This window comes from uncultured Bradyrhizobium sp., from assembly GCF_947648125.1.
Classification (GTDB): Bacteria; Pseudomonadota; Alphaproteobacteria; order Rhizobiales; family Xanthobacteraceae; genus Bradyrhizobium.
In genome coordinates this window covers 1-55,128 of the sequence record NZ_CANSMR010000039.1, presented here as the reverse complement: position 1 = coordinate 55,128, position 55,128 = coordinate 1, and the positions used below count along the sequence as shown (strand labels likewise).

The window sequence follows — 55,128 nt, the reverse complement described above, 5'->3', positions numbered from 1 at the left end:
AGATCATCGGGCTCGCCAATGCCGGCCTCGACACCACCAACTCGATCAAGCAGGCCGCCGAGTTCGGCATCGTCAGGGGTGGCCAGAAGCTCGCCGGCCTGCTGATGACGCTGTCGGAGGTGCACGGTCTCGGACTGGAGGCTGCCCAGGGTCTCGTGCTCACCGAGGGCTTCTACTGGGATCACGACGACGCCTCGCGTGCCTTCAGCGAGCGCTTCATCAAGCGCACCGGCCACATGCCCAGCATGATCCATGCCGGCACCTATTCGGCGACGCTGAGCTATTTGAAGGCGGTGAAGGCCGCCGGCACCAAGGATAGCGAGGCGGTCGCCGCGAAGCTGAAGGAGCTGCCGGTCGACGACGCCTTTGCCAAGGGCAAGGTGCTCGCCAACGGCCGCATGGTCCACGACCTCTATCTGTTCGAGGTCAAGAAGCCTTCGGAATCGAAGAAGCCCTGGGACTATTACAAGCAGATCGCCGTGGTGCCCGGCGACAAGGCGTTCTTCACCGCCAAGGACAGCGGCTGCCCGCTGACGAAGTGACGCGCATTTCCACGGTGGTGTCGTCCTGGCGAAAGCCAGGACCCATTACCCCGACTGGATGTGTTGCACCACGCTGTGGCCATCGGATTGCCCATAACCACGCCCTGTGGTTATGGGTCCTGGCTTTTGCCAGGACGACGGGAGTGGTTGCGGCGCGATCGCGCCTTCAATGCGCCAGCCGCCAAACCGCGCCGCCGATCGCGCCGACCCATAGGATGATCGAGGCCACCGCCTGGATCGCAAAACCTCGGCTGCGCTTCGCCACCGCCTCGCGATAGCCGATGAAGTAGACGATGCGACCGATGACCCAGAGCGCACCGACCGCGGCGGCCGCGGCATCGCCGATATAGATCGCAAACAGCCACAGCGACGGCAGGAAGATCGGCATCCATTCCAGCGTGTTCATCTGGATGCGGAAGATGCGCTCGAAATCCGGATGGCCCGAGATCGCCGGCAGCTTGACGCCATAGGTGGCGCGGGCGCGCGCGACCTGTGTCGAGGTGAAGAAATAGAACGCGACTGCAAGGCAGGTGACGATGGCCGTGTAGTGGTACATGTCTGGCGTGTCCTCTTGTTTCATTGGCCCCGATGTCATGACGGGGCGGCAGCGACCGGTGTGACTGGCTGGACGATTTTGGCCGCGCCGATCTTCTGTCGGCGTTTCAGTACCCGGTCATCTCAAGATAGCCGATTCCCGCGTGGCTGCCCGAAAAGCGGATCGGACCTTCCCAATAAGGGAAGCTGGTCCCCATCCAGGCCTTCGGATTGACCGGCGTGGTCTCGATGGCAAGGCCGCGCGCCGGAAGGGTGACGCGCCATGACGTCGGCAGCTTGCGGCCGTCGATCTCCGATGTCGCAACCGGCGCAATGCTGTTGCCGCTGGCCGCGATCTCGGCTGAGCGGCCGTCCGGCGTGAACCAGTTGCCGAACAGTTTTTCGCGGCCATCCTTCTGGCGCAGCCGGTACAGCATCAGCTTCTCGTCGCCGGGCAGATGCAGCGAGAACCAGTCCCAGCCGGTTTGATCCGCCGCCAATGGCTGGCTGCTCCATTCGCGATCCATCCAGGCCATGCCCGTGACGTCCACCGGTCTGTCGTCGATCGCGATGCGGCCGGACGCCTTGTAGAACGGCTGGCTGTAGTAATAGGAGGCCTGTCCACGATCCGACTTGCGGCTGTAGCCATGGTCGCCTTGCAGCACCAGCGGGCGGTCGGCGTCGAGGCGGAGCGCGGTGCTGAAGTCGGCGGCCGAGGCCTTCAGTTCGAGCGGGGCGACGCGCGGCGCATCGAACGGGTCGATCCCGCGCATCTCCCAGGCGTCGATCCAGGCACGGAACGGCGTGGTTTCGACACCGGCCTGCCCAACGCCGCCGCGCGCAAAGGCTTCGCTGAAGCGATGCGTGGTGGCGCTGGTTACGGCGGCGTGCCCCATCCAGACCTGCTGGTTGGCCCAGCCCTCGCTGGGGCCGCCCGGCTTCATCGCCTGGCGGAACAGCGTCCATTGCGCGCCATAGGCGGCGCCATTCGCGTCGGAGAGATTCGCCGTCACGTACCACCACTCGATCCGGAATTCCGGATGTGGGCCGTGATCGATGGGGAATACGAACGGCCTGCCCGGCGTGACCGCGGCAAAACCTTCGGCATTCTCGCCGAGCCCGGCAAAGCCCTGCGCAAGGCTCTTGCCGCCGAGCGCCAGCGCCAGCGCACCGCCGGCAAAGGCGCGGCGCGTGATATCAGCGCTAGCGGCGACCGCATGTGGTATGGACCGGCGCATCCGCAACCTCACTTCACCTCTCCCGCTTGCGGGGGAGGTCGCCGCGCGCAGCGCGGCGGGTGGGGGCTCCTTCCACCATGTGACTTGTGGAGATACCCCCACCCTGACCCTCCCCCGCAAGCGGGAGAGGGGAAAGAGTTTCTTTGCGGTCGCTGATTGCCCTCATCGCGTCTCAGCGCTCATTGACGAAGATCCTGATCAGGCTGGCGGGCTGCATCCGCGCCAGTCTAGCGACCGGCAGCGCCGCCGCACAGAAGGCGGCGGCGAGCGCCACCGCGAGTAGCTCGATCAGCTGCAACGAGAAGACGTGGAACGGCAGCCGCCAGCCGAAGGCTTTCACATTGACGATCGCAAGCAGGCACCACGCGACCAGGAGGCCGAGCGGCAGCGCGAACAGCGCGGTGATCAGCGCGACGGCCATGGTCTTCAGCAGTTCGAGCGCCGCGAGCCGCCGCCGCGTCAGGCCGATCGCCCAAAGCGGCGCAAGCTGCGGTAGTCGCGAATTGGCCAGCGTCAGCAGGCTGGTCAGGAGCGCGATGCCGGCGACGCCGAGCGTGAAGGCGTTGAGCGCCGCGGTTACCGAGAAGGTGCGGTTGAACACCCGCTTCGATTCCCGCTTCATCGTCGCCTGGTCGGCGACGTTGCGGTCGTCGAGGCCGAACTTCCCCTGCAACGCCGTGATCAGCGATGCGATCTTTTCCGGCTCGACGCGAAGCCCGATCCGGGTCTGCGGCGTTTGCGGGAAGCGCCGGGTCAGCGCGGCGAAGTTGACCGCGATCTGGCCCTTGGGGTTGCCGTAATCGGCATAGATGCCGACGATCTCGAGCGGCCAGTTGCCGCCGGGGGCGGGCACCTCGATATGATCGCCAATCGCAAGCTTCATCCGCCGCGACAGCTGCTCGCTGACCAGACAGGTGTCGCCGGGACGCAGCCTGACCCACGCATTGGACGCGCTCTCGAGCAACGGCCAGTTGTCGTGATAGGTGGCGTGGTCGGGCAGGCCGAGCACTTCGATCGGCGCGCCGCCGAATTGGGTGTCGGCGCGGCCGCCGGGCAGGATCGCCTGAACCTCCGGCCGATCGCGCAGCCACGCCTTGATCTCTTTCGCCTGCTGATCGCTGGCGGCGCTGATGTAGACGTCGGCGGCGAGGCGCCCGTCGAGCCAGACCAGGAAGGTGCGGCTAAAGCTTTCCACCATGGTACTGACGCCGACATTGACCGCGAGCGCGAGCAACAGCGCCATCAGCGCCAGCGACAAGCCTGAGAGCTGCTGGCGGCTGTCGGCCCAGAACCAGATGCCGACCGGCGCTCGCGCGCTGCGCTGGCCGAACGCGAGCGCGATCTGCAGCACCATCGGCAGGATCAACGCCGCGCCGAGCATCAGCGCGGCCAGCACCGCAAAGCCCGCGATCAGGGAATCGCCAAACTGAATCAGAGCCGCGGCGACCGCAAACACCGCGAGCGCCGCAGCGCTCTGGAACATCAGCCAGCGGCGCTGCGCCTGCTGCCAGGCCTGCGGTTGCGCCGTCGCCAGCACCGGCATCCGGATCGCCTTGGCAAGGCTCGCGGCGGCGGCTGCGAGCGCACCCAGAATGCTGATGGCGATGCCGGCGAACCACCAGACGGGTTTGAGCGAAAGCTGCCCGGGGATCTGCGCGCCATAGAGCCCGCGCAGGGACGCCGCGACATCGGGCAGCAAGGCCGCCGCGATGAAGTAACCGCAGACCAGGCCAATCAGGCCGGCGACCAGCGCCAGCGACACCAGCTCGATCACCAGCACGGTGTTGAGCAGCCGCGCCGAGACGCCGCAGGCGCGCAAGGTGCGCAGCATCGGCAGCCGCTGCTCGAAGGCGAGGCCGATCGCGGAATTGACGATGAACAGGCCGACGAAGAACGATAGCAGGCCGAATGCAGTGAGGTTGAGATGGAAACTATCGGTCAGCCGTTCGAGGTCGCTTTCGGCGCTCGGCTCGACCAGACGAAGCTTATCGCCCGCCACGCTTTCCAGCGTTGCATGCGGTGCTTTGGACTTGCCGACCAGCAGGCGCGACACCTGGCCGGGCATCTTCAGGATGTCCTGCGCGATGCCGATATCGACGACCAGCGCGCCGGGTGCGAGCTCGGCCTGCACGCGCAGCGGCGGCAAGGTCGTGCCGTTGGCCTGCGGCCGTTCACCCTCCTTGAGGCCGAGATCGCGCAGCGTTTCGCCCGCCACCAGCATTTCGCCTGGCGGCGTGACGAAGGATTGCAGGCTGCCGCGTCCGACCGCCGGTGCGTTGCCGACCTCGGATGGCAGCGTCACCGGCTCGACGCCGAGCAGGCGAAAGCTGCGGCCGTCGATCTGGACGCGGCCCTCCAGCATCGGCGACACCGGCCAGCCGGCGCGGCGCAGATCGACGAATAGTTGCTGCGGGAAGGTCGCGCTGTCGCGGCTCACCAGCATGGCGGTGCGCGAGCCGCCGAAGGTCGCGGCGGCGCGGTCATAGGCGATGCGGGCCTGCTGGTTCAGCGCCTGCACGCCGCTCCACAGCGCGGTGGCCGAGATCAGCCCGATCAGCAGGGTTGCGAGCTGCATCGGATGCCGCCGCCAATGGCTGAGCAGCACCGCAAGAATCCACAACGCCCGCCTCATGCGATGATCCCGGCATGCAGGGTGACCTGGCGGTCGAGCGTCGCGGCAAGCCGGGCGCTGTGCGTGACCATCAGGAAGCCGCAACCGGTACGCGCCACCAGATCGCGCGCCAGCCGCAGCACCTCGTCGGCGGTGTCCTCGTCGAGATTGCCGGTCGGCTCGTCGGCGAGCAGCAACAGCGGCTTCGGCGCCAGCGCGCGGCCGATCGCGACGCGCTGCTGCTGGCCGCCGGACAATTGCTCGGGATAGCGTTTCAGGAGCTGCTTGAGCCCAAGGCGCTCGACCAGTTCATCATGCCAGGCCGCATCGTGGCGGCCGGCGATGCGTGACTGGAAGACGAGATTGTCCGCAACCGTCAGGCTCGGGATCAGGTTGAACTGCTGGAACACGAGACCGAGCCGGTCGCGGCGCAGCTCGGCGCGGCCGGCATCGTTGAGGGCGGAGACGGTGATATCGGCAAGCCTGATCTCGCCGCTGTCGGCGGCGTCGAGCCCCGCGATCAGATGCAGCAGCGTGCTCTTGCCGCTGCCGGATTCGCCTGATAGCGCCACGCTCTCGCCGGTCGCAACGGCCAGATCGACGCCGCGCAGTACCGCGACGTCTTCACCGGCAGAGCGGTAACTCTTGGTCAGGCCGGTGACGCGAAGCACCGCGGCGGTCTGGTCAGATGAAGCGATGGCCGTGCCTCACTCAAGGCTTCTGGTATTTCAGGACGAACTCGTCGATCGGCACCGGTGCCTTGAAGACGGGAATGTCCTTCGGGTCCTCCGCATGATGCAGGAAATCGCCCTCGGCCACCAGCTTGAAGCCGGCCGCCTCGATCTCCTGCTTCAGGGTGCTCTCCTCGATCCGGTGCAGCGTCTTGGCGACGCTCGTGCCTTCGCCCGCCTTGGCCGAGTGGTCCGCGATGACGAGGAAGCCGCCGGGTTTGAGCGCGGCGAACATCTTCTTGTTCATCGCGGCGCGGTCCACCGGCAGATAGCTGATGTCGTGATAGAAAAAGAACAAGGTGATCATGTCGAGGTTGTTGACCTCGGGCGGGATCGGGTCGTCATAGTCGCGCACCACATGGACGACGTTCTTCGTCGCCGGCGCCTTGGCGCGGGTATCGAATTTATCCTTTACGAAGCGCTCGAGCACAGTCGCCGAGTCCTGCGCGTAGACCTTGCCCGACGGGGCGACGGTGCGCGCCAAGAGTTCGGTGCTGTAGCCGGCGCTCGCCGCCATGTCGAGGATGTTCATGCCGGGCTTGACGCCGGCAAAGGCGAGCATCTTGGCCGGCTGGCGGCGCTGGTCGACTTGACGATCCGCATCGCTGCGATCGGGCGCGGCGACAATCGCCGCATAGTCGGGAGCGGCGGCGTCCTCTGCGCGGACTTTAGGCACCGCGAGGAGCCCGGCGGACACAAGCGCAGCGCAGGCGGCCGCGCGAAGGATCGATCTGTTCATGAAATAACCCAACCTTCAATAACCTCGGCTTTTCGTTAGCCCGAGCATAGCAGCCAGCCCATGACAGATCACCGCTTCACTGGCCGCGACGACGCGATCGTGATCGGGCGCGCCTGTCCGGCCATCGTGCCGCGCCGGCCACAGAACCTGAGGAAATGCGGTGTTGCGTTGCGCGGCGAGGCGTGGCTAGCATCCCGGCGGGGCCGATCTTACGAGCCAAAAAACGAAACGACGGGGAGCCAGACATGACGACGCAACCGACGCCCAAGGGGATGTCGAAGGGGACGCCCAAAGGCGCCTGGCAAATCACCTTCCTTCTGTTCCTGTACATGGTGGTGAACTTTGCGGACAAGATCGTGGTCGGGCTTGCCGGCGTGCCGATCCGGAAGGAGATGGGTCTCACCCCGGAGCAGTTCGGCGATCTCGGCTCATCCTTCTTCTATCTGTTCTCGATCTCGGCGATCGTGGTCGGCTTCATCGTTAACCGCGTCGACACGCGTTGGGTGCTGCTGATCCTGGCGGTGATCTGGTCGCTGACGCAATTTCCGATGATCGGCACCGTCAGCCTCACGACGCTCACGATCTGTCGCATCATCCTCGGCGCCGGCGAGGGACCGGCCTTCTCGGTCGCCGCGCACGCGATCTACAAATGGTTTCCGGACGAGAAGCGCACGCTGCCGACCGCGATCCTGTCGCAGGGTTCGGCGTTTGGCGTGATCCTCGCGGTGCCGGCGCTGAACTGGATCATCGTCAATCACAGCTGGCATCACGCCTTCGGCGCGCTTGGCATCGTCGGCCTGCTCTGGACCGTTGCCTGGTTCGCGCTCGGCAAGGAAGGGCCGCTGGTGTCGACGGCTGCCGTTGTTGCCGATGAACCACGGATTCCCTACTGGAAGCTGCTGACGTCGCGCACCTTCATCGGCTGCGTGGTCGCGACCTTCGGCGCCTATTGGGCGCTGTCGCTTGGGCTGACCTGGTTCACGTCCTTCATCATCGAAGGGCTCGGCTTCTCGCAGCAGCAGGCCGGCTTCGTCTCGATCCTGCCCTGGATCTTCGGTGCGACGATCGTAATCCTGACCGGCTGGATCTCGCAGCTGATGCTGGCGCGCGGCTTCACCACCCGCGGCGCGCGCGGCGTGCTCGGCTCGGTGCCTCTGATCGTCGGCGGCGCCATTCTTGCAATGCTGCCCTATGCGCCGCCGGGCGCGCTGATGATCGCACTGCTGGTGATCGGCTCCGGCCTGTGCGGCTCGATCTATGTGGTGTGCCCGCCGATGCTCGGCGAGTTCACGCCGGTGTCGCAGCGTGGCGCGATCATCGCGATCTACGGCGCGCTGTACACGATCTCGGGCATCCTGGCGCCGACGGTGATGGGCAGTGTGATCCAGCACGCCGCCACGCCGATGGCCGGCTACATGTCGGGCTTCACCATCAACGCCGCGATCATGGCGGGCTCCGGCCTGCTCGGATTGCTGCTGCTGTGGCCCAACACCGAACGCGCGCGGCTGACCGGCACGTCGCAGCCGGCGGGTACGATCAAGGGCGCGATGTCGCCGACGTAAGGGGGCACGCTGCTTCGACCCTCCCCTGGAGGGGGAGGGTCGCTGAGCATGTAGCGAAGCGGAATGCACAGCGGGGTGGGGTGATCTCTCCATTCGGGCACTGCCCGTGTTGAGAGGTCACCCCACCCCGTCTCACATTTCGCTGCGCTCAATGTGATCCGACCCTCCCCCTCCAGGGGAGGGTACGCCGTTGCGCTGGTCTCAGTTCAATCCCCGCGCGCCGCGCACCAGCCTGCCGGGCCGCGCGCCGGTGGCCTTGCCTTCGCGCTGGGTCACCACGCCGGAGACGATGGTGGCGTCGTAGCCGTCGACCTGTTGCAAGAGACGGCGGCCGCCGACCGGCAGGTCGTAATGCACCTTCGGCGGATGCAGATGCAGGTGGTCGTAATCGATCACGTTGACGTCGGCCTTGAAGCCCGGCGCGATCACGCCGCGATCAGTGAGGCCGACCGACAGCGCGGTCTTGCGCGACTGCGCCGCGATCACGAACGGGATCGAGAGCTTCTCGCCGCGGCTGCGGTCGCGCGTCCAGTGCGTCAACAGATAGGTCGGGAAGCTGGCGTCGCAGATGATGCCGCAATGCGCGCCACCGTCGGACAGGCCCGGCACGGCGCTCGGCTCGCGCAGCATCTCGTGCACGGCATCGAGATTGCCGTCGGCATAGTTCAGGAACGGCACATAGAGCATGCCGCGGCCCTCGTCGGTCAGCATCGCGTCATAGGCGAGCTCTTCCGGCTGTCGGCCCTGGCGGCGCGCCTGTGGGCCGAGCGCGTTTTCCGGCGGCTGTTCATAGTCCGGCGGATTACCCAGCAGATACATCTTGTCGTAGTTCGGCCGGAAGAACAGCGGATCGTCGGTCGCCGTCGCGGTTTCGCTCAGGATCGCGGCGCGCACTTCGGGCCGGCGCAGATGCGTCAGCCGTTCGGCCAACGGCAGCCTGGCGATTTCGCGATAGCTCGGATGGGTCTGGAACGGGTTGCGCGACAATTCGAGCCCGAGCAGCAGCCCGACGGGGCGCGCCGCGATCTGGGTCGTGATCGACAGGCCGCGGGCGGCGGCTTCATTGATGGTGTCCATGGTCTGCCGCCAGCGCCGCGGCGCCTTGTCGGCCTGGGCAACCGAGAACGAGATCGGGCACCTCGTGTTCTCGGCGACCCGCAGCATCATCGGCAAATCTTCATGCACGGTGCTCTGGTCGAGCACGAACTGCAGCACGCTGCGGCCGACGCGGTGCATCGCGCCGGCGATCGCCGTCAATTCATCCTCGCCCGCCTTCAGTGTCGGCGTGTAGTCGCCGGTCGAGGTGCGGTGGTTCAGCGTACGCGAGGTCGAGAAACCCAGCGCGCCGGATCGCACCGCATCACCTGCGAGCGCAGCCATCGCCTTGTTGTCCTCTGGCGTCGCGGGATCGCGGCGCGCGCCGCGCTCGCCCATCACATAGACGCGCAGCGCCGCGTGCGGCAGTTGTGCGCCGATGTCCATGTCGAAGCTGCGCTTCGACAGCCACTCCATGTAGTCGGGGAAGCTTTCCCACGCCCAGGGAATGCCGGCGGAGAGCACCGGCTCCGGAATGTCCTCGACGCCTTCCATCAGCTGGATCAGCCTGTTGTGGTCGCTCGGCCGGCACGGCGCGAAGCCGACACCGCAATTGCCCATGATCGCGGTCGTGACGCCGTTCTGCGATGACGGCGTGATGTCCTGGCTCCAGGTCACCTGGCCGTCGTAATGGGTGTGGACGTCGACGAAGCCGGGCGCAACGAGCTTGCCGCGCGCGTCGATCTCTTCCTTGCCTTTTGCAGAGACCTTGCCGACTTCGGTGATCGTGCCGCCCGAGATCGCGACATCGGCCTCATAGAGGTCGCCGCCCTTGCCGTCGGCGATGTTGCCGCCGCGGATCACGAGGTCTGGGGTCGAGGTCATGGCGTTTCATCCCGGGGCTGTTCTTGGTTGTTGGCATCATGGGTGAGCCCTTGATGCTGTCAACCATCGCCGGTGAAGCTCTGGGATGCGCTGGCAGCGATTTGCCAGCGGGGATCGAGTGTTGCCGCCGCGCGGAAAATTTGTTCCGCCGGGGAAGCCAGTGCGTGCCTACCGCGCGCCGAAGAAGGATGTCTTCTGGGTTTCCTCGGCCTGCAGCCTGGCGCGCACCCGCATCAGGTCCTTCCAGCCGATGTAGCCGACGAGGCGCTGATCCTCGCGCGAGATGACAGGCAGATGCGAGACGTTGACCTGCATCAGGCGGTCGGCGAGCCGGTCGAGATACTCGTCGGGATAGGCGACGGTGATCTTGCTGCCCGCCAGCAGCTGGTTGAGCGTCGCAGTGCGATGCTTGCCGGCGCGGCGCCAGCGCAGCACGGACGGCGGGTCGATCACCCCGAGCACGTGATGGTTGGCATCGACGACCGGGAAGCTCGGGTGACCGGTCTTCGGGTTGGTCAGGAAGGCTGCCGCGCCGTGCAGCGTCATGGTGTCGGAAACGGTTTCGACCGCCTTGGTCATCACGTCGCGCACGCGTGTCAGCGCGAAGGGATCGACCCGGTACTCGCGCACCAGATGGTGGCCGCGCCGCGCGACCTTCTCGGTCAGGATCGAGCGCCGCATCAGCAGCACCGTGACGCCATGCGCGGTGCCGCAGGCCGCGATCAGCGGCAGCAGCACATGGGTGTTGCCGGTGAGCTCGACCGCGAAGAAGGTCGCGGTCAAAGGCGATCGCATCGTGCCGCCCATCGTCGCCGCCATCGCCAGAAGTGCCCAGAAGCCGGGGCTCGCCGCCGGCAGGTAGCCGCTCAGCGCGGTCCCCATCGCGCCGCCCATGATGAGCAGCGGCGCCAGCACGCCGCCCGACGTGCCCGATCCCAGAGCGACCGACCAGATCACGGCCTTCACCACGAGCAGCAGCAGCGCGGCTTTCAGCACCACCTCGCCGTTCAGCATCGAAGCCAGGTTGTCATAGCCGACACCGAGCGCCTGCGGTTCGATCAGCCCGCCGAGGCCGACGACCAGGCCGCCGATCAGCGGCCACCACATCCAGTGGATCGGCAGCTTGAGGAAAATGTCCTCGCAACCATAGACCAGCTGGGTGAGCACGCCGGACAGCAGCCCGGAGAGGATTCCGATCAGCATCCAGGCGCCGAGCTGGAGCACGGAGATGTCGACGCTGCCCGTGAACGGAAACAGCGGCGCGGGCATGTGCAGGAAGGTGCGCCCGACCGCCGCCACTACGGCGGCGACAGTCACCGGAATGAAGCTGCGCGGCGTCCATTCGAACAGCAGGAGCTCGACCGCGAGCATGATCGCGGCGATCGGTGTTCCGAACACCGTGGTCATGCCGGCGGCGGCGCCGGCCACCAGCAAGGTCTTGCGCTCGTTGTCCGTCACCGGGAGCATCTGCGCGATCAGCGAGCCGATCGCGCCGCCGGTCATGATGATCGGGCCCTCGGCGCCGAACGGACCGCCGGTGCCGATCGACACCGCCGACGACAAGGGCTTCAGGATCGCTACCTTGGGATCGAGTCGCGAACGGCCGAGCAAAATCGCCTCGATGGCTTCCGGAATGCCGTGGCCGCGGATCTTCTCGCTGCCGAAGCGCGCCATCAGGCCGATGATCAGCGAGCCCGCGACCGGCACCAGCACGGTCCAGAGCCCAAGCGGCGAGTCCTGCAATTTCAGGTCGGCGAAGCTGAACTGGCCGAAATAGGCGATGTTGGTCGCAAGCTTGATCAGCTGCAGAAGTCCCGCACCGGCCAGCACGCCGGCGGCGGAGACGAACACGGCGATCGCCGAGATCACCACGACGCGCGGATCGGTGGTGAAGTCGCTCAGCAGGTGGCTGGCCTTGTCGGTGATCTTAGCGTTGGTTTTGGCGGAGGCGCTCGATTTGGTGGAAATGACGCTCATGGGCGGCGTAAGGCTCGGGTGACGTGGACGCGGGCGTCATATCGTATTGCGATATAATTACAAGCGGGAGCGATCGAATAGCAGCGTTGAAAGGACCCCCGAAATCGCAAGGCAAGGCCCGAAAGCGGGTTGCGATCAAGGCCGATCATCTCGCCGAACTATCTGCGGTTCATCTCGACGAGCTGTCGCGGATCGAGCCGCTCTTGAAGCAGGTGTTGTCGCGGCGTTCGGAATGAATTCCTGCTACGCATAACGCTTCAGCGCGCTTCTCGCGCTTGGATGGCGGTGCGGCAAAATCCAACTTAGAAGGGTGAGTTTAGATAGAATTTGCGGCCAATGCAGGCTGCAATGGCGCGATATGCCTTGTCATTGTCATGAAACCTTCATACACCATGCCGGGGGCGATTTCATTCGATGGACGGCGGCCGGTCGTGACCGATGCGGGGACTGCCATTGCCGTGAGGCATGGCGATCAGGCGGAAATCGAACTCAAGCTGCTTGCGCCGCAAGGAAGCCTCGAAAAACTGCGCGAGGCAGCCTGTATCGTGCAGCATGCGCGCAATCGCGGCGCATTTCACCGGCTGGAAACCGTCTACTACGACACGCCGGAGCGGCTGCTGTTTCAGCATGGCATGTCGCTGCGCGTGCGACGCAGCGGCAAAAGCTACATCCAGACGCTGAAGCTTGCGCCCAATGGCGCGCAGCCTCTGACGCGACGCCAATGGGAGGCGGCGGTCGAAGGCATCGCCCCTGATCTGGCGCGGTTCCCCGCCGACGAGATCGGCGATCCCGTGGCGGCGCTGAGCAACGATGGACTGGTGCCGGTGTTCGCGACAAAAGTGCGCCGGCACGCGCGGCAGCTCGATCTGCCCGATGCGTCGGTTGAAGTCGCGTTCGACGAGGGGACGATCGAGGCCGATGCGCGCCGGGAGGTGCTGTCGGAAATCGAGCTTGAACTGAAGAGCGGCAATGCCGGCGTCCTGTTCGATCTGGGAACCCAGCTGCTCGACGCTGCGCCGTTGCAGATCGGCACGCGCAGCAAGGCGGAACGCGGCTATGCGCTGGCGTTCGATGTCGCGCCATCGGCGGCGAAGGCCGAGTTGCCCGGTATCACCGCGGAGCTTGCGGTCGACGACGTCATCGCGCTGCTGGTGGGCTCCTGCTGGCACCATCTTTTGAGAAATCACGCGGTGGCCGAGCAGGGAACGGACCCCGAAGGCGTGCACCAGATGCGCGTGGCGTTGCGGCGCTTGCGGACGATCTGTGCGCTGTTCCGGCGCGACATTCCAGCGCCGGCATTTCTGGCGATCAACAGCGAAGCAAAATGGCTGATGCGCCAACTCGGCCAGGCCCGGGATTGGGACGTCTTCGCCGAGACGACCATCACCCGCCTGGTCAGCGCGGTTCCGGATATCGATCTGGATGGCCTCCGCCAGGCGGTTCAACAGCAACGGAAGTCGAGCTACGGGACCTTGCAAAGCGTTCTGGCGGATCCCCGATGCAGCCGCTTTCTGCTCTCGCTGGGGCATCTGGTGGAACGCCGCGGCTGGCGCAACGAGATCGACAGCGAAGCGCTGGCTGTCCTGTCGCAACCGATGCCGGTGCTCGCCGATCAAATCCTGGAACGATTGCATCGCAAGACATTGAAGCGTGGTGCGCGCTTCCGGCGGCTCGATATCCACGCGCAGCACAATCTCAGAATCAACCTCAAGAAGTTGCGCTACGCGGCGGAGTTCTTCCTGCCGCTCTATGCGTCCCACGCGCCGGCGAAGCGTTACGTCAAGCGGCTCGCCGGGCTGCAGACCAGCCTGGGGCGGGTGTGCGACATCGGAAGCACGCGCGTGCTGCTCCACGCCATCCGGCAGGACGACCAGCCTGCGCTTCACCTCGGCATCGGCGCGATGGCCGGCTGGCTGGCCCGCGATCAGATCGCGGTGGCGAAAACGCTGCGCAAGAGCTGGCGCCGATTCAAGACGACGCCCGCATTCTGGGGCCGGTGAGTTTGCGGCAGGTATCGGCCGAGCCTTCCGTGGACGGCAGCTCGATGCGTGGTTGCCCTAACGGGGCTGCGCCAGGATGGCAAGCTCGGAGGCCTGCGGCTTGCGCTCGGTGACCAGCGCGAGCAGCACGGTCAGCACCATGAAGACCGCGGAGGCGCCGAACACCCAATGCGGCATGTGCTGATCCATGATCCAGCCGAACAGCAGCGGGCTTACGATGCCGCCGAAGTTGAAGCCGGTGGAGACAATGCCGAAGGCGCGGCCGGCGGCGCCGGGCGGGGCGGCGTTGCGCACCATCATGTCGCGGGACGGCGCGATCACGCCGCCGAGGAATCCGGCAAGCCCCATCGTAAGCGTGAGCGCCACGGGCGGCAGGTTCACCAGTGCGACCAGCACGACCAGCACGGCATTGACGGCGAAGCAGGCCGCGGCGAGCTGGCTGTGGCGATGGGTCCAGTCGGCGAGATAGCCGCCGGCGAGCACGCCCGCGGCGCTGGCGCCGAGGGTCGCGGTCAGCGCGATGTTGGCGGTCGAGAACGACGCGCCGTAACCGCCCATCAATGCGACGACGCCGAAATTGTTGATGCCCGAGGTCGACAGGCTGAGCAGCGTGAAGAAGGCGGTCAGCACCATCAGCGCCGGCGTGATCACGCTCGCCTTCGGCGCTGAGTCGTCCCTCGGCTTGTTCTTGTTGGCGCCGGCATCGGGAATGCCGAGCACGATCAGGAACAGCGCCACCAGCGGACCGACTGCACCGGCCACGACCAGCGCGCCGGGGCCGCCGATCGAGGCGACCAGCGCTGCCATGATCGCCGGCGCCACCGCGCCGCCGAGGAAGCCGGCAAAGGTGTGGATCGAGAAGGCGCGGCCCATCCGTGCCTCGTCCATATGGGCCGAGAGGATCGCGTAGTTGGCCGGATGATAGACGCTGTTGGCGAGGCCAAGCATCACCGCACAGACGATCAGCGAAGTATAGCTCAGATGCAGGCCGAGCCCGATCAACGCGCAGCCGCCAATGGTCAGCCCGATCAGCAGGATCTTGCGCGCGCCGATATGATCGGCGAGGTAGCCGATCGGCGCCTGGGTCAGGCCGGAGACCACCGCAAACACCGTCAGCGCGAAACCGAGTTCGACATAGCCGACGCCGAGCTGCTGCTTCAGGAACGGGAACAGCATCGGCAGCACGAAGATATGGAAATGGCTGACCCAATGGGCGACCGAAATTCCCGTCAGCGTGCGCAGCGCGCTGTCGGCTTTCGCTTGCTGCGGTGCGGCCAGAATGTCGACCATATCCGTGAAACCCCAATTCCAAAGCGTTTTCGAGCGAGGTGGGTACCGGTTCGCGTGAAGAAAACGCGTCAAGAAAAATGCCCGGCAGGGCCGGCAGAAAATAAAGGCTGGCCGCTAATTGTCCATGAACGCGCCTGCATGGCTGCCCCCGGCGCGGGCGTGCCGGATCGACACATGCGGCATTAAAGGCGGCGACAAAGTGGGACGCCGCAGCGATGATCGGCCATGATCGACGCCAAAAAGCCGCTCCGGGTGCTTGTGTCAGAGGGCTCCAGCACCTCCGGCCGCGAGGCGATCACGATCCTCGGGCTGGCGGGCCATCAGGTCGAGGTTTGCGATCCCTCGCGCTGGTGCCTGGCGCGTTACTCCCGCTTTGTCCGCAAATATCACCATTGTCCGCCGCTGCGATCAGATCCGGCCGGCTTCCTCGGCTTCGTCGAACGGCTGCTGGCGTCGCGGCATTTCGATGTGCTGCTGCCGACCCATGAGCAGGGCTTCCTGTTCGCCCGCGCCGCGGCGCGATTGACATCACGGACCGGCCTGGCGCTGCCGGATTTCGACAGCTATCGCGCGGTGCACAGCAAGGCCGGCTTCAGCCGGCTGCTCGAGCAGCTCGGCTTGCCGCAGCCGCCGACCCGGATCGTGAGCTCGGCCGACGGACTGCGCGAGGCGGTACGGTTTCCATCCGTGGTCAAGACATCGGTCGGCACCGCGAGCCGCGGCATCTGGTTCGTGCGCGATGCCGGTGACCTCAACCGCGCGCTCTATGATCTCGAATCCGCCGGCGATTTTGCCGGCGAGGTGCTGGCGCAGGATCTCATCACCGGCACGGTCGAGAAGGCGCAGTCGGTGTTCTGCCGCGGCGCGCTGACTGGCTTCCACGCCTACCGGCAGATCGCAGCCGGCGTCGGCGGCGGCGAGGCGATCAAGGAGAGCGTGAGCCGGCCGGCGATCCGCGCCGCGCTCGAGACCATTGGCGCGCATCTCGGCTGGCACGGCGCACTCTCGGTCGACGTCATCATGCCGCTCGACCGCGCGACGTCACTGTTGATCGACTGCAACCCGCGGCTGGTCGAGCCCATGAACGCGTATCAGTCGGGCATCGATCTGGTCGATCTGCTGCTGCGCATCTCGCTCGGAGAGACGCCGGCGCCGCTGCCCGATGGCCGCGCCGGGGTGCGGACCCATCTCGCGATGCAGGCGCTGCTCGGCAGCGCATCGCGCGACGGCACCCGGCGCGACCTGATCAGGGAATGCGGCCGCATCGCCGCGGGCGAAGGCCTTTATCGGGGCAGCGCCGAGGAATTGACGCCGGTACGGCTGGATTGGCTCAGTGCCGTGCCGCTCGCGATGACGACCGCGCTGCTGCTGGCATCGCCGCCGATCGCCTCATCGCTGGCCCGCGGCGGCTTCGGTGCGCATCTGCTCGATCGCGCAAGTATCAAGACGATCGAGGGGGAAAGTTTTTTGCACGATCTCTCAACACGTCGTCCCGGCGAAAGCCGGGACCCATAACCACCGCTGCAAGTTTGGTAGCAGGCTGGGGCCGCAGCTCGCCCGCGAGCTCGCTTCAGTGGTAATGGGTCCTGGCTTTCGCCAGGACGACACCGTGGATGGATATCGCTCATCCCTCACAACGGCTCATCATCATTGCCGTAGCGATCGATCTTCGGCGTGGCGATGTCGCCATCCTCATAATAATCGTCGTCCTGTGGCGCCGCGGGCGGCGGAGGCTTTTTCGACTTGTCGCCGGTCTTTTCGTCGATCTTGCTGCTGCCCTTGCTCTTCTTTCCGGCCTTGGCCATGCGTTTCCCTCGCGCGGATCAAATCAGCTGGCGGAATTCTACCCCAGTTCACCGCGGCTTGTAACGTAAGGAGATGGCGCGGCCGGTCACACTCCGCCGCGCCAGTATTTTCTTGAGCATGATCTTTTCGGAAAACCGGTCCCCACTTTTCCGGATCATGCTCTAAAACGTCGCGCCGGCCTTGACCATGTAGGTGCGGCCGGGCAGCGGATAGGCCGAGAAACGGCCGGCCGTGAACGAGCTCGCGATGGCGTAGTCGTAGTAGAGCGCGTTGAACAGATTGTTCACGCTGAGCGACCAGAAGAAGCGGTCAACCTGCCCGCTGAGCTTGACGTCGGCGGTGGCGTTGCCGGGAATCCGGTTCTGGGTGTTGGCCTGGTCGTTGTCCATGATGCGCGAGCTCCATGCCCGCACCGTGGCGTCGAACACCAGATAGTTCTGCCAGATATTCCAGGTCACGCCGAGATTGCCGGTGTAGCGCGACACCAGCGGCACGTCATTGCCGGCCCACATGCCTTCGCGGAAGACGGCGCGGGTGATCGCCATCCCGCCGCGCAGGGTGACGTTGTCGCTGACCTTGAGCGAGGCGCTGGTCTCCGAGCCGTAGCGGCGGGTGGGGTCGAGGTTGACGTTGTAGAACAGCACCGGGTTGAAATGGATCTCGTTCTCGAGATCCATCAGATAGACGCTGGTCTGTACCTGAAACAGATTGGTCTTGACGCGAAAGCCGCCCTCGACGTCCTGCGAGGTCTGGGTCTTGAGCTGGAAGTTCTGCGGGATCGGGGCGAAGGTCAGCGGGTCGAATGACGGACCGGATGCGACGCGCTCGTCGACGTCGGGCGTGCGGAATGCGCGCGCCGCGCGGCCGAACACCGAGAATGTGTCGGTGAAGCGATGCTCGGCGCCGACATGCAGCGCGTACTGGGTCTCGTTGCTGTCGAGCGGCGCCGCCTGTGTGTCGAAGGCAAACGGTGCATTCGGATCGTAGCGATCGCGCGCTGAGACGTTGGTGTTCTGAACGCGCGCGCCATAGGAGAAATCGGTGGTCGGCAGCACGCCGATCGTGTGCTGCCAGTACGCGGCCACGGTCTGCTGCTCGATATTGTAGATGTGGTAGGGATCGACGCCCTGATAGGCGCCGCGCGCTTCACGGAACGTCGAATCGTAATAGTCGATGCCGGTCAGGATCGTGGACGGCATTCCCAGCGCGACATTCTTGACGCTGAGCCGCGGCGTGATCGACCAGGTCTGCAGCGCCGCGTCATTATAGGTCGATGCGAAGCTGATGGTCGGCACGGTGCCGAAGAAGCCGCTTTGTGTCTCGCGCTGTCGCCAGCCGCCGTCGACGATGAGGTCGACGCCATTCATGAGCGTCTTGGTGAAGCCGGTGGTGACGCTGGCGGTCTGCTGGTTGGCATAGTCGAACGGCGTCGCCGCGCCGCGGCGATCGGTGAGCAGTTCGTTGACGCCGATCGACGGATCGACCAGCCGTCCGCCGGGCAGGCCGAGCTTCTGGTCGCTGCCGGTAACGGTGAGGAAGGCGGTGAGATCTGATGTCGTGTAGTTGACGCTGCCGACGGCGTTGCGCTGGTCGAGCGCGTTGTTGACACGGTAGCCGTCGGACTTGATGCCGTTGCCGTAGAACGAGGTCGACCACGGGCCCGCGTTGAGCGCCGCGGAGACCGCGGCCATGCGGGTGTTGAACGAGCCGAAGCCGCCTTCGGCGCGTATCGTCGCCGGCGGACCGCCGGTGCCGGTCTTGGTGATGATGTTGACCACGCCGCCCACCGCGTTGTCGCCATAGAGTACCGCACCGCTGTTGCCGCGCGTGATCTCGATCCGTTCGATCGAATCGAGCGGGATCGTGGTGAGATCGAAGCCGGCCTTGTCGACGTCGTTGAGGCGGCGGCCATTGAGCAGGAACAGGGTGTTGTCGGAGGCGAATGCGCCGAAGCCGCGCAGGTCGACCGCGGTCTTGGCGCCGTTCGGGCCGCCAAAAAGCGATTGCAGCTGGACGCCCGGCACCTGCGCGAGAATCTCTGGCAGCGATTGCACCGGCGAATGCGCGATGTCGTCGGCCGTGATCACGGTCGAGGAGGAGCCGACAACGCCCGCGAACTGGCGGCCGCCGCCACCGGTGCCGCCCGTTCCAGTGGCCGGTCCGGTCCCCGTCGAGCCCGATCCGCTCCCGCTGCCTGTATTGTTGCCTGGGCTGTGCCCGGCGCCGGGCGGCGCGGAGTCTGTGCTTCGTCAGCGGCCGGCTTGGCGCGCGTGACATTCTGGTCGCCCGGCCTGGTGATTTCGATCGCCGGAAGTTGCTCGGGGGCGGGCGCCTGCTGCGCCCGCGCGGTTGAGAGAACGATTGTTGGCGCGATCATCGTCGACGCGAGCAGAAGCGCGCGGCGGCGCCGGGAGGAAGGGTTGGAGAACATCTAGGTGAGACCTCGGTAACGTCAGTGGCACGTCACCGCGAACCAGTCTCACCGTCGTGCTCGCAGGCTCTGCTGCTTGCAGCCTCAGGTGAAGCTCATGCCTGTACTCCCCGACCGGCATCTTCGCATGTGACCACGGCTGACGGCAGGTCTCCTGGCTCGCGGGTCGTTACCCTTCGTCGCCTTCCCAGGACCGAGATTCCCAGTGGCCTGTGACGAAGGATTCACCGCATACAGTTGCGGGGGCAGCCGCGGCCTTGGGGATGTTTCCCCGCACCGCATTCCCTTTTCATCTCATTAAAGAACCGTCATGTTCATCTAGGGTTCGGCCGGGCAGCAAAGTCAATCCGGCGGAAGTCGGGCAATGGCCGCACGGCCACGGTTTTTGTCGAGTGTCGCTTGTCTGCCACGGCGATCGCTGTAAGAGCATGGATCCAATGAGCGTGCAGGATTTTACCTTGGCAGCCGAGGTCGCGGCGCGGCGCCGGTGGAGCGCCACCGCGGCGCTGCTCGCGCTCGTGATCCTGCTGCTGGTGCTCTCGCTCGGTATCGGGCCGGTGCGGCTGTCGCCGCTTGCGGTGATCGAGGCGCTGTTCGGCGGCGGCAGCGACGTCGCGCAGGTGATCGTGCGCGAGATCCGGCTGCCGCGCACCATTCTGGCGTTCGCGATCGGCGGGATTCTCGGGCTATCGGGCGCGGCGCTGCAGGGCCTGCTGCGCAATCCGCTGGCCTCGCCGTCGCTGTTCGGCGCGCCGCAATCGGCGGCATTCGGCGCGGTGCTGGTGATCGCGCTGGGCCTTGCCGATGTTCGGTCCTACGCGTTGCCGGTGGTGGCGATCATCGCGGCGTTCGGCTCGGTGTTCGCGCTGCTCGCAATCGCCGGCCGCAATGCCGGGCTGCTGATCCTGATCCTCGCCGGGCTTGCGATCTCGAGCTTTGCCGGGGCGGCGACCGCGCTGGTGATGAATCTGTCGAGCAATCCGTTCGTCGTGCTGGAGATCGCATTCTGGCTGCTCGGCTCGCTGGAGGACCGCAGCTTCCAGCACGTGGCGCTGGCGCTGCCCTTCATCATCGCGGGCGCCGTCATCCTGCTCAGCCAGGCGAACGCGTTCCGCGCGTTGACGCTCGGCGAGGAGGCCGCACAAAGTCTCGGCGTCGATGTCGGGCGGTTGCGGCTCTACGTAATCACGGGCGTGGCGCTCGGCGTCGGCGGCGCGGTCGCGGTCACCGGCACGATCGGCTTCATCGGTCTCGTCGCACCGCATCTGATGCGCCCTCTGATCGGTCACGATCCGGCGCGGCTCCTGGTGCCGAGCGCGCTCACCGGTTCGGCACTGCTGCTCGCCGCCGATATCGCGGTGCGCATCGTCCCCTCGACCTCCGATATCAAGGTCGGCGTGCTGACATCGATCATCGGCGTGCCGTTCTTCCTTTACCTCATCATGCGCGAACGCCGCGCGCTTGGCGGAGGCGTGGCATGACGCTGCTCTCCGCCACCGCGCTCAATGCCTCGCTCGGCAGCCGCAAGGTGCTGCACGATGTCTCGCTGTCGCTGGAGGCGGGCCATCTGGTCGCGCTGGTCGGCCCGAACGGCGCCGGCAAGACCACGCTGCTGCGCGCGCTCGCCGGACTAATTCCATCCGACGGCGACATCAGGATCGGCGGCGATGCGCTGGCGTCGCTTGCACTGCGCGAGCGGGCGAAGCGTTTCGCGTACCTGCCGCAGGGGCACATGGTGCACTGGCCGCTGCCGGCGCGCGATATCGTCGCGCTCGGCCGTTATCCGCATGGCGCGACCGATCCGGCGCGGCTGTCGCCGAAGGATATCGAGGCGGTGCTGCGTGCGATGCAGGCGGTTGACGTCACCGAATTCAGCGATCGCCGCGTCACCGAGCTCTCCGGCGGCGAGCGCAGCCGCGTCGCGCTGGCCCGGGTGCTGGCGGTGGAGGCGCCGGTGATCCTCGCCGACGAGCCGACCGCCTCGCTCGATCCGCGCCATCAGATCGATGTGATGCAGAAGCTGCGCAACGTCGCCGACACCGGCGTGCTGGTCATCGTGGTGACGCACGATCTCGGGCTTGCTGCGCGCTTTGCCGATCATGTGCTGGTGCTGTCGGAGGGCCGGCTGGCGGCGCAGGGCGCGCCGGATGCGGCGTTGTCGGAAGCGGTCCTCGCCAGCGTGTTCCGGGTCCGCGCCTACCGCGCCGAATTTCAGCGCGAGGCCGTCATCGTGCCGTGGGCGGACGCGTGATGTTCAGACGGTGTCGCCGCGAACTGGCTGCACCTCTCCCGCTTGCGGGGGAGGTCGCTGGGCTCGAAGAGCGCGGCGGGTGGGGGCTCTCTCCACGATATGACTCGCGGCGAAACCCCCACCCCAACCCTCCCCCGCAAGCGGGAGAGGGGGCGCACCTTTTCAATGGCCACCATCTTGCTCCAATTCATATTGGAGCGGTGGTCGCGATTCTGCTGTGGCTTATTTCTGCAGGTGCCGCGTTCGCCGCCGGACCGCGCATCGTCTCGATGAACGTCTGCAGCGATCAGCTCGTGCTGTCGCTGGCCGACCCGGACCAGATCCTCGGGCTCAGCCGCTTTTCGCGCGATGCCTGGCAATCCTGGGCCGCCGAGAAAGCGCGAAACTATCCGCGCCTGTCGGGCGGGGCCGAGGACGTGCTGCTGCTCAAGCCCGACCTTGTCGTCGTCAGCCTGTTCGACAAGCGCGCGACGCGCGATCTCCTGAAGGCGCAGGGGCTGCACCTCGTCGAGTTCACCGTGCCGCGCACGCTGGACGAGGTGAGGGACCAGATCCGCGCGATGGGCGATGTGGTGCAGCATCCGGATCGCGCGCAGGCGGAGATCGCGCGGCTCGATGCGGCGATCGTCCGCGCGCGGGCGGTGGCGAGCGCTCATCATTACCGCGTGCTGCCGCTGGAGCGGCGCGGCTTTGTGTCGGGTGACAGCAGCCTCGTCAGCTCGCTGATGGCGGCGACCGGCCTGACCAATGCCGCCGGCGAGCTCGGCTTCGGCGCGGGCGGATTTGCTTCGCTGGAGGCGATTGTAAAACTGCGGCCGGATTTCATCCTGGTGTCGGAGGCCGGCGATCGCGCCGAGGATGAGGGGCGCGCCTTTCTGTTGCATCCGGCGCTGGAGCGCTTCTATCCGGAGAGCAAGCGGATCGTGCTGCCCGAGCGGCTCACGGTGTGCGGCGGCGTGATGCTGGCGGATGCGCTGGATCGGCTGACGGAAGAACTCAAGCGCGTGACGCGATGATCCTGTAGCCCGGATGGAGCGAAGCGCAATCCGGGAAAGTCATTCCGCGGAAAGATTGATCCCGGATTTCGCTGCGCTCCATCCGGGCTACGCAATCACCCGTGAACCACCGGCCCGCCGGCCTTCTTCCACGCGTCGATGCCGCCCTCGATATGGGCGGTGTTCGCCAGCCCCGCCTTCTTCGCGGCAGCAACGGCCATCGCCGAACGTTCGCCGAAGGCGCAGAAGAACACGACGCGGCGGCCGGTTGCGGCCGCGACTTCGCGCAGCATGCCGCCGGGCTCCAAGGTGGCGCAAATCCCGGGATATGGCGCGTGCAGCGCGCCGGGGAGCATGCCGTGCTTGGCCCGCTCGCCGCTCTCGCGCAAATCGACCAGCAGGATATCGGGCCGGCCGAGGCTCGCGATGGCATCGCGCGCGCTGAGGGAGAGGCCTTCCTTGGCCAGCTCGTCCTGGTGCAGGCCGACATGCATGTTGGCGGGCACCACGACGTCCATCAGCTTCGGGTTCGGCAAATTGAGGTTGTTCATCAGCTCGACATAGTCGTCGATCGATTTCACCTGCAGCCGCGGATTGTAGCGCTTCTCCTCGCCGATGGTGGAGACTGTGTCGCCCTTGTAGTCATGCGCCGGGAACACCAGCGTTTCCTCGGGCAGCTTGAGCAGGCGGTTGAAGATCGAGTCGTACTGCGCCCGCGCGCTGCCGTTCTGGAAATCGGTGCGGCCGGTGCCGCGGATCAGCAGCGTGTCGCCGGTGAAGACGCGGTCGCCCATCAGGTAGCTATAGGAATCGTCGGTGTGGCCGGGCGTGTACAAGGCTTCGAGGCAGAGGCCCTCGATCGTCACCTTGTCGCCGTCGGAGACGCGCATCGACACCACGTCGGCCTTGCTCTGCTCGCCCATGATGGTGATGCACTGGGTGCGGTCACGCAGCTCGCCGAGGCCGGTGACGTGATCGGCGTGGAGATGCGTATCGACGGCTTTCACCAGCCGGAGGTCGAGTTCCTGCAGCAGCTTGCAGTAGCGGTCGGCCTTCTCCAGCACCGGATCGAGGATCAGCGCTTCGCCGCCGGCGCGGCTTGCGAGCAGGTAGCTATAGGTGCCGGACACGCTGTCGAAGAGCTGGCGAAAGATCATGACGGCTTACCTGTGCTCCGGGTCGAGTCGTATGGAGGATATTATTCCATAGATAGGGTCGATTCAAAGCAAATCCATCCCCGTGCGACTCCTGTCCCGTCACCCCCAAAATCTATCACCGTCACCCCCGCGCAACGGCGAAGCCGTTGCGCGGGGGTGACGGAGTTGGTTTTGGGGATGACGGGACCAATAGGGAAAGCCGCTTACGGCCGGACGTAACTCCAGCCCTGCTCCTGCAGCTCCATCAGATGGACCACGCCCGACGGTACGATGGTGGCGTCTGGGACGACGGAGATCGTATGGCCCTCGGCCTTCTCCATGCCCTGCCTGGTATTGTTGCAGGCGGAGAACTGGATCTTGCCCGGGAAGACGAAATCCTTGAGCCGCCTGATGCGGTCCTGCACCGGCGAGGTATCGCTGCGCAGCATGTGCAGGCCGGGGCCGTAGGTGATGATGTCGACGTCCACGTCCTCGTTCCTGGCGCGGTAATATTCGATCACGTTGGTCGCGTTGTTGAGCGCGAGATTCATGATCTGCGGGTCGTTCTGGTCGACCTGGATCGCGATGTGGTGCGGTTTGTCGGCGGCGAGTGCGCCGGTTGCGAAGGCGAGCGAAAGCGCGGCGGCGGCGGCGAGACGGCGAAGCATGGGAAGGTCTCTCAATGTGAGCGCCGCTTTCATCTCGTCATTGCGAGGAGCGAAGCGACGAAGCAATCCATTCTGTCCCTGCGGCGAAACATGGATTGCTTCGCTTCGCTCGCAATGACGCGCAGGTCTACGGCCTCACCAGCGTGTAGCCGTTCTCGGTGAGAAGCAAAATCTGCGCGACGCCGACCTGCACGGGGGTGGCGGCGGCGATGTAGTCCGGCCGCTTGCCGGTGTCGCGCTCGATCGTGTCGACGGTATTGAGGCAGATGTCGACCCGCGCGCCCTGCGCGACCAGGCTCTCGACCTGCTTGCGGTTGGCATTGTCGGGCTTGAGCAGGTCGATGCCCGGGCCGAAGGCGACGATCTCGACCGCGACCTTGTCGGGGTCGTAATGCTTCATCAGATTGTTGGCGACGCTGATGACGAGGCCCTGCTTCTTCGGATCGTTGTCGGAGAGCTGTAGCACGACCTTGTGCTCGGCGAACGGCTTGTCCTGCAACGGCGCGAGCTGGGCGCGGGCGAGCGGCGTTGCCAGCGCGATCGCCGCAAGGCCGAGCGCGGCGATGAACGCGCGTCGCCTCATCCGTGCCTCGCAATGCCCGGATTGTCCTCGACGCCTTTCAGCGTCACACCGGGTTCGTCGCGGTTCGGCGGCCGGCCGGAGCGCAGATGCTTGGCCACCACGTCCCAGATCGGCGCGCCGTTCTGCTGGTTGACCGAGGCCCAGCCCGCGACCTTGTAATGCTTGGCGGCTTCGAGATGCTTGCCGTTGCCGAGCTTCAGCTCGGAGATGCGCTTGCCGACGCTTTCGCCCGGCGTGCAGGTGTAGGCGAGGCCGCCGACGCGGACCATATCGCCGCCCTGCTGATAATAGGGATCGACGTTGAACAAATTGTCGCAGACGTCTTCCAGCACATCCTTGATCTGGCTGCCGGTCATGGTCGCGACGTAGGTCTCGGGATAGGTGATCGCGGTCTCCGACAGCACGTCTTCCATGGTCAGCGGCTGGCCGGCGAGCGTGGTGAGACCCCAGCGAAAACCGGGCGACAACGCGATCTCGGCGTTGAGCTCGTTCAGCAACGCATCGCAGATCAGCTGGTCGACGGTGCCGGAGAAATTGCCGCGGCGGTAAAGCAGACGATCGGCAGTGCCGAGCTTGTCGCTCCACTCGTCGACATGCGGATCGCGCATCTTGTCGATCAGCGTCTGCATCGCGGGATCGGGCTTCAGGAGCTCGGCGAACACCGGCAGCAGGCGGTAGCGGACATTGGCGACCTTGCCCTTGGCGAGGTCGAGATCGAGCACGCCGATGAACTTGCCGTTGGAGCCGGCATTGGTGACCAGCGTGACGCCACCGGCATTGGTCACCGTGATCGGAATCGGGATCGCATCATGGGTGTGGCCGCCGAGGATGACGTCGATGCCGGTGACGCGGCTGGCGAGCTTGAGGTCGACATCCATGCCGTTATGCGACAGCAGGATCACCGCCTCGACCTTGTCGTTGTTGCGATGGCCGTCGACGAGCTTTTGCAGCTCCTCGTCGCGGATGCCGAACTTCCAGTCCGGCGTGAAGCGCTTGGGGTGTGCGATCGGCACATAGGGGAAGGCCTGGCCGATGATCGCGACGCGATGGCCGCCGATCTCCCTGATGATAGACGGCTTGAACACCCGCCCCGAGGCCGGATCGAACGCCTTGGCATCGTTGAACGCGGCTTCCTCGGTCAGGAACACGTTCTGCGCCAGGAATTCGCCCTTGAAGCGGGAGAGATTGTCGCGCAGCACCTGTTCGCCATAGGTGAATTCCCAGTGCCCGGTCATCGCCTCGATGCCGAGCAAATTGGCGGCCTCCACCATGTCGGCGCCGTTCATGGCGTTGGCGAGCCCGGTGCCCTGCCAGAGGTCGCCGCCATCGAGCAGGATCGAGCGCTTCTCGCCGACATCGGCGCGCAACTTGTCGATCAGCGTCTTCAGATGGGCAAAGCCGCCGAGCCGGCCGAAGCGGACCGCGGCCTTCTCGAACTCGACGCAGGTAAAGGCATAGGCATCGGCGCTGTCGGGCCGGATGCCGAAGCGGTCGAGGAACGCCTTGCCGACCAGATGCGGCGGCTGGCCGGCCATCGCGCCGACGCCGATGTTGACGCCGGGCTCGCGGAAGAACACCGGCTTCAGCTGCGCATGCGTGTCGGTCATGTGCAGAATGCGGGCGTTGCCGAAGCGTTCGAGGTCGTAGACGCTGGCGGTATCGGCGCTGCGCGCGAGGCGGGGCAGGCCGGCCGTCAGCGTTGCGGCAGCCGAAGCTCTCAGGAAATCCCGGCGGCGGATGATCATCACTCTCTCCGCACCCCTCTTCACCTCTCCCGCTTGCGGGGGAGGTCGTATCGCATCGCAGATGCGATACGGGTGGGGGCTCTTTCCACACAATGAACGGGGTGAATCGCGGCGAAACCCCCACCCCAACCCTCCCCCGCAAGCGGGAGAGGGGGCGCAGGGAGCTCGCGGCTCAACCCCATCCCAAACTCTTTAGCGAACTTCCATGTCCTTCCAGCGTTCCTTTTCGCTGGTGGCCTGGAAGATCGATGCCTTTGCCAGCGCCTCGGCCTCCTTGGCCTGGGCGACTGCGGTGTCGAAATCACCAGCCTCACCGGCCTTTTTTGCGGCGGCGAGCGTCGAGGCTGTCGTGGTCCACTGGTTGCGCAGCAGGCCTGCTTCCTTGTTGGCGGCCTCAGCCGCAGCGTAGGCCGCCTTGTAGTCGGCCTCGGAGGCGGCGAGGGCGCCGGTCGCCGTTGCGATCAGCAGGGCCGATGCCGCGAAGATGGCTCTGATAGCCGCGCTCATGGCCTTGCTCCCGGACCCGAAATCGGCAGGCCGTTGCTGACATAGGACAGGTAATATTCGAGGTTGCGGTACTCGTCGTCCTGCGGATTGAGTGGCACGCCGCGGATCTGGCTGTTGCAGGTGGTGAAGCGGCGGCTGGTCGTGCCCATGCCTGACCATTCCGAGCGATAGATCGGCATCGCGTTCAGGATGCCGAGCGCCGGCGCCAGCACCTCGGCGCGGATCCGTTCGCCCGGGCTCTGGATGTGGCAGGTGGCGCAGGAGAAATTGAGCTGGCCGCGGCGGGTGTAGAAATACTCCTTGCCCTTCTGATAGGCCTCCAGCGCACGCGGATCGTTCGGGATCTTGATGTCCATCGGCTTGCCGCGCGAGGTGAAGGCCATGTAGGCGGTGAGCGCCGCCATGTCGTCCTTCACATAGGAGAACGGCGCCTCGCCGTTGGCCTCGCGGCAGCGGTTGAGCGCGAGCTCGAGCGTGACGACCTTGCCTTCCTTCTCGTCGAAATAGGGGTAGTTCTGGCGGATGCCGATGCCCTTGTTCGGGAAGCAGTCGGCGTAGGTCTTGCCGTTCTTGAACGGCGTCGAGAACATTTCCTTGCCGGCTTCGAGCGAGAACTCGTAGGGCGGAAACTGTTCCTTCTCTTCCCACTGCTTGTGCAGGTCCTCATTCATCGAATAGGGACCGTTGACGAAATCCTCGAGCTTCAGCTTGGGGAATTTTCTGGTGAAGAATTTCTGGAACGCGGCCTTGTCGGCGGCGGGATCGACGCTGTCGGCTGCGTGCGCGGCCGGCGCGAGCGCTAGCAGGCCGAGCGCAAGCGTGGTGGCGCGGATTGCGAAGCGCCGCGTCATTGAATCTTCGCCGTGGTGGTGTCGGTCGCGCCCTTGTTGTCGACCCAGCTGACCTTCAGGTCGTCGCCCTTCTTGCCGCCCTTGAAGGCGAACTTGACATAGGGGTCCTTGGAGACGCCGCCGCCCCAGTCGGCGACGAACACCGGCTTGCCGTCATACTCGAAGGTCAGCACCTGGATGAAATGCGGCGGGATGATCTCGCCCTTGGCGTCCTTGACGAAGCCGGAATCCATCGGATGCTGGATCAGCGCCTGCACCTCGGTGGTGTCGCCGTTTAACGTGGCGCGCACGCGAATGCTCGATGCCATCTGATTTTATCCCCTGATTGAGCTCAGCCGCCGCAGCCGCCGACGGTGACCTTGATTTCCTTGCTCGCGCTGTAGAGCTTGCCGCCGGCCTCGACGATCACGGTGACGTTGCTGGTCTTGGCCATCTTGATGCGGTTGGCGATGCTCGGCAGCGTGCCGGCCGGAATCCTGTACGTCGCGATCAGCGAGATCGGGTTCTCGCTGACCAGGAACGAGATCGAGGTGACGTCTGATAGCGTCGTGGTGGCGGAGATCGGCACCACAGCGCCGTTCTCGGCGATCTCGGGTGCGTCCATCTTGACCTTGTCCGAGGGCTCGGCGGTCTTGCCGTAGAGCGCCTTGATCGCGTCGGCCTCGTTCTTCTGCTTGAACGCCTCTTCCGGATATTTGTCGTTGGCGGCGGCGAGCGCCTGCGGCACGTCGAACGGAATGACGCCAAGACCGATCAGTGCGGCGACGCCCGCGCCCTTCAGTACCAGGCGGCGGCTCCCAAGAAATTCGCTGGTCGTGATGCTCATCGAAAAAATCTCCTCAAGCGACGGTTGCGGCCTCACAGCGTCTGCAGGAAGTCCACCACCGCGCTGATTTCCTTCTCGCTCAAGATCCGGTTGCGGCCGAACGGTGGCATCACCGTTTGCGGGTTGCGCCTGGTCTCGTCGGTCACGATCGCGATCAGCTCGTCGCGGTTGTATTTCGCCCTGAGGCCGGTCAATTCGGGGCCGATCGTGCCGGGCAGTTCGCCGCCTTTGATGACATGGCAGGTCAGGCAATTGCCCTTGCCGCGGTCGAAGGCGAGCTTTTGGCCCTCGGTGGCGGATTGGGCCTGTGCGGGTGCGGCCACGGCAATGCCGGCCAGCAGCGCCAGAACGAGGGCTGGCTTGGAGAAAGTGGCGATCAAGGACGTTTCCCGGGCTTCAATCTCGATGATCCCATCGCAATATAAAGAGTGGAAAGCACAAAGGCCATCGGCTGGCAACTCGGAGAATAGGCGCGTTGCGACGGGGTTAATGGAAGTGCGGTGGTCCGTCCGCCTGTCATGTTTGTGCGGTTGAGCCCTGAAGGAGAAGCGTAGTGGCGGAGTTTGTGGTGGAGTTCGGCAAGGACGGCACGGTCGAGGCGGACGGGCGGCTCGACGCGGCAGCGTTCTACCGCAATCACCAGCCGATCTGGGCGGTGCTGAAGGAGTACCTTGCCGGCCAATCCGGCGATGTGCTGGAGGCCGGCAGCGGTACCGGCCAGCATGTCGTCTATTTCGCCGATCGGACGCCCGACATCATTTGGTGGCCGAGCGACCTCCATGCCGCGCATCTGCGCAGCATCGAGGCCTGGCGCGCGCATGCCGGGCTTGCCAACATCCAGCCGCCGCAGCCCATCGATCTGTCCGACCCAGCCTGGTCGCCGGCGCCATCGGACGGCAAAGGTCCGGACAAACTGCTCGCGATCTTCTGCGCCAATGTGATCCACATCGCGCCGTGGCGGGTGGCCGAGGGCCTGTTCGCCGGCGCCGCGCGGCATTTGCGCGCCGACGGCCGGCTGTTCCTCTACGGCCCGTTCAAGCGCGGCGGCAAGCACACCGCGCTCAGCAACGCCGTGTTCGATACGTCGTTGCGCGAACGCGACGCTGAATGGGGCGTGCGCGATATCGCCGATCTCGAGACGCTTGCGGAGCGTGTCGGGCTGAAGCTCGCCGGCAGCTTCGAGATGCCGGCCAACAACATGATCTTGATGTTTGTGCGGCAATAACCGCACGCGCGGGGCTGATTATTCTGCGAGACGGCGCGCGATCGATTCCACCGAGAAACTGAGGAAGTCGCGATTGTCGAGACCTTTGGAGTCTTCGGCGACGCTGGCCAGCAAGGCGTCGCCTGCCATTGCGGCCTGCATGTGGGCCGCACTCAGGAGTGCGATGGCGTACTGCGTGTCGGAGAGCCTCGGCGTGGGTCGTTTGGCTTTGCGCGCGGCCTCGATCCGCGCCCGATGAACCCGCTCGACCAGCGGCATGAACATGCCGGATCCCTTTGGTCGCCATCCGGCCAGGCTGAGCCAGACCGCGAGCCTGGCAGCCCGTTCGTCCGCATAGGCGCGCTGAAAGAGGCGGCTGAGGGCGGCGACGTCGATCTCGTCGGGCGCCCAGGACTCGATGGTCGTCGCGATGTCGTCCACCAGTCGGCGGCCGATGCGGCGCAGGAGCGCGTCCATCAGCGCTTCCCGGGTGCCGAAATGGTAATGAATGGCCGCATCGGTCATGCCGAGATCGGCGGCGATGCGCTGGATGCGCACGCCCTCGGGGCCCTCATCGTGCAGTCGCCGTTCTGCGGCATCCAGGATCGCGAACTTTGCCGCTTGCGGCGTTCGTCGTTGTCGCGTGGCCATTGACTTCCCGCATCTCGTGAGTCTTACTTAGGATACCCTAAGTAAGAGGATTGGTCATGGACGAATGGCATCTCGAGGCGCTGGCGACAATAGTCGATCGGCTCGGGATCGCCGCAACCGACCTGACGCCGCCGCGTTCGCGGAATCTTCGCGTGCCGCATGGACCGAACATCCATCTGCTCGACTGGGGCGGCGAAGGACCTCCGGTCGTGTTGCTGCACGGTGGCGCACTCACCGCCCAAACCTGGGACTATGTCGCCGTGGCGCTGCGGGACGATTTCCGGCTGCTTGCGCTGGACATGCGCGGTCACGGCGCCAGCGACTGGACCGACGACTACGCGATCGAGAGTTATGCAAAGGATCTTGTCGCCGTCCTCGACGGCCTGCAGATCGAGCGCGCGCACATTGCCGGCATGTCGCTGGGTGGAACGGTCGGATGCGAATTTACGCTGTGCTACCCGGAGCGTACCGAAAGCCTTGCGATGATCGATGTGATCTCGCGGCCGGTGTTCGCCGCAACGGCACGGATGCGCGCCTTCATCGCGGATTTTCGCGGCGCCGCGACGGTGGACGATGTGGTCGAGATGGCGCTTGTGGTGAGTCCGCGGAGCGATCCGGAACGCCTTCGTTACCGGATGCGCGCTCTGTTGAAGCGTGGTCGTGACGGGCGCCTGATGTGGAAGCGCGACCAGCGCCGTCCGGCGGACTATGCCGCCATCCTGGGGCATCTTGCCGGTTTCGAGGCGCGCGTACAGGACATAGCCGTCCCGTTTCTTCTGGCGCGCGGCGGTGAAAGCCTCATCGTCAGCGAAGATGCGGCCCATGAATTCACCGCGCGCTTCCGCGAGGGGCGGTGCGTCAGCATCGCGGGCGCAGGCCACAATGTTCAGGAAGACAATCCGCGCGATCTGGCCGATGCGCTGAAAGCCTTCTGGACCGGACGCCTGCCCGCGCACGGTGAAGAATGGCGCACGACGCGGAGCCCACCTTGGGGCCGCGCTTTGCGCGGGCCCATCGGCTAGCGCGCGTTGCGACGGTCAATCCCAGGCCAGGCACCATCCATCCCCGCGCAGCCAGCAGCGCTCGTCGGGAATCTCGGCATCGCGGTAGAGCTGCGTCACTTTCTGCCAGCCGCCGCGCGCGAAGGCTTCGGCCAGCACCTTTTCGGACGCCTCGTCGCGGCCACCGTCGCAGGGAATGATCGCGACCGGTGAGATCCAGGTGGCTTGATACTGTGCGCCCTCGCGCCGGACACAGAACACCGCGCCGGAGCGTGCGATCTGCTCCGGCGCGCCGCCCCTGAATCCCTCATCCGACGTCAACGGCAGGATCAGGCGGCCGCCGTCGGCCAGCCGGTCGAGCCATCGCGCGGCCGGCCGGGTGCAGCCGGCATTGACGTAGATCACGTCGGCTGGATCGAACGATGCGCGCGTGCCGTCCCCCGCGATGATCTCGACATTCGGATAGGGGGCGAGATTGGCGCGGGCGCGCGCGGCAAGCTCAGGGTCGTATTCGATGCCGGTCACGCGGCCGGTCGGTCCGGCCAGATGCGCGAGGAGCGCCGTGTAGTAGCCAGTGCCCGTTCCGATATGCACCACATGTTCGCCGCTGGCGGGTGCGGCCTGGTGCATGAGATGAGCGTGCAGTGATGGCTGGCCGTTGTTGAGGCGCCGCTCGGGCAGCAACGCGACCAGATCGTTGGTGTAGAGATAGACCGGATCGGCATCGGGCGTCGGCACGTAGTCGCGGGTCCACCATCGCAGTATCATCCATGGTCCCGGGCCGACAAAGTCCTCGCGCGGAATGGCGGCGAAGGCCTCCATCACCCGCGCATCGACGATGTTGGCGGCGGCCATGATCTGCCTGGCGTAGGCGGCACGTACGATGCGAAGTTCGGCTTGCGGGTCCATTGCCGCGCTCTCCTGCGATCGCGTGTTGTGTCATTTGACACACCAAGGTGTGTGAAATAGCATACTCCAACGACGGAGGCCAGAATGAAGAGACGGCTTTATCCAGCCGTGCTGGAGCGCGGGCCGCGCGGCGCGTTCGGGGCGTGGTTTCCCGACTTTCCCGGCTGCGTCGCCGGCGGCAAGTCGCAGGAAGAGGCGATCGAGCGTGCCGAGCATGCGCTGGCGCAGGCGGTGGACGGCTGGGTCGAGCAGGGCCACGCGCTGCCGGAGCCGACGCCGATCGAGCGCATCGTGCCGCCCAAGGGCTCCGACGTCGCCGCCTTCTTCATGGTCGGCGTCGATCCGCCCGACCCGTCCGAGCGCGTCAACGTCTATCTGCCGAAAAGCCTGATCGCACGCATCGACAAGCGCGCCGCCGAGCTCGGCATGAGCCGTTCGAGCTTCTTCGGCTTCGCGAGCTCGCTCGCGCTCGAATGGCCGGGCGGCTATCCGCGCGGCGCCCCGATCGCGCCGCGCTCCAAGGTGCACAAGACCGGCGCGCTGCGCGCCGAGAAGCGGCCGGGTAAGAAGCCCGTGCGGTAGGTGACGTGCGACGCAACACGCGTGACGTCGTCCTGGCGCAAGCCAGGACCCATTACCCCAAATGCTCGTTATTGCGCGTAGCTGGGGCCGCGATCCCTCTCGCAACAAAACTCGGTGGTTATGGGTCCTGGCCTTCGCCAGGACGACGCCGGAGTGTGGGTATTCGACCTGGCCAACAACCGTGCGCCTCCCGCATGGCCTACGTCCGTTTGCGCCGGTTGATCGACCTGCACCTGCTCTCCATAGTGCGCGCGATTGGGGGCTCCCGCCGGGGCTTCAAGGCGGGACGACTGATGATCGACGTGACAGCTGCGGATGAGGCGAGCGATGACACGCGGGCGCGCGGCAATGTGTGGCGGCTTGCGGCGGCGCAGGCGCTGACCGGCGCCAATTCGGCCGTGATCTTCGCCACCGGCTCGATCGTCGGTGCGACGCTGGCGCCCGACATCTCGCTCGCGACGGTGCCGCTCTCGATGTATGTACTCGGGCTTGCCGCCGGCACGCTGCCGACCGGTGCGATCTCACGCGCCTATGGGCGGCGCGTCGCCTTCATCGTCGGCACCTTCTGCGGCACGCTGACCGGCGCGCTCGGCGCCTGGGCGATCCTGCACTCATCGTTCTGGCTGTTCTGCGGCGCGACCTTCCTTGGTGGGCTCTATGGCGCCGTCGCGCAGTCCTATCGCTTTGCCGCCGCCGACGGCGCCAGTGTCGCGTTCCGGCCCAAGGCGGTGTCGTGGGTGATGGCCGGCGGCGTGTTCGCCGGCGTGCTCGGGCCACAGCTCGTGCAATGGACCATGGACATCTGGCCGCCTTACCTGTTCGCGTTCTCGTTCGTGATGCAGGCGCTGGTCGCGCTGGTGGCGATGGCGGTGCTGTCGGGCGTCGACGCGCCGAAGCCGGCAGCGGCGGATCTGCATGGCGGCCGCCCGCTGCTCGAGATTGCCAGGCAGCCGCGCTTCATTGCCGCCGCGCTGTGCGGCGTGATCGCCTATCCGATGATGAATCTGGTGATGACCTCGGCGCCGCTCGCGATGAAGATGTGCGGGCTATCGGTCAGCGATTCCAATTTCGGCATCCAGTGGCACATCGTGGCGATGTATGGCCCGAGCTTCTTCACCGGCTCGTTGATCGCCCGCTTCGGTGCGCCCGTCATCGTCGCGCTCGGGCTGGCGCTCGAGGCGGTCGCCGCGATGATCGGGTTGTCCGGCATCACGGCGCCGCACTTCTGGGCGACGCTGTTCGTGCTCGGGATCGGCTGGAACTTTGCGTTCGTTGGTGCCTCCGCGCTGGTGCTGGAAACGCACCGGCCGCAGGAACGCAACAAGGTGCAGGCGTTCAACGATTTCCTCGTGTTCGGCATGATGGCGATCGGCTCGTTCTCGTCGGGCCAGCTGCTGGCGCATTACGGCTGGAACGCCGTCAACATGGTGGTGTTTCCGCCGGTGCTGCTCGGGCTTGTCGTGCTGTCGCTGGCGTCATTCGCTAAGCGGCGGGCGAAATTGCGTGCGGTGGAAGAAGTCCCGGACCCGAGTATTTAATCTCCTGCTGCCAATTGCTGACACTTCGATCAGCTTCGAAATGATCGGCTTGCAAGGCTGCTCACATCGTGGGAACGGATTAATCCGGTCCTGACGATGTGAGAAGCAAGAGCAAGAAATGGACGCATCATCACCCACGCTGCATGACGAATCCGCGCTCGGCTACGAAGGCTGGCGCATCGTCGTCGTCTGCTTCCTGCTTGCGACCTTCGGCTGGGGATTGGGCTTCTACGGACAGAGCGTCTACGTCGCCGAGCTGCAGCGGCTGCACGGCTGGCCGGCGTCGCTGATCTCGTCGGGCACGACCTTCTTCTATTTGTTCGGCGCCGCGCTGGTGGCCTTTGTCAGCGAGGCGATCAAGGCGTTCGGTGCGCGCAGCTGCCTGATCGCGGGCACCCTCGCGATGGCGGTTGCCGCTATCGCAATCGGCGAGGTGCGCGAGCCGTGGCAGCTTTATCTTGCCGATGCGCTGCTGGCGTTCGGCTGGGCCGGCACCAGCCTTGGCATCATCACCAACACGCTCGGCCTGTGGTTCGACAAGAAGCGCGGCATGGCGATCAGCCTGGCGCTCAACGGCGCCAGCTTCGGCGGCATCGTCGGCGTGCCGCTGCTGGTGGCGGGGATCGGCACGTTCGGCTTCTCCGGCGCGATGATCGCGGCCGCGGTGGCGCTTGTCGTGGTGATGGTGCCTGTCATCCTGATCTGTGTCGGGCGGCCACCGGTGCATCTGCACGCGGTGACTTCAGCGGCGGCTGACGCGCCGTCGGCGACCCAGGTGCGCGCACGGGCGCTGCGCGATATCCGTTTCCTCTCGGTCTCGATTGCCTTCGCGCTGGTGCTGTTCGCCCAGGTCGGCTTCATCGTGCATCTGATCGCCTATCTCGATCAGGTGATCGGCCGCGAGCGCGCGACGGTGGCGATGGCGCTGCTGACCGCGATGGCCGTGGTCGGGCGCGTTTCGTTTTCCTTCGTGATCGACCGGCTCAACCAGCGGCTGGCGTCGGCGCTGTCTTTTGTCAGCCAGGCGATCGCGCTGGTCATCATCATCAATGTGCACAACGACATCGCCCAGATCGCCGCCTGCGCGCTGTTCGGCTTCTCGGTCGGCAATCTGATCACGCTGCCGGCGCTGATCGTGCAGCGCGAATTCGATCCGCGCGCATTCGGTGTGCTGGTCAGCCTGATCACCGCGATCAACCAGATCACCTACGCTTTCGGCCCCGGCGTGATCGGGCTGCTGCACGATCTCTCGGGCAGCTATGCGCTGCCGTTCTACGGTTGCATCGGCCTCGAACTGATCGCGGCGGCGGCGATCATGACGAAGGGCAAGTAGCCCGGATGAAGCGAAGCGCAATCCGGGAACAGTATCACCTCATAGAGAGAACCCCGGATTTCGCTGCGCTGCATCCGGGCTACGATCCCGACTTGCGTCGCGACTTCTTCACCTTCTTCTTCTCGCCGATCTTCCCGGCCGCTGCAACCCGCAGCAGGCGGCGGAAGGTCGGACATTCCATGTGGCTCGGCGCGGGACAGACGGCGGCGTGGCGCAGTCCGTCGCGCATCGCGTTGAGCCGGCGGATGGTGCGGTCGAGTTCGTCGGCCTTGGCAGCGAGCAATTTCCGGTCGATGCGCGGCCTGCCGTCGGGCGCGAACATTCTCGCGATCTCGTCGAGCGAGAAGCCGGAGGCGCGCCCGAGCGCGATCAGCGCCAGCCGGTCGAGCACGGCGGGATCGAACAGCCGGCGCAGCCCGCGCCTTCCATGCGAAGCGATCAGCCCCTTTTCCTCGTAGAAGCGCAACGTCGAGGCGCGAACGCCCGATAATTGCGCCACCTCCGCGATGTCGATGTCCCGCATGGCCTTGACCTCAAGTTCACTTGAACTGGCAGTGTGCCGCCAGTCGCTTGCCTAAGGCAAGCATCAGGACAGGCAAATAGCAAAAGGACGAGATCATGAGTGCCACACCGCAGGCCGAGGACGAGCAGGTCAAACTCTGGAACGGCGCTGCCGGGCGCGCCTGGGTCGAGACACGCGACGTGCTGGAAGGGATGTTCAAGCCGCTTGAAGCGCTGCTCGTTCAGGCGGTGGCCGATGCTGCAGCCAGCCATGTGCTGGATATCGGCTGCGGCACGGGCGCCACGACATTCGCCGTCGCTCACATGCTCGGCCCGGAGGGGCATTGCACCGGCATCGACATCTCCGAACCGATGATCGCGGCTGCCCGCGCCCGCGCGGAGCGGGAAGGGCGGTCCGCCAGCTTCATCTGCGCCGACGCGCAGACCCATGGCTTTGCGCCGGCGAGCTTCGACATGATCATCTCGCGTCTCGGCGTGATGTTCTTTGCCGATCCGGTGCAGGCCTTCGCCAATCTGCGGCGGGCCGCCCGGCCGAGTGCTGCGCTTCGCTTCATCGCGTGGCGCGGTCCGGCCGAGAACCCGTTCATGACGACGGCGGAGCGGGCGGCGAAGCCGCTGCTGCCGGATCTTCCGGCGCGGCGTCCCGACGCGCCGGGGCAGTTCGGCTTCGCTGACCGGGAGCGGGTCGAGCGCATCCTGGAAGATAGCGGCTGGGACGCGATCGGGATCGAGCCGGTCGATGTCGTCTTGAGCTTCCCGGCATCGGAGTTGACCCGCTATGTGAGCTGGCTCGGCCCGGTCGGCACGATGCTGCAGGAGATGGAAGAGCCGCGTCGCACGCAGGTGATCGAGACCGTGCGTGGTGCCTTCGATCGCTACATCCACGGCAGCGAAATTCGCTTCGCCGCAGCCTGCTGGATGACTGCGGCACGAGCACCGGTGGAGGCCGCGCATGGCTGACGCGATGGACTTTCTGGCGCGCGCGATGCTGATCGGCACCGGTGCGACGGTCGTGATGGACGTCTGGGGGATGGTCCGCAAGCATCTGCTCGGCATTCCGTCGCTGGATTATGCGCTGGTCGGCCGCTGGCTCGGCCATCTCGCATCCGGCCGCTTGCGCCACGATCGCATCGCCGCGTCGCCGCAGGTCGTGGGCGAACGGGTGATCGGATGGGCCGCGCATTATCTGATCGGGATCGGCTTTGCCGGCGCGCTGCTTGCGATCTTCGGGCTTGGTTGGGCGCGGCAGCCGACCATCGCTCCGGCTCTGATGGTCGGGATCGGCAGCGTGGCCGCACCGTTCCTGGTGATGCAGCCCGCGATGGGCGCCGGCATCGCCGCGAGCCGTACGCCCCATCCATGGGCCGCGCGGCTGCAGAGCCTCCTGACGCATGCGGTGTTCGGCGTTGGGCTCTACGCGGCCGGCTGGATCGTCAGTCTGGTGAATTCGTAGCCCGGATGAAGCGAAGCGTAATCCGGGAACAGTATCACCCATGGAGCGAACCCCGGATTTCGCTGCGCTTCATCCGGGCTACAAGAGCCCTTCCGGGTTGCGGAATTACGCCGCCCGCTGTTTCAAGAGATCCTCGAGATCCAGCCGTCGCGTGAACATCGAAAGCCTGCCGTCCGCGCTGCGCGGCCATTCGGCTTCGGGCCGGTCCCAATAGAGCTCGACGCCGTTCTCGTCGGGATCGCGCAAATAGAGCGCCTGGCTGACGCCGTGGTCGCTGGCGCCATCGAGCTGGATGCCGGCCGACAGCACGCGATGCAGCGCGTCGGCGAGCGCCGGGCGGGTCGGATAAAGGATAGCGGTGTGGAACAGGCCGGTCGTGCCGGGCGGCGGCGGATGGCCGCCCTTACTCTCCCAGGTGTTGAGGCCGATGTGGTGGTGATAGCCGCCGGCCGAGATGAAGGCCGCATCCGTGCCCAAGCGCTGCTGCAGCTCGAAGCCGAGCACGCCGCAATAGAAGCCGAGCGCCCGCTCGAGATCGGCCACCTTGAGGTGGACATGCCCGATTCGCGTACCCGCGATGATGGGGGGATTTTCCGGCATGACCTGGCTCCGTTGGCATCAATGCCTTGCCGTCAGGGGCAAGGCTTCGCCGCCTGATATAGTCCGGATTTGCCGGAGCCGGAGCAATCCATCCGGAAACGCAGCGTTTCCGAACGGCGCCACGGGTCGGCTGAGCCTAGCAGAGCTCCGACAACTCGCCGCCGGGCAGCTGGAACTCGAACGTGTTCAGCGTCATCGACACCATGGTGTAGTAGCCGCAGAGGCCGATCACCTCGACCAGGCCGCGCAGGCTCAGCACCTCGACCGCCTCGTCATACAGTCCTTTCGGCAGGCCGTGGCCTTCGTGCAGCGCCTTGGCGACGTCGTAGATCATCTTGGCCTTGGGGTCGTCGAAGCTCGGCGTCCGGCGCACGCGAATGTCCTCGATGATCTTCGGATCGAGGCCGGCCTTCAGCGCAAGGCGTTTGTGGGCATACCATTCGTAATGCGCGGTCCAGTGCCGCGCGGTGACGAGGATCGCGATCTCCGACAGCTTCGGCGGGAAGACCGTGTCGAAGCGCAGCACCTCGCCGAGCCGCGTGGCATGCCGCGCCATCTCCGGGCTGTTGAGCCAGGCCATCATCGGCGCCGGTGGCGCGCCGCGCTTGCCGGCGATCGACTCGTCGTAGGTTTCTTTCTGGGCGGGGTTCATTTCGCTAGGCGAAAGCAGCTTCAGCCGCATGTCCGTTTCCTCTTGTTTTTCAATCGTTACCCCACTTCGGCGATACACCCGATCGCGCGAGGTGAGTAGCGACGCCAGAGCATGGCGCAGCTGCGAGGCATATTGAATTCGGCGGCTGCGTAGGTCTAAGGTCGAATCCAATTCGTCGAATTTGACTGGAAACGCACCATGGCTGACCTCGAGAAATTCCGCGCGGAGACCCGCGCCTGGCTGGAGCAGAACTGCCCGGCGGAGATGCGCCAACCGATGACCTCCGATGGCGACACCTTCTGGGGTGGCCGCAACGCGAAATTCTCCTCGGACGCGCAGCGGGTCTGGTTCGAGCGGATGCGCGACAAGGGTTGGACCGTGCCGCATTGGCCGAAGCAATATGGCGGCGGCGGCCTCGACGGCGAGGAAGCCAAGATCGTGCGCCAGGAGATGGCGGCGATCGGCGCGCGCCAGCCGCTGACCTCGTTTGGCATCTCGATGCTCGGACCGGCGCTGCTGCAATACGGCACCGAGGAGCAGAAGAAGGAGCATCTGCCCAAGATCACCGCGGGTCTGATCCGCTGGTGCCAGGGCTATTCCGAGCCGAACGCCGGCTCCGACCTCGCCTCGCTGCAGACCCGCGCGGTCGGCGACGGCGACGACTACATCATCAACGGCCAGAAGATCTGGACCTCCTACGCAAACTATGCCGACTGGATCTTCTGCCTGGTGCGCACCGATCCCTCGGCCAAGAAGCACGACGGCATCAGTTTCATTCTCTTCGACATGGCGTCGAAGGGGGTGTCGACCAAACCGATCCTCTTGATCTCCGGCTATTCGCCGTTCTGCGAGACCTTCTTCGACAATGTCCGCGTGCCGAAGTCGCATGTCGTGGGCACCGTCAATCGCGGCTGGGACGTCGCGAAATATCTGCTGCAGCACGAGCGCGCGATGATCTCGGGCATGGGCGAGCGCGGCGTCGGCCGTCCGCTCGGCCAGATCGCGGCCGACTCGGTCGGCGCGGACGCGCAAGGCCGGCTCGACGACGCCCAGCTGCGCAGCCAGATCGCGAGCTTCGAGGTCGACGAGGCCGCACTCGCCGCGGCGGCGGAGCGCGCGGTCGATCTCGCCAAGGCCGGGCAATCGCATCCGGCGTTCTCGTCGGCGATGAAATATTACGGCACCGAGCTCAACAAGCGCCGCTACGAGATCCTGATGTCGGCGGGCGGCATCGACGCGCTGGAATGGGAGAGCGACCGCTCCAGGGGCGGCGCCCGTCCGCGCGCCTGGCTGCGCACCAAGGCCAACTCGATCGAGGGCGGCACCTCGGAGGTGATGCTCAGCATCGTCGCCAAGCGCATCCTCGATCTGCCGGGGGCGTGAAGTCTTTCCGCCGTCATGGCCGGGCTTGACCCGGCCATCCACGTCTTTGTCGCGGCTGGCACAAGACGTGGATGCCCGGCACAAGGCCGGGCATGACGTTCCCTTGAAATTCGCTTGAACGAACAACATCAGATTTATCGGATCCATCCATGGCCCTCGTCCTCACCGAAGAACAATCCATGCTGCGCGACAGTGCGCGCGGTCTCATCAGCGACAAGGCGCCGGTGGCGCATTTGCGCTCCTTGCGCGACAGCAAGGACACCACCGGCTTCTCGCGCGAGCTCTGGAAGACCTTTGCCGAGATGGGCTTCTCCGGCCTCCTGGTCCCGGACCAGTTCGGCGGCAGCGGGCTTGGCTGCGTCGAGGCGGGCATTGTCATGGAGGAGATCGGCCGCACCTTGATGCCCTCGCCATTCCTCGCGACTTCGGTGCTTGCGGCCTCTGCGCTGTCGCGCGGCGGCAGCGAGGCGCAGAAGGCGCAGCATCTGCCGAAAATTGCCGACGGCTCGCTGCTCGCAGCGCTCGCGATCGATGAGGGCGCCAAGCATCGCCCCTTGCAGACGAAGTTGCAGGCCACGCGTTCCGGCAACGGCTTCAAGCTGTCCGGCGACAAGGCCTTCGTGGTCGACGGCCACACCGCCGATCTGTTGATCGTCGCGGGGCGCACAGCCGGCAGCGCCGGCGACAAGAACGGGTTGACGCTGTTCCTGGTCGATCCGAAGGCGAAGGGCCTCGCGGTCGAGCGCACCGCGATGGTCGATTCGCACAATGCGGCGCGCATCGTGTTCGACAATGTCGAGGTCAATGCCGACAGCGTGCTCGGCGAGGTCGATCAGGGAGGCGGGCTGCTCGAGGGTGTGCTCAACATCGGCCGTGGCGCGGTCGCGTCCGAAATGGTCGGTCTCTCCGACGAGGTGTTCGGCCGCACCGTGACCTATCTGAAGGAGCGCAAGCAGTTCGGCAAGGCGATCGGCGAATTCCAGGCGCTGCAGCACCGTGCCGCCGAGCTTTACATCGATATCGAGATCACCCGCGCCGCCGTGTTGAAGGCGCTGCAGGCGCTCGATGCCGATCTGGACAAGGCGGGCAACGCGGTCGCGGTGGCAAAAGCGCGCGCCGGCACCACCGCGACGCTGGCCGTCCAGGAGGGCGTGCAGATGCATGGCGGCATGGGCATGACCGACCAGTTCGACATCGGCTTCTTCATGAAGCGCGCCCGCGTCTGCCAGGAGCTGTTCGGCGACAGCAATTTCCACACCGACCAACTGGCGAGCGGCAAGGGCTACTGATCGAGGGCGACGGCGCCGCCCGCATAATGCGGCGTCGTCGCCACGCAACTCCCTGTCATCGCCCGGCTCGACCGGGCGATCCAGTATTCCAGAGGCGCTTGTGCTTGAGCCGAGAGGCCGCGGCGTACTGGATGCCCCGCTTTCGCGGGGCATGACAGCTGTGCATGCGGTAGCAGCGGTGGCCTAGCTACGCGCGGTTACCGAATCGGCGGCGCGTACTGGACGCCGCCGGCGTTCCAGAGCTGGTTCATGCCGCGCGGAATCTTCAGCCTGGAATCGGCGCCGACGTTGCGGTCGTAGACCTCGCCGTAATTGCCGACATGGCGGATGATGCGCACGGCCCAGTCCTTGGTCAGGCCGAGATCCTCGCCATAGGAGCCCTCGGTGCCGACCAGCCGCATCACTTCCGGCTTCTTCGATTTCAGCGCCTCGTCGATATTCTTCGAGGTGATGCCGAGTTCTTCGGCATTGATCATGGCGTAGAGCGTCCATTTCACGATCATCATCCAGTCGTCGTCGCGGAGCCGGACCACCGGCGCCAGCGGCTCCTTGGAGATGATGTCGGCCAGGATGGTGTGGTCGTTCGGCTTGGAGAGGTTGAGCCGCAGCGCATAGAGCTGCGAGGCGTCCGACGTCAGCGTATCGCACTGGCCGGTGTCATAGGCCTTCACGACATCCTCCAGCTTGTCGAACTTCATCTCCGTGTACTTCATGTTGTTGGCACGGAAATAGTCGGCGAGGTTGAGCTGCGTCGTGGTGTTGGCTTGCACGCAGACCTTGCTGCCGTTCAGGTCGAGCGCGGAATCGATGTTGCGCGAGCGCGGCAACATGAAGCCCTGGCCGTCATAATAGGCGACCGCCGGGAAATAGAGGTCGTAATTGGTCTCGCGCGACATGCTCCAGGTGGAGTTGCGCGAGAGGATGTCGACCTTGCGGTTCTGCAGCTCCTTGAAGCGTTCGCTGGCGTCGAGCGGAACGAACTTCGCCTTCGTCGGATCGTCGAAGATCGCCGAGGCCACCGCGCGGCAGAAGTCGACGTCGAAGCCGGTCCAGTTGCCCTTGTCGTCCGGGATCGAGAAGCCCGGCAGGCCCTTGTTGACGCCGCACAGCACATCGCCGCGGCGGACGGTGCGCTTCAGCGTGCGGGTGTCGTAACGCTCATAGGTGATGGCGGCGGCCGCAACCAGTGCAGCGACCGCGAGCCCGATCGTCAGGCCGCCTCGAAATGTACGCATGGGTTCTCTCTCGCGAATGATCGGGGAAATACAGGTCGGATATCGAAGGCGGGTGGGTCGAGATTACAGTTCGGGCTTCTGCCGGATGATCACCTTGGTGCCGACGGGAACGCGGCTGTAGAGATCGGCGACGTCGGCGTTGACCAGGCGGAAGCAGCCGGACGAGATGGCGGTGCCGATGGTGTCGGGCCGGTTGGTGCCGTGGATGCGATAGACCGTGGTGCCGAGATACATCGCGCGGGCGCCGAGCGGATTGCCCGGGCCGCCTGCCATGAAGCGCGGCAGATAGGGCTGGCGGGCGATCATTTCCGGCGGCGGCGTCCAGTCCGGCCACTCGGCCTTGCGGGTGATGGTCACCAGCCCCTGCCACTGAAAGCCGTCGCGGCCGACGCCGATGCCGTAGCGAAGCGCGCGGCCGTTGCCCTGCACGAGGTAGAGATGGCGTTCGGCGGTGGAGACGATGATGGTGCCCGGTGCCTCATTGGTCCGGTAGTACACGACCTGCTTCTGCCATTCCGGATCGAGCTCGTAGCCGTCGTCGGCGATCAGGCCCGGCTCGTCGGCATCCGGGCGGCTCTGGGCAAAGCCTTGCGACGTCGACAGCACGAGAGCGCCCGTGGCGATCAACATCCAAACCAAGTGACGAAGTTTCGTCATGCAAAGCTCTCCTTGTGGCGCGCGGCCAAATTGGTTGCTCCACCCAAATCGCGGCAGCATCAAATCTCAGCGGCAGCTTGATGGCAAGTTTAGGGCGGGCGTCACACTATATCACTGTAATGCTTCTGTTTTTTGTCACTGGGCCCGTGGCACGCCGCGTGGGCGGCCTTATTTCGGCGCAATCCAGAGTCGCAACGCGAAAGAGACCAGGGTCACCGTGCCGACACCGCCGAGCCAGAGCGCTGCAAACCACAACAGGCGCTGGCCAAGTGGCCGCTGATTCGGCACGAGAGTCATTTCCGTTCCGATGGAATCGGAACGGGGCTCTCGATTCTCGTCTTGACGCGTTTTCTTGACGCGAACCGGGATCCACTTCGCTGGAAAACGCTCTGTCGGCATCAGTGGTATCCGTGGCCGGGGCGTACCTTGCCGCGGAACACCCAATAGGCCCAGGCGGTGTAGCCCAGGATCAGCGGCACCAGGATCGAGACCCCGAACAGCATGAAGATCTGGCTGTTCGCGGGCGACGCCGCCTGCCAGATCGTGATGCTCTGCGGCACGATGTACGGATACATGCTGATGCCGAGCCCGGCATAGGACAGTCCGAACAACGCCAGCGTCAGGAAGAACGGCTGGTGGTCGTTCTTGTTGCTGAGGGCGCGCAGCAAGAGCGCGGTGACGGCGGCGACCGCGATCGGCACCGGCGCGGTGAGGATAATGTTGGGCCAGGCGAACCAGCGCTGGGTATACTGCACGGCCAGGAATGGCGTTGCGATGCTGACGGCGCCGATCGCGCACAGCATCGCGACCAACAACACCCACGTCAGATGATAGGCGCGGTCGCGCAGCTCGCCTTCGGTCTTCATCACCAGCCAGGTCGCGCCCAGCAGCGCATAGCCGATCACCAGCGCAATGCCGGTCAGGACGCTGAACGGCGTCAGCCAATCCCACCAGCCGCCGGCATAGTGGCGTCCCTCGACATGGATGCCCTGCAGGATGGCGCCGAGCGCGATGCCCTGCGCCAGCGTCGCCACCAGCGAGCCGCCGGCAAAGGCGAGATCCCATTTGTTGCGCGCCTTCTGGGTGCGCCAGCGGAATTCGAAGGCGACGCCGCGGAATACGAGGCCGAGCAGCATCGCGATCATTGGCGTGTAGAGCGCCGGCATCAGCACCGCATAGGCCAGCGGAAACGCCGCCATCATGCCGCCGCCGCCGAGCACCAGCCAGGTCTCGTTGCCGTCCCACACCGGCGCCACCGTGTTCATGATGACGTCGCGATCGGTCTTTTGCGGGAACAGCGGGAACAGGATGCCGAGGCCGAGGTCGAAGCCGTCCATCACGACATAGACGAACACGGCGAAGGCGATGATGAAGGCCCAGATCGTGGCGAGGTCGATCATCGCACGCCCTCCACGGCTGCACCTGCCGCCGGCGTGATGCCGGCCGCACGGGCGGGAAGGTCTTTTGTCGGGCCTTGCTCGCCGGGATGCGGCGGCTGCGCCATCAGCCGCAGGATGTAGATCACGCCGGCGGCGAACACCGCGAAATAGACGATGATGAAGGCGATCAGCGACGAGCCCACCGCCGGCGCCGCCAGCGGCGATGCCGAATCGGTGGTGCGCAGCAGCCCGTAGACGGTGAACGGTTGCCGCCCGGTCTCGGTGGTGATCCAGCCCGCGAGCACCGCGATGAAGCCGGCCGGGCCCATCAGGACCGCGAAGCGATGCAGCAGCTGTGACTGGTACATCATGCCGCGCCAGCGCATCAGCAGGCTGAACAGGCCGAGCCCCAGGATCAGGAAGCCGAGCCCGACCATGATGCGGAACGCCCAGAAGGTGATCGGCACCGGCGGCCAGTTCTCACGCGGCACGGTGTCGAGGCCGGCGAGCGGTGCGTCGAGCGAATGCTTCAGGATCAGCGACGACAGTTTCGGCACCTCGATCGCGTATTTCACCTTGGCATCACGCTGGTCGGGCCAGCCGAACAGGATCAGCGGCGCGCCGTCCTTGTGGCTTTGGAAGTGGCCTTCCATCGCCATCACCTTGGCCGGCTGGTGCTCCAGCGTGTTGAGGCCGTGCTGGTCGCCGGCGAGGATCTGGATCGGCGCCACCAGCGTCGCCATCCACATCGCCATCGAGAACATCACGCGCGGGCCGGCAAGATGCTGGTCGCGCAGCAGGTGCCAGGCGCCGACCCCGCCGACCACGAGCGAAGTGGTGAGGTATGCCGCCAGCACCATGTGCACGAGGCGATAGGGGAACGAGGGATTGAAGATCACCTTCAACCAGTCGGCAGCGACGAACTGGCCGTCGGCATTGACGGCATGGCCAGTCGGCGTCTGCATCCAGGAATTGGCCGACAGAATCCAGAACGCCGAGATCAGCGTGCCGATCGCGACCATCAACGTCGCGACGAAGTGCAACCTGGGGCCGACGCGCTCGAGCCCGAACAGCATCACGCCGAGGAAGCCCGCCTCGAGGAAGAATGCGGTCAGCACCTCATAGGCCATCATCGGGCCGATCACCGGCCCGGTCTTGTCGGCAAACGACGACCAGTTGGTGCCGAACTGGTAGGACATCACGATGCCCGAGACCACGCCCATGCCGAACGCGACCGCGAAGATCTTCAGCCAGTAATTGAACAGGTTGATGTAGACCTCGCGCTTGGTGGCCAGCCACAGCGCTTCGAGCACGGCGAGATAGCTCGCGAGCCCGATCGAGAATGCGGGAAACACGATGTGGAACGACATCGTGAAAGCGAATTGCGCGCGGGCGAGTACGACCGCATCCCAGCCTTCGAACATCACGCACCGTCCGTCGTCAATTTCGGGCGCGATCACGTTCGGGATCGCGCATTCCCGGCACTGAGCCTATCATGCCGGGAATGACGGCGGATTGTCCAATTGGCTGACAAATTGTCCAATCAGCTATTGGCGTTGAGCAGCCGGGCGACGGTGCGGTCGATCTCGTCGTACTGCCCCTCGCCGGCATGCTGGAACACGATCTTGCCGTTCTGGTCGATGATGTATTGCGCCGGCCAATACTCGTTGTGGTAGGCGTTCCAGGTCTGCGAATTGTTGTCCTGCGCCACCGGATACAGGATGCCGTGCCGCTTCAGCGCCGCCTGCACGTTGGAGGCCGAATGCTCGAACGGGAATTCGGGCGTGTGGACCCCGATCACGACGAGGCCGCGATCCCGGTACTTTGAATAGAGTTGGGTGACGTGCGGCAGCGTGTTGACGCAGTTGACGCAGCCATAGGTCCAGAAATCCACCAGCACGACCTTGCCGCGCAGGTCGGCAAGTTTCAGCGGCTGCGAATTGAACCAGTTGCTGATCCCGGTGAATTCGGGCGCGGTCTGGCTCTGCGCGGTGGTCATCGCGGTGGCCATCGGAACGGGCACGGCCGGCGCGTTGGACTCGGTGCAGAGGCCGGGGATGACGGCGCCGCCGAGGCCAAGGCCCGCCACCAGAGTGGATACAGCAATCAAGCGCAGGGACATCGATATCTCCTTATGAGCTCACAGGCCGATCTGGCCGTTGGGATAGAATTGGGTCAGCCACGCCACGATCAGCGTGTCGTATTGCAGGTAGGACAGCGCGGCGAAGGCGATGATCACGACGCCAAATCCCTGCTGGAGCCGCGGCGCGATCCGCGCCATGCTGCGCACGCGGGTGGTGACGGCCTGCCCGCCATAGGCAATGGCAAGCATCGGGATCGCGGCGCCGATCGCGTAGGTGACGAGCTGCAGGCTCGCCCACGCCGTGTCCTTCGAGGTCGCGACGATGGTCAGAATCGAGCCGAGCACGGGACCGGCGCAGGGCGTCCACACCAGGCCGAGCGTAGAGCCGAGCACGAAGCCGCCGAACAGGCTCGGCGACGGCGCCGCTTGGCCAACGCTGCCGGTGAGCCGGATCGACAGCCATTCGAACGGCGCCGGCCAGATCATCAGGAGGCCGAAGCCCGCGAGCAGGATCGCCGCGCCGGTCCGCAACAGGTTCGGATCGAAGTCGAAGGCGCGCGTGATCGCACTCAGCAGCAATGCCACCGCAGAGAATGACATCACGAAGCCGAGCGCGATCATCGCGGGCCGCGCCTTGCCGGTCTGGCCTATCGATACCCCAAGCAGGATTGGCAGCATCGGCAGGGTGCAAGGGGCGGCGACGGTGGCGACACCGGCAAGCAGGGCAAGGGCAAGGCTGAGCATCGTCGTCCGTCCATCAGAAGTCCCGGCGCGCCAGAGGGCCGTGCCGGGTACGCCTGATGTTCTTCGCGAGGACGGCGTGAGCCGTTACGGCCGTCCGGATGCCGATGACGTCACGTCAGCGTGAGGCCGATGTCATGTGTTGCGCGGCTCGCGCCACCCAATCGCTGTCGTCGCCCGGTCAAGCCGGGCGACGACAGCGATCGTCTCGTCTTCCATCGTCGCGAGCGTATCGTCGCTGCACCATCGCAAGTTGCCGCGCCAAAAACAGAGCGACCCGGCTGGGGGGCATCCCGGCCGGGTCGTTGGAGGTTACTTGGGAGGTTAGCACTAAGGAGGTATCGAAACCTGGGTCAGTGAATTGGGGGTTGGGGTTGCGTCGTTGGATATGGGTATAGAGATCGCGTTTTTCCGGGTGATGTCGTCGATTGTTTCAATTGTTTCGTCGCCGAACTTTTTTGGCTTCGTGGACAATAGCCCGGAGTGCTTGAACTCCCTCATAAGCTATTGAATTTACTTTACTTTAGGCCGCGACGCTGTCCACGCCGGCGCCCCTCAGGAGGTCGGCGAGCTGCTTGCGGGCATAGAACATGCGGGTCTTCACCGTGCTCTGCGGGATACCGATGATCTGGCCGGCTTCCTCGACCGACTTCTCATGGTAGTAGACCAGATTGATGATCTCGCGGTGGGCCGGCGACAGCTTGGCCACGCAGGCGCGCAGGATCTCGCTGGTGGTGGCGCGATCGAGCGAGGTTTCCGGCGTGTCGGCGCCGTCGGCGATCTCCAGCACGTCGTCCTGGTCGATGTCCTCATGCCTGCGCTGGCGCAGCGCGGTCAGCGCCTTGAAGCGGGCGATCGACAGCAGCCAGGTCGAGACCTGCGAGCGGCCCTCGAACTGGGTCGCGGTACGCCAGACGTCCAGGAACACCTGGCTGACCAGGTCCTCGGCCATTGTGGTGTCGCGCACCATCCGGAGCACGAAGCGGTAAACCCGGACGTTGTGACGGGCATAGAGCGTGTGCATCGAGGTGCGGTCGTTCTTGGCGATATGCGCGAGCAGCGTTTCATCCGAGATCGCGCGTGCAGCGTCGATGAGCTTCTTGGCTGCTGAGTTGATGGCGATGACGTTCGGCATGACAGGCTCCCAGTTCGCCGTTGGGCGGCGGTTCGTTGGGAGAATTGTTAGTTAGCGCCCGTTTCCGGATGTCTGCGCGAAAAGCGGAAAATGGTTTCGTGACCGGGAGAATTGTTTCGTCGCGGCCCTTGCGACGAAACATTCGGCTCCAAAAAGCCAGTTATTTCAATGCGCGGAAATTCGAACGGCCGGATTTGCCGCTGTTGGAACGAATCCGGCCCATGACTTTTGGCACTTATCCGCTACTCGCGGCCTATTCGGCCGCCTGCAGAGCGGGCGCCGCCTTTTTCGGGGCAATCCAGAACGCATCAGGCCGCTCGAACAGGAAATTGGCCCGGGCTGCCAGCGCCAGCCGCCAGATCAGGAGCGCGCCGGCGACGCCGATCGCGGTGACGATCAGCGAGACCAGGCCGATGTCGTGAATAACATCGAAGCGAAGCAGAAGGGTGCGCGTCACGGCCATCGGCAGGAAGAAGGCGAGGTAGATCACGATCGAGTGCTCGCCGCAAAAGCGCAGGAAGCCGAGCCAGTGCGCGCGCGCCAAGAGCGTGCCGGTCACGATGATCGCGCAGGCGCCGGCAAGGCCGAGCGCCAGCGAGACGGCCGGCCATTCACTGACATCGAGCGCAACCAGGCTGCCATTGACGAGCGCCCAGAGCCCAAGCCCGAGCAGCGCAAATGCGGGCCGCGCCCGCGCGCGGTCCGACAGCGCGAACACGTAAGCAGCGAGCACGTAGCCGGTGAAGAAGTAGACGAAGCGGGCGCAGAACTCGTCGATCACGGTCCAGCCGGTCACGACATGCGCGCCCTCCAGCGCTGCTGCGACGAGCCAGATCGCGAGCGGATGGATGTTGCGCGTGAGCTTGGTGACGACGAAGAAGATCGGCAGCAGATAGATGAACCACAGCGTGCCGAACGGCTCGATGAAGGCCTCGAGATATTGCAGCCCGACCGCGGCCCAGCCTGCCTCAGCGGCCAGCGACGGCGCCTTGAAGCCGAACTGGATCGTCACCCACAGCACGTAGAAATAGGCGAAGTGCATCACCTTGCGGTCGAGATAGGTGCGCCAATCGCGATCGATCACGACCGACAGGAACAGGCCCGAGATCAGGAAGAAGTCCGGCATCCGGAACGGTTTTGCGAACATCACGACATAATGCATGAAGCCAGTCTGCTCGGCGGCCTTCTCGACCCCCAGCACCGAATGCATCATCACGACCATGACGATGCAGATGCCCTTGGCATAGTCGACCCAATCGACGCGCGCGGCCGCGTTCCCGGCGGAGCGATCTGTCGCAGCCTGTGTGCCGTTTGTGGTCATCCTTGTCCTGTTCCGGCGTGATCGGGCGCATCATCGGCCTGATCGGTTGCTTTCTCCTTTATCCATACAAATGATGTGCCGCCGAAGGCGGACCTTTCTCCGGTTCCCTGTAACCGGCGAATGGTCTATGAGGCCCGGAAATCCCAGGAGAATCCCAACAGAATCCGGGGTTCGTTAACCACAGGACGCAGGTCGGCCGAGGGCCGCTGGCGCGATGAGACCGCTTGCCGCACCAATTCGATAGCCCGCTGCCGATCGACACCGTGCTCGATGAGCTCGACCGCACGCTCGATCGCCACAATGCCGCCGTGCTGGTCGCGCCGCCGGGCGCCGGCAAGACCACGCGCGTGCCGCTGGCGTTGCTCGATGCGTCCTGGGCCAAGGGCAAGAAGATCATCGTGCTGGAGCCGCGCCGCATCGCCGCGCGGGCCAGCGCCGAGCGGATGGCGAAGACGCTGGGCGAGCGCGCCGGCGAGACCGTCGGCTATCGCGTGCGCTTCGGCTCGAAGGTATCGCGCGCGACGCGGATCGAGGTCGTCACCGAGGGCATTTTCTCGCGCCAGATCCTCGACGATCCCGAGCTCAACGGGGTCGCCGCGGTGTTGTTCGACGAATTCCACGAGCGTTCGCTAGATGCCGATCTCGGGCTGGCGCTGGCGCGCGACGCGCAGACCGGCCTGCGCGAGGATCTGCGCATCCTCGTGATGTCGGCAACGCTCGACGGCGCGCGCGTCGCAAAACTGCTCGGCGACGCACCAGTTGTCGAGAGCGAAGGCCGCGCCTTTCCGGTCGAGACCCGCTATGTCGGCCGCAAGGTCGATGCGCCGGTCGAGCGGCAGATGGCCGAGACGATCGCGACCGCGCTGCGCGCCGATGCCGGCTCGGTGCTCGCCTTCCTGCCGGGCGCGGCCGAGATCCGCCGCACCCAGACCTTCCTCGCCGAGCGCGTGCACGACGCCGCGGTCGAGATCGTGCCGTTGTTCGGCGCGCTCGATGCCGCCGTGCAGGACCGCGCCATCGCGCCGGCGCCGAAGGGCATCCGCAAGGTGGTGCTGGCGACCTCGATCGCCGAGACTTCGCTGACTATCGAGGGCGTGCGCATTGTGGTCGATTCCGGCCTCGCGCGAGTGCCGCGCTACGAGCCGGATATCGCGCTGACCCGGCTCGAGACAGTGCGGGCCTCGCGCGCCGCGGTCGATCAGCGCCGCGGCCGCGCCGGCCGTACCGAGCCCGGCGTCTGCTACCGTCTCTGGGACGAGCCGCAGACCGCCTCGCTTCCGGCCTACACCGCGCCCGAGATCCTCTCCGCCGATTTGTCCTCGCTGGTGCTCGACCTCGCGCAATGGGGCGTCAGCGATCCCGCAAGCCTTGCCTTCCTCGATCCGCCGCCGGGACCGGCGCTGAAGGAAGCAAGATCGCTGCTCGGCGAGCTCGGTGCGCTCGACGGTGATGGCCGCATCACCGAGGAGGGCAAGAGCTTGCGCGCGCTGGCGCTGCCGCCGCGGCTGGCCCGCATGATCGTGGATTCCGCGCGCTTTGGCGCCGGCGAGGTGGCGGCCGAGATTGCCGCGGTGCTGACCGAGCGCGGGCTCGGCGGCGACAGCGTCGATCTCGACCAAAGGCTCGACCAGTTCCGCCGCGACCGCTCGCAGCGGGCATCGAGCGCGCGCAGCATGGCCGCGCGCTGGGCTTCGCAAGTGACGTCGCAAGTGAAGGCGGCGGTGAGCGAGCAGAAGGATCTCTCCACCGGCGTTATGCTGGCCTTCGCATTCCCGGACCGTGTCGCGAAGAACCGCGGCAATGGCAGCTTCGTACTGGCCAATGGCCGCGGCGCCGCCGTGGAGCAGACTGCGGCGCTGGCGCGGCTGCCCACTATCGCGGTTGCCGAACTGACCGGAACGGCTGCGAATGGCCGCATCCTGCTGGCGGCGCCGATCACCCAGGACGAGATCGAGCAGCGCTTCGCCGACCAGATCGAGAATGTGGAGGAGGTGACGTTCGACCGCGGCGCGATGGCGTTGCGCGCGCGCCGCAGGCGTTCGCTGCACGCGATCACGCTGTCGGAAGCGCCGATGCCGCTCAAGCCATCGGCCGAGACCGCGCGCGTCTTCGCCGACGGCCTGATCGCCACGGGTCTCGACCGGCTGCCGTGGTCGAAGCACTCGAAACAATGGCGCGACCGAATCATGTTCCTGCGCAAGGCCGAGGACGAAAGCTGGCCCGATCTGTCGGACACTGCGCTTGCCGCGCGCGCCGACGACTGGCTGGTGCCCGCGCTCTACGACAAGACCGCGCTGAAGGATCTCTCCGCCGGTGACCTGTCGGACGCGCTGATGGCGCTGCTGCCATGGGAATTGCGGGCGCGGCTCGATCGCGAGGCGCCGACGCATTTCGAGGCGCCGACGGGAACGCAGCTTGCGATCGATTACGAGGCCGAGCAGGGCCCGACCATCGCGGTGCGGCTGCAGGAGCTATTCGGGCTCAACACCCATCCCTCGATCGCCAGGGGCACGGTGCCGCTGGTGCTCGAACTGCTGTCGCCGGCGCAGCGGCCGGTGCAGGTGACGCGCGATCTGCCAGGTTTTTGGCGTGGCAGTTACGCTGCCGTGCGTTCCGACCTCCGCGGCCGCTATCCGCGCCATCCCTGGCCGGAAGATCCGGCCAGCGCGCTGCCGACCCGGCGCGTGAAACCGCGCGGGACTTGAAATTTCGAGCGCAGTCGGCACTCGGGAACATTTGACTCGCTCCCCGTCATGGCCGGGCTCGTCCCGGCCATCCACGTCTTCCTTTGCACGTGGGATGCATAGACGTGGATGCCCGGCACAAGGCCGGGCATGACAACCTCTAGCGCTGGCGAGCGCCGGCAAACGGTGGTTAGATTTGCGGGCTGGGATGGGATCACGGGCTCGCACATTGGGGACGCTGCCATGGAGATCAAGAACGCATCGCCGTCGCTGTACAACGAAGACCTGGCGCCGGCCAAGGAACGCAACTGGGGCGCCTTCAGCATCTTCAACGTCTGGACCTCGGACGTGCATAGCCTGTGGGGCTATTATCTCGCCGCCAGCCTGTTCCTGCTCTGCGGCAGCTTCGTCAACTTCATCCTTGCGATCGGCGCCGGCTCGCTGGTGATCTTCGTGCTGATGAGCCTGATCGGCAATGCCGGCGTGAAGACCGGCGTGCCCTATCCGGTGCTGGCGCGGGCCTCGTTCGGAATCTGGGGCGCCAACATTCCGGCGCTGGTGCGCGCCATCGTCGCCTGCTTCTGGTACGGCGCGCAGACCGCGGCGGCCTCGGGCGCGATCGTCGCGCTGCTGACGCGTATGGACAGCTTCAAGGCGTTCCACCAGTCCACCCATGTGCTCGGCCATTCCGGGCTCGAGGTGATCTGCTTCGTCGTGATCTGGGCGCTGCAACTCCTGATCATCCAGCGCGGCATGGAGACGGTGCGGCGCTTCCAGGACTGGGCGGGGCCGGCGGTGTGGCTGATGATGCTGATCCTTGCGATCTATCTCTGCATCGCGGCCGGCGGCATCTCGCTCACCGCGCCGATCCCGCAGGATGTGCTGCTGGAGAAGACCAAGGATGCCGGCGTGCCCGGCGAGCCCGGCACCTTCCCGGCGCTGTGCGCCGTCGCCGCGACCTGGATCACCTATTTCGCGGCGCTCTATCTCAATTTCTGCGACTTCTCGCGTTACGCGCCCGACGCCAGGGCGCTGCGCAAGGGCAATATCTGGGGCCTGCCGGTCAATCTGATCCTGTTCTCGCTGGTTGCCGGCGTCACCACGATCGCGGCGTTCAACGTCTATCACGAGGTGCTGCTGCATCCCGACCAGATCTCGGCGAAGTTCGACAGCTGGTTCCTGGCGCTGCTCGCCGCGGTCACCTTCGCGGTGGCAACGCTCGGCATCAACGTGGTCGCCAATTTCGTCTCGCCGGCGTTCGATTTCTCGAACGTGTTTCCGCGGCATATCGACTTCAAGAAGGGCGGTTACATCGCGGCGCTCATCGCCTTGGCGCTGTATCCGTTCGCGCCCTGGGAGGGCAGCGCCGCCTCGTTCGTCGGGCTGATCGGCGCGACCATGGGGCCGATCTTCGGGATCATGATGGTCGACTATTATTTGATCGCCAAAGGTCGCGTGAACGTGCCGGCGCTGTACCAGGAGGACGGCGAATATCGCTTCCAGAACGGCTGGAATGTCAGCGCGCTGATCGCAGCCGCGATCGGCGCCCTGTTCTCGTCGGTGCTGCCGAACTTCACCTCGCTCCTGCCGGCCTGGTGGGCGGTCTATGGCTGGTTCTTCGGTGTCGGGATCGCAGGCGCGGTCTATTACGCGCTGCGCGTTGCGATGCCGAGCCCGGTCGCGAAAACGGCCTGAGGGCGAGGTCGTCTGAAAGGCGGCCTAAAGCAGGATGAGTTTGGGTTGAATAGCGTCGGCAGACTGGGCTTACCTCTCCCCATTGGGGAGAGGTCGATTTGCGCAGCAAATCGGGTGAGGGGCCGCGGCTCCTAGGAA

52 protein-coding genes and 1 riboswitch are annotated in these 55,128 nt (G+C 65.6%); of the genes, 19 read left to right on the top strand and 33 right to left on the bottom strand.

Annotation, left to right across the window (positions count from 1 at the left end; all coding sequences use genetic code 11):
* The coding region (locus tag Q0030_RS37060) for an ABC transporter substrate-binding protein (protein ID WP_298378937.1) at window positions 1-542 on the top strand (542 nt) is incomplete at its 5' end.
* A gap of 166 nt (window positions 543-708) precedes the next feature.
* On the opposite strand, the gene Q0030_RS37055 is transcribed toward Q0030_RS37060, so the two are convergent.
* From Q0030_RS37055 to Q0030_RS37035, 5 genes are all read right to left on the bottom strand, one after another.
* Entirely contained in the window at window positions 709-1,098 is a 390-nt protein-coding gene (locus Q0030_RS37055) for an MAPEG family protein (RefSeq protein WP_298378934.1), read from the bottom strand.
* Window positions 1,099-1,204: 106 nt separating this feature from the next.
* Complete coding sequence (locus Q0030_RS37050) at window positions 1,205-2,314, bottom strand: lipocalin-like domain-containing protein (protein WP_298378931.1); 1,110 nt, start codon at window positions 2,312-2,314, stop codon at window positions 1,205-1,207.
* A gap of 172 nt (window positions 2,315-2,486) precedes the next feature.
* On the bottom strand, window positions 2,487-4,946 hold the full coding sequence (locus Q0030_RS37045; protein WP_298378928.1) for an ABC transporter permease: 2,460 nt from the start codon (window positions 4,944-4,946) through the stop codon (window positions 2,487-2,489).
* Entirely contained in the window at window positions 4,943-5,596 is a 654-nt protein-coding gene (locus Q0030_RS37040; protein WP_298378925.1) for an ABC transporter ATP-binding protein, read from the bottom strand. Before Q0030_RS37040 ends, Q0030_RS37045 begins: the two co-directional genes overlap by 4 nt.
* A gap of 40 nt (window positions 5,597-5,636) precedes the next feature.
* Window positions 5,637-6,395 carry a class I SAM-dependent methyltransferase gene (locus tag Q0030_RS37035; RefSeq protein ID WP_298378922.1) on the bottom strand — a complete coding sequence of 253 codons (759 nt, stop codon included), beginning with the start codon at window positions 6,393-6,395 and terminating at the stop codon, window positions 5,637-5,639.
* A 245-nt stretch (window positions 6,396-6,640) separates the two neighbouring features.
* Between Q0030_RS37035 and Q0030_RS37030 the strand changes: the two genes are divergently transcribed.
* A complete protein-coding gene (locus tag Q0030_RS37030) occupies window positions 6,641-7,957 on the top strand; it encodes an MFS transporter (RefSeq protein ID WP_298378919.1) in 1,317 nt (438 codons plus the stop codon).
* Window positions 7,958-8,158: 201 nt separating this feature from the next.
* Here the strand turns inward: Q0030_RS37030 and Q0030_RS37025 are convergent, their stop codons facing one another.
* Both Q0030_RS37025 and Q0030_RS37020 read right to left on the bottom strand, forming a co-directional pair.
* Window positions 8,159-9,877: an amidohydrolase family protein gene (locus Q0030_RS37025; protein ID WP_298378916.1), complete on the bottom strand. Its 1,719-nt coding sequence runs from the start codon at window positions 9,875-9,877 to the stop codon at window positions 8,159-8,161.
* Window positions 9,878-10,045: 168 nt separating this feature from the next.
* The gene (locus Q0030_RS37020; RefSeq protein WP_298378914.1) at window positions 10,046-11,854 is read right to left on the bottom strand and encodes a chloride channel protein; all 1,809 of its coding nucleotides are present in this window, start codon (window positions 11,852-11,854) and stop codon (window positions 10,046-10,048) included.
* 86 nt (window positions 11,855-11,940) lie between these two features.
* On the opposite strand from Q0030_RS37020, the gene Q0030_RS37015 reads away from it, so the two are divergent.
* Together Q0030_RS37015 and Q0030_RS37010 are read left to right on the top strand one after the other, a co-directional pair.
* Window positions 11,941-12,090, top strand: coding sequence for a hypothetical protein (locus Q0030_RS37015; protein ID WP_298378911.1), 150 nt, complete (start codon window positions 11,941-11,943; stop codon window positions 12,088-12,090).
* A 138-nt stretch (window positions 12,091-12,228) separates the two neighbouring features.
* Entirely contained in the window at window positions 12,229-13,854 is a 1,626-nt protein-coding gene (locus Q0030_RS37010; protein ID WP_298378908.1) for a CYTH and CHAD domain-containing protein, read from the top strand.
* Between the two features lie 57 nt (window positions 13,855-13,911).
* Here Q0030_RS37010 and Q0030_RS37005 read toward each other — a convergent pair whose 3' ends face one another.
* On the bottom strand, window positions 13,912-15,144 hold the full coding sequence (locus Q0030_RS37005) for an MFS transporter (RefSeq protein ID WP_298378905.1): 1,233 nt from the start codon (window positions 15,142-15,144) through the stop codon (window positions 13,912-13,914).
* Between the two features lie 225 nt (window positions 15,145-15,369).
* On the opposite strand from Q0030_RS37005, the gene Q0030_RS37000 reads away from it, so the two are divergent.
* The gene (locus Q0030_RS37000; RefSeq protein WP_298378902.1) at window positions 15,370-16,659 is read left to right on the top strand and encodes a hypothetical protein; all 1,290 of its coding nucleotides are present in this window, start codon (window positions 15,370-15,372) and stop codon (window positions 16,657-16,659) included.
* A gap of 116 nt (window positions 16,660-16,775) precedes the next feature.
* Here the strand turns inward: Q0030_RS37000 and Q0030_RS36995 are convergent, their stop codons facing one another.
* Window positions 16,776-16,949, bottom strand: coding sequence for a hypothetical protein (locus tag Q0030_RS36995; protein WP_298378899.1), 174 nt, complete (start codon window positions 16,947-16,949; stop codon window positions 16,776-16,778).
* 162 nt (window positions 16,950-17,111) lie between these two features.
* The gene (locus Q0030_RS36990; protein WP_298378896.1) at window positions 17,112-19,037 is read right to left on the bottom strand and encodes a TonB-dependent receptor; all 1,926 of its coding nucleotides are present in this window, start codon (window positions 19,035-19,037) and stop codon (window positions 17,112-17,114) included.
* A 470-nt stretch (window positions 19,038-19,507) separates the two neighbouring features.
* A riboswitch (cobalamin riboswitch) is annotated at window positions 19,508-19,706 on the bottom strand.
* A gap of 112 nt (window positions 19,707-19,818) precedes the next feature.
* Between Q0030_RS36990 and Q0030_RS36985 the strand changes: the two genes are divergently transcribed.
* From Q0030_RS36985 to Q0030_RS36975, 3 genes are all read left to right on the top strand, one after another.
* On the top strand, window positions 19,819-20,862 hold the full coding sequence (locus Q0030_RS36985) for an iron ABC transporter permease (RefSeq protein ID WP_298378894.1): 1,044 nt from the start codon (window positions 19,819-19,821) through the stop codon (window positions 20,860-20,862).
* Window positions 20,859-21,632 carry an ABC transporter ATP-binding protein gene (locus Q0030_RS36980; protein WP_298378892.1) on the top strand — a complete coding sequence of 258 codons (774 nt, stop codon included), beginning with the start codon at window positions 20,859-20,861 and terminating at the stop codon, window positions 21,630-21,632. The genes Q0030_RS36985 and Q0030_RS36980 overlap by 4 nt, the downstream gene beginning before the upstream one ends.
* Before the next feature lie 200 nt (window positions 21,633-21,832).
* Window positions 21,833-22,648, top strand: a complete 816-nt coding sequence (locus Q0030_RS36975; protein ID WP_298378889.1) for an ABC transporter substrate-binding protein — start codon at window positions 21,833-21,835, stop codon at window positions 22,646-22,648.
* Between the two features lie 95 nt (window positions 22,649-22,743).
* Here the strand turns inward: Q0030_RS36975 and Q0030_RS36970 are convergent, their stop codons facing one another.
* The 9 genes from Q0030_RS36970 to soxX all read right to left on the bottom strand — a co-directional run bounded on the left by Q0030_RS36970 (window position 22,744) and on the right by soxX (window position 29,266).
* Window positions 22,744-23,784: an MBL fold metallo-hydrolase gene (locus Q0030_RS36970; protein WP_298378885.1), complete on the bottom strand. Its 1,041-nt coding sequence runs from the start codon at window positions 23,782-23,784 to the stop codon at window positions 22,744-22,746.
* A 203-nt stretch (window positions 23,785-23,987) separates the two neighbouring features.
* Window positions 23,988-24,431, bottom strand: a complete 444-nt coding sequence (locus tag Q0030_RS36965; RefSeq protein WP_298378882.1) for a DsrE family protein — start codon at window positions 24,429-24,431, stop codon at window positions 23,988-23,990.
* A 127-nt stretch (window positions 24,432-24,558) separates the two neighbouring features.
* Entirely contained in the window at window positions 24,559-25,014 is a 456-nt protein-coding gene (locus Q0030_RS36960) for a hypothetical protein (RefSeq protein ID WP_298378879.1), read from the bottom strand.
* Window positions 25,011-26,759, bottom strand: coding sequence for a thiosulfohydrolase SoxB (gene soxB, locus Q0030_RS36955; RefSeq protein WP_298378877.1), 1,749 nt, complete (start codon window positions 26,757-26,759; stop codon window positions 25,011-25,013). The genes Q0030_RS36960 and soxB overlap by 4 nt, the downstream gene beginning before the upstream one ends.
* A gap of 192 nt (window positions 26,760-26,951) precedes the next feature.
* Complete coding sequence (locus Q0030_RS36950) at window positions 26,952-27,266, bottom strand: hypothetical protein (RefSeq protein WP_298378876.1); 315 nt, start codon at window positions 27,264-27,266, stop codon at window positions 26,952-26,954.
* Window positions 27,263-28,117, bottom strand: a complete 855-nt coding sequence (gene soxA / locus Q0030_RS36945; protein WP_298378874.1) for a sulfur oxidation c-type cytochrome SoxA — start codon at window positions 28,115-28,117, stop codon at window positions 27,263-27,265. Before soxA ends, Q0030_RS36950 begins: the two co-directional genes overlap by 4 nt.
* A complete protein-coding gene (soxZ, locus tag Q0030_RS36940; RefSeq protein WP_298378872.1) occupies window positions 28,114-28,425 on the bottom strand; it encodes a thiosulfate oxidation carrier complex protein SoxZ in 312 nt (103 codons plus the stop codon). The genes soxA and soxZ overlap by 4 nt, the downstream gene beginning before the upstream one ends.
* Window positions 28,426-28,448: 23 nt before the next feature.
* Window positions 28,449-28,943, bottom strand: a complete 495-nt coding sequence (gene soxY / locus Q0030_RS36935; protein ID WP_298378869.1) for a thiosulfate oxidation carrier protein SoxY — start codon at window positions 28,941-28,943, stop codon at window positions 28,449-28,451.
* A gap of 32 nt (window positions 28,944-28,975) precedes the next feature.
* A complete protein-coding gene (gene soxX / locus Q0030_RS36930; protein WP_298378942.1) occupies window positions 28,976-29,266 on the bottom strand; it encodes a sulfur oxidation c-type cytochrome SoxX in 291 nt (96 codons plus the stop codon).
* A 230-nt stretch (window positions 29,267-29,496) separates the two neighbouring features.
* Here soxX and Q0030_RS36925 point away from each other — a divergent pair, with 230 nt between their 5' ends.
* A complete protein-coding gene (locus Q0030_RS36925) occupies window positions 29,497-30,168 on the top strand; it encodes a DUF938 domain-containing protein (protein WP_298378866.1) in 672 nt (223 codons plus the stop codon).
* 18 nt (window positions 30,169-30,186) lie between these two features.
* Here Q0030_RS36925 and Q0030_RS36920 read toward each other — a convergent pair whose 3' ends face one another.
* Entirely contained in the window at window positions 30,187-30,798 is a 612-nt protein-coding gene (locus Q0030_RS36920; protein ID WP_298378863.1) for a TetR/AcrR family transcriptional regulator, read from the bottom strand.
* Between the two features lie 209 nt (window positions 30,799-31,007).
* On the opposite strand from Q0030_RS36920, the gene Q0030_RS36915 reads away from it, so the two are divergent.
* Complete coding sequence (locus tag Q0030_RS36915; RefSeq protein ID WP_298378860.1) at window positions 31,008-31,820, top strand: alpha/beta hydrolase; 813 nt, start codon at window positions 31,008-31,010, stop codon at window positions 31,818-31,820.
* A 15-nt stretch (window positions 31,821-31,835) separates the two neighbouring features.
* Here the strand turns inward: Q0030_RS36915 and Q0030_RS36910 are convergent, their stop codons facing one another.
* Window positions 31,836-32,708 carry a methyltransferase domain-containing protein gene (locus Q0030_RS36910; RefSeq protein WP_298378858.1) on the bottom strand — a complete coding sequence of 291 codons (873 nt, stop codon included), beginning with the start codon at window positions 32,706-32,708 and terminating at the stop codon, window positions 31,836-31,838.
* Between the two features lie 84 nt (window positions 32,709-32,792).
* Between Q0030_RS36910 and Q0030_RS36905 the strand changes: the two genes are divergently transcribed.
* The 3 genes from Q0030_RS36905 to Q0030_RS36895 all read left to right on the top strand — a co-directional run bounded on the left by Q0030_RS36905 (window position 32,793) and on the right by Q0030_RS36895 (window position 36,161).
* The gene (locus tag Q0030_RS36905; protein ID WP_298378857.1) at window positions 32,793-33,290 is read left to right on the top strand and encodes a type II toxin-antitoxin system HicB family antitoxin; all 498 of its coding nucleotides are present in this window, start codon (window positions 32,793-32,795) and stop codon (window positions 33,288-33,290) included.
* Between the two features lie 293 nt (window positions 33,291-33,583).
* Window positions 33,584-34,828 carry an MFS transporter gene (locus Q0030_RS36900; protein WP_298378855.1) on the top strand — a complete coding sequence of 415 codons (1,245 nt, stop codon included), beginning with the start codon at window positions 33,584-33,586 and terminating at the stop codon, window positions 34,826-34,828.
* A 118-nt stretch (window positions 34,829-34,946) separates the two neighbouring features.
* A complete protein-coding gene (locus tag Q0030_RS36895; RefSeq protein ID WP_298378852.1) occupies window positions 34,947-36,161 on the top strand; it encodes an MFS transporter in 1,215 nt (404 codons plus the stop codon).
* 79 nt (window positions 36,162-36,240) lie between these two features.
* Here Q0030_RS36895 and Q0030_RS36890 read toward each other — a convergent pair whose 3' ends face one another.
* Window positions 36,241-36,684 carry a helix-turn-helix domain-containing protein gene (locus tag Q0030_RS36890; protein ID WP_298378850.1) on the bottom strand — a complete coding sequence of 148 codons (444 nt, stop codon included), beginning with the start codon at window positions 36,682-36,684 and terminating at the stop codon, window positions 36,241-36,243.
* 95 nt (window positions 36,685-36,779) lie between these two features.
* Between Q0030_RS36890 and Q0030_RS36885 the strand changes: the two genes are divergently transcribed.
* Together Q0030_RS36885 and Q0030_RS36880 are read left to right on the top strand one after the other, a co-directional pair.
* Window positions 36,780-37,643: a class I SAM-dependent methyltransferase gene (locus Q0030_RS36885; RefSeq protein WP_298378847.1), complete on the top strand. Its 864-nt coding sequence runs from the start codon at window positions 36,780-36,782 to the stop codon at window positions 37,641-37,643.
* Window positions 37,636-38,136, top strand: coding sequence for a DUF2938 domain-containing protein (locus Q0030_RS36880; RefSeq protein WP_298378844.1), 501 nt, complete (start codon window positions 37,636-37,638; stop codon window positions 38,134-38,136). The genes Q0030_RS36885 and Q0030_RS36880 overlap by 8 nt, the downstream gene beginning before the upstream one ends.
* A gap of 105 nt (window positions 38,137-38,241) precedes the next feature.
* On the opposite strand, the gene Q0030_RS36875 is transcribed toward Q0030_RS36880, so the two are convergent.
* Together Q0030_RS36875 and Q0030_RS36870 are read right to left on the bottom strand one after the other, a co-directional pair.
* On the bottom strand, window positions 38,242-38,736 hold the full coding sequence (locus Q0030_RS36875; RefSeq protein WP_298378841.1) for a VOC family protein: 495 nt from the start codon (window positions 38,734-38,736) through the stop codon (window positions 38,242-38,244).
* Window positions 38,737-38,872: 136 nt separating this feature from the next.
* Complete coding sequence (locus Q0030_RS36870; protein ID WP_298378838.1) at window positions 38,873-39,418, bottom strand: carboxymuconolactone decarboxylase family protein; 546 nt, start codon at window positions 39,416-39,418, stop codon at window positions 38,873-38,875.
* A 168-nt stretch (window positions 39,419-39,586) separates the two neighbouring features.
* Between Q0030_RS36870 and Q0030_RS36865 the strand changes: the two genes are divergently transcribed.
* Entirely contained in the window at window positions 39,587-40,771 is a 1,185-nt protein-coding gene (locus tag Q0030_RS36865; RefSeq protein WP_298378835.1) for an acyl-CoA dehydrogenase family protein, read from the top strand.
* A gap of 149 nt (window positions 40,772-40,920) precedes the next feature.
* Window positions 40,921-42,060: an acyl-CoA dehydrogenase gene (locus Q0030_RS36860; RefSeq protein WP_298378832.1), complete on the top strand. Its 1,140-nt coding sequence runs from the start codon at window positions 40,921-40,923 to the stop codon at window positions 42,058-42,060.
* A 197-nt stretch (window positions 42,061-42,257) separates the two neighbouring features.
* Here the strand turns inward: Q0030_RS36860 and Q0030_RS36855 are convergent, their stop codons facing one another.
* From Q0030_RS36855 to Q0030_RS36815, 9 genes are all read right to left on the bottom strand, one after another.
* Window positions 42,258-43,295 (bottom strand): amino acid ABC transporter substrate-binding protein, encoded by a 1,038-nt coding sequence (locus Q0030_RS36855; protein WP_298378829.1) that lies wholly within the window; start codon window positions 43,293-43,295, stop codon window positions 42,258-42,260.
* Window positions 43,296-43,358: 63 nt separating this feature from the next.
* A complete protein-coding gene (locus Q0030_RS36850; RefSeq protein ID WP_298378826.1) occupies window positions 43,359-43,952 on the bottom strand; it encodes a L,D-transpeptidase in 594 nt (197 codons plus the stop codon).
* A gap of 168 nt (window positions 43,953-44,120) precedes the next feature.
* The gene (locus Q0030_RS36845) at window positions 44,121-44,249 is read right to left on the bottom strand and encodes a DUF2474 domain-containing protein (RefSeq protein WP_298378939.1); all 129 of its coding nucleotides are present in this window, start codon (window positions 44,247-44,249) and stop codon (window positions 44,121-44,123) included.
* A gap of 101 nt (window positions 44,250-44,350) precedes the next feature.
* Window positions 44,351-45,352, bottom strand: a complete 1,002-nt coding sequence (gene cydB, locus Q0030_RS36840) for a cytochrome d ubiquinol oxidase subunit II (protein WP_298378823.1) — start codon at window positions 45,350-45,352, stop codon at window positions 44,351-44,353.
* Window positions 45,349-46,755 carry a cytochrome ubiquinol oxidase subunit I gene (locus tag Q0030_RS36835; RefSeq protein ID WP_298378820.1) on the bottom strand — a complete coding sequence of 469 codons (1,407 nt, stop codon included), beginning with the start codon at window positions 46,753-46,755 and terminating at the stop codon, window positions 45,349-45,351. The genes cydB and Q0030_RS36835 overlap by 4 nt, the downstream gene beginning before the upstream one ends.
* A 119-nt stretch (window positions 46,756-46,874) precedes the next feature.
* Window positions 46,875-47,453 carry a thioredoxin family protein gene (locus tag Q0030_RS36830; RefSeq protein ID WP_298378817.1) on the bottom strand — a complete coding sequence of 193 codons (579 nt, stop codon included), beginning with the start codon at window positions 47,451-47,453 and terminating at the stop codon, window positions 46,875-46,877.
* 18 nt (window positions 47,454-47,471) lie between these two features.
* Window positions 47,472-48,158, bottom strand: coding sequence for a cytochrome c biogenesis CcdA family protein (locus Q0030_RS36825; protein WP_298378814.1), 687 nt, complete (start codon window positions 48,156-48,158; stop codon window positions 47,472-47,474).
* 520 nt (window positions 48,159-48,678) lie between these two features.
* Window positions 48,679-49,290 carry a sigma-70 family RNA polymerase sigma factor gene (locus Q0030_RS36820; RefSeq protein ID WP_298378812.1) on the bottom strand — a complete coding sequence of 204 codons (612 nt, stop codon included), beginning with the start codon at window positions 49,288-49,290 and terminating at the stop codon, window positions 48,679-48,681.
* Between the two features lie 253 nt (window positions 49,291-49,543).
* Entirely contained in the window at window positions 49,544-50,611 is a 1,068-nt protein-coding gene (locus Q0030_RS36815) for an acyltransferase family protein (RefSeq protein ID WP_298378809.1), read from the bottom strand.
* A 224-nt stretch (window positions 50,612-50,835) separates the two neighbouring features.
* Here Q0030_RS36815 and hrpB point away from each other — a divergent pair, with 224 nt between their 5' ends.
* Together hrpB and Q0030_RS36805 are read left to right on the top strand one after the other, a co-directional pair.
* On the top strand, window positions 50,836-53,316 hold the full coding sequence (gene hrpB / locus Q0030_RS36810) for an ATP-dependent helicase HrpB (RefSeq protein WP_298378807.1): 2,481 nt from the start codon (window positions 50,836-50,838) through the stop codon (window positions 53,314-53,316).
* A gap of 222 nt (window positions 53,317-53,538) precedes the next feature.
* A complete protein-coding gene (locus Q0030_RS36805) occupies window positions 53,539-54,990 on the top strand; it encodes an NCS1 family nucleobase:cation symporter-1 (protein ID WP_298378804.1) in 1,452 nt (483 codons plus the stop codon).
* Window positions 54,991-55,128 lie beyond the last annotated feature (138 nt).

Bases quoted from the DNA above. Each gene is read 5' to 3' on its own strand.
- Q0030_RS36985 (WP_298378894.1), top strand. From the start codon at position 19,819: ATGAGCGTGCAGGATTTTACCTTGGCAGCCGAGGTCGCGGCGCGGCGC.
- Q0030_RS36820 (WP_298378812.1), bottom strand. From the start codon at position 49,290: ATGCCGAACGTCATCGCCATCAACTCAGCAGCCAAGAAGCTCATCGAC.
- Q0030_RS37045 (WP_298378928.1), bottom strand. From the start codon at position 4,946: ATGAGGCGGGCGTTGTGGATTCTTGCGGTGCTGCTCAGCCATTGGCGG.
- soxA (WP_298378874.1), bottom strand. From the start codon at position 28,117: ATGACGCGGCGCTTCGCAATCCGCGCCACCACGCTTGCGCTCGGCCTG.
- Q0030_RS36885 (WP_298378847.1), top strand. From the start codon at position 36,780: ATGAGTGCCACACCGCAGGCCGAGGACGAGCAGGTCAAACTCTGGAAC.
- Q0030_RS36910 (WP_298378858.1), bottom strand. From the start codon at position 32,708: ATGGACCCGCAAGCCGAACTTCGCATCGTACGTGCCGCCTACGCCAGG.
- Q0030_RS36870 (WP_298378838.1), bottom strand. From the start codon at position 39,418: ATGCGGCTGAAGCTGCTTTCGCCTAGCGAAATGAACCCCGCCCAGAAA.
- Q0030_RS36960 (WP_298378879.1), bottom strand. From the start codon at position 25,014: ATGAGGCGACGCGCGTTCATCGCCGCGCTCGGCCTTGCGGCGATCGCG.
- Q0030_RS36855 (WP_298378829.1), bottom strand. From the start codon at position 43,295: ATGCGTACATTTCGAGGCGGCCTGACGATCGGGCTCGCGGTCGCTGCA.
- Q0030_RS36880 (WP_298378844.1), top strand. From the start codon at position 37,636: ATGGCTGACGCGATGGACTTTCTGGCGCGCGCGATGCTGATCGGCACC.
- Q0030_RS37025 (WP_298378916.1), bottom strand. From the start codon at position 9,877: ATGACCTCGACCCCAGACCTCGTGATCCGCGGCGGCAACATCGCCGAC.
- Q0030_RS36805 (WP_298378804.1), top strand. From the start codon at position 53,539: ATGGAGATCAAGAACGCATCGCCGTCGCTGTACAACGAAGACCTGGCG.
- Q0030_RS36890 (WP_298378850.1), bottom strand. From the start codon at position 36,684: ATGCGGGACATCGACATCGCGGAGGTGGCGCAATTATCGGGCGTTCGC.
- Q0030_RS36825 (WP_298378814.1), bottom strand. From the start codon at position 48,158: ATGCTCAGCCTTGCCCTTGCCCTGCTTGCCGGTGTCGCCACCGTCGCC.
- soxB (WP_298378877.1), bottom strand. From the start codon at position 26,759: ATGATCATCCGCCGCCGGGATTTCCTGAGAGCTTCGGCTGCCGCAACG.
- Q0030_RS36900 (WP_298378855.1), top strand. From the start codon at position 33,584: ATGATCGACGTGACAGCTGCGGATGAGGCGAGCGATGACACGCGGGCG.
- Q0030_RS36860 (WP_298378832.1), top strand. From the start codon at position 40,921: ATGGCCCTCGTCCTCACCGAAGAACAATCCATGCTGCGCGACAGTGCG.
- Q0030_RS36815 (WP_298378809.1), bottom strand. From the start codon at position 50,611: ATGACCACAAACGGCACACAGGCTGCGACAGATCGCTCCGCCGGGAAC.
- Q0030_RS36905 (WP_298378857.1), top strand. From the start codon at position 32,793: ATGAAGAGACGGCTTTATCCAGCCGTGCTGGAGCGCGGGCCGCGCGGC.
- Q0030_RS37005 (WP_298378905.1), bottom strand. From the start codon at position 15,144: ATGGTCGACATTCTGGCCGCACCGCAGCAAGCGAAAGCCGACAGCGCG.
- Q0030_RS36980 (WP_298378892.1), top strand. From the start codon at position 20,859: ATGACGCTGCTCTCCGCCACCGCGCTCAATGCCTCGCTCGGCAGCCGC.
- Q0030_RS37010 (WP_298378908.1), top strand. From the start codon at position 12,229: ATGAAACCTTCATACACCATGCCGGGGGCGATTTCATTCGATGGACGG.
- Q0030_RS36970 (WP_298378885.1), bottom strand. From the start codon at position 23,784: ATGATCTTTCGCCAGCTCTTCGACAGCGTGTCCGGCACCTATAGCTAC.
- Q0030_RS37055 (WP_298378934.1), bottom strand. From the start codon at position 1,098: ATGTACCACTACACGGCCATCGTCACCTGCCTTGCAGTCGCGTTCTAT.
- Q0030_RS36875 (WP_298378841.1), bottom strand. From the start codon at position 38,736: ATGCCGGAAAATCCCCCCATCATCGCGGGTACGCGAATCGGGCATGTC.
- Q0030_RS37050 (WP_298378931.1), bottom strand. From the start codon at position 2,314: ATGCGCCGGTCCATACCACATGCGGTCGCCGCTAGCGCTGATATCACG.
- Q0030_RS36845 (WP_298378939.1), bottom strand. From the start codon at position 44,249: ATGACTCTCGTGCCGAATCAGCGGCCACTTGGCCAGCGCCTGTTGTGG.
- Q0030_RS36895 (WP_298378852.1), top strand. From the start codon at position 34,947: ATGGACGCATCATCACCCACGCTGCATGACGAATCCGCGCTCGGCTAC.
- Q0030_RS37020 (WP_298378914.1), bottom strand. From the start codon at position 11,854: ATGAGCGTCATTTCCACCAAATCGAGCGCCTCCGCCAAAACCAACGCT.
- Q0030_RS36920 (WP_298378863.1), bottom strand. From the start codon at position 30,798: ATGGCCACGCGACAACGACGAACGCCGCAAGCGGCAAAGTTCGCGATC.
- Q0030_RS36995 (WP_298378899.1), bottom strand. From the start codon at position 16,949: ATGGCCAAGGCCGGAAAGAAGAGCAAGGGCAGCAGCAAGATCGACGAA.
- soxY (WP_298378869.1), bottom strand. From the start codon at position 28,943: ATGAGCATCACGACCAGCGAATTTCTTGGGAGCCGCCGCCTGGTACTG.
- Q0030_RS36850 (WP_298378826.1), bottom strand. From the start codon at position 43,952: ATGACGAAACTTCGTCACTTGGTTTGGATGTTGATCGCCACGGGCGCT.
- Q0030_RS36950 (WP_298378876.1), bottom strand. From the start codon at position 27,266: ATGAGCGCGGCTATCAGAGCCATCTTCGCGGCATCGGCCCTGCTGATC.
- Q0030_RS37000 (WP_298378902.1), top strand. From the start codon at position 15,370: ATGATCGACGCCAAAAAGCCGCTCCGGGTGCTTGTGTCAGAGGGCTCC.
- Q0030_RS36865 (WP_298378835.1), top strand. From the start codon at position 39,587: ATGGCTGACCTCGAGAAATTCCGCGCGGAGACCCGCGCCTGGCTGGAG.
- Q0030_RS36835 (WP_298378820.1), bottom strand. From the start codon at position 46,755: ATGTTCGAAGGCTGGGATGCGGTCGTACTCGCCCGCGCGCAATTCGCT.
- Q0030_RS37030 (WP_298378919.1), top strand. From the start codon at position 6,641: ATGACGACGCAACCGACGCCCAAGGGGATGTCGAAGGGGACGCCCAAA.
- Q0030_RS36830 (WP_298378817.1), bottom strand. From the start codon at position 47,453: ATGTCCCTGCGCTTGATTGCTGTATCCACTCTGGTGGCGGGCCTTGGC.
- Q0030_RS36965 (WP_298378882.1), bottom strand. From the start codon at position 24,431: ATGCTTCGCCGTCTCGCCGCCGCCGCCGCGCTTTCGCTCGCCTTCGCA.
- soxZ (WP_298378872.1), bottom strand. From the start codon at position 28,425: ATGGCATCGAGCATTCGCGTGCGCGCCACGTTAAACGGCGACACCACC.
- Q0030_RS37035 (WP_298378922.1), bottom strand. From the start codon at position 6,395: ATGAACAGATCGATCCTTCGCGCGGCCGCCTGCGCTGCGCTTGTGTCC.
- cydB (WP_298378823.1), bottom strand. From the start codon at position 45,352: ATGATCGACCTCGCCACGATCTGGGCCTTCATCATCGCCTTCGCCGTG.